We start from the raw sequence: 55,924 nt of genomic DNA, 5'->3' as shown, positions 1-55,924 counted from the left end.
CCGCGGTCGACAGCGAGCCGAGGACGTAGGCGCCGTCGAGGTGCTCGTAGGGGCAGCTCATGCCGTCACCCCTCGCTCCTCCAGCGCGAGGCGCAGCGCTCGCAGCGCGTAGTGGGTCCGCGACTTGACGGTCCCGGGCGGCACGCCGAGACGCTCGGCGGCGTCGGCGACCGACGCCCCCTTGAAGTAGCACTCCACGAGCACGGCACGGTGCTCCTCCGACAGCTGGGTCAGCGCGTCGGCGACCATCCACGACGTCAGGAGCTGGTCGGTCTTGTCGGACTCGCCGGCGTCCGGCACGTCGGCGACCGTGATCTCGCCCCTCACCTTCTTGGCCCTCCAGTCGTCGATCACGATGTTGCGGGCCACGGTGAACAGCCACGCCCGCAGCGACCCTTCCGACCGCTCGAGCGTCGGCCCCGCTCGCCACGCGCGGAGGAGCGTCTCCTGCACGACGTCCTCGGCCCGCGCCCGGTCGTACCCGGTCAGGCGCAGGCAGAACCTCCACAGCGCCTCCGCGTGAGCGTCGTGGAGCCGCTGCATCACGGCGTCGGGGCTCTCGGACATGCCACCTCCGCCCTCTTCCACGCACCAGCGGCTCCGATGGTTCACAGCAGACCACGGCAGCGTCGCGAGGTCGAGGGCCGCGCGGTCAGGCGTCGGCGAGCACCTGCGCGATCGTGTGCTCCCCGATCGCGTGCAGCACCGGCGCGTCGTCGGACGACGTGACGAAGAGAGCCGCGAACAGCGCCGCCCAGGCAAGGGCCCGGTCCCACGTCGCGGCGTCGGCGTACCCGGCCTCGGACACCCGCGCCCGGAACGCCGCACGGTCCTCCGGGCCGAAGGTGAGCCACGCCGTCGCGAGGTCGCTCGCCGGGTCGCCGGACGTGACGTCGCCGAAGTCGATGACGGCGCTCAGCGTGGCCAGCCCGTCGGCGGTCGTGGTGGCGAGGAGGTTGGCCGGGTGGAGGTCACCGTGCACCCATACCGCGGGGCCGTCCCAGACCGGTGTGGCCAGGAGGCGGTCCCAGAGCGCGAGGAGGACGTCGGCGTCGGGGACCCCGCCGCCGGCGATCCGTTCGCGGAACCCTTCGTCGCGCACGGCGAGCGGGACACCACGGAAGGCGTTCACCGGTGCCGCCGCAGGCGCCGGTCGGTGCAGCGCCGTCACGAACGCCGCGAGCGGCTCCACGAGCCCCCCGCGCTGCTCCGGCGGCAGCTCGCCCACGGAGCCGCCGGGGAACCACGGCACGACGCTCCACGCCCACGGGTACGCCGGCCCGCGGGTGCCGTCGCTGGGAGCCCCCGTGCGTACGGGGTCCGGGACGGGGACCGGGAGGTCCGGCGCGAGGACGGGCAGCCACTGCTGCTCGTGGCGGACGAGGTCTGCGGCGAGCGCACGGCGCGGCACGCGGAGCGCGAGGTCGTCGCCGAGACGCAGCACCACGTTGTCCCAGCCGTTCGCGACCACGCGGAGCGGGAGGTCGGCGAGGTCCGGGTGCTGCGCCTCGAGCAGGCCACGGACGAGCGTGACCGTGACGTCGACCTCGGCTGCGGGCATCGGGGGCACGCGTCGATGCTAGGCGGTGCAAATGCCAGGGGTGCCGCGGAGCCGCCCTGCCACGATGACGACGTGGACCGGACCTCGTCCCCCACGGCGTCCGCACTCGTCGGTCGTGACCGCGAGCGCGGTCTCATCGATGCCGTCCTCGACGAGGCCGCGGCCGGGCGGGCGAACACGCTGGTCGTCCATGGCGAGGCCGGTGTGGGCAAGACGGCTCTCGTGAGCGCCGCTGCGGCCGGCCGTACCGACGGACTGGCGCTGTACGGGGCAGGGCTGCCGCTCTCGAGCATGACCGTCCCGCTGCTCGCGATCAGGTCACTCGTCCGCGGGCTCCCCGAGAGTGTCCCGGCGCTCGAGCTCCCGACCGGGAACGACGTCTCCGAGGCCGTCCTGCGCGTCGACGCCTGGCTGGACACCCTGGCGGACGCCGGCCCGGTCGCGCTCGTGCTCGACGACCTCCACTGGGCGGACCAGACCTCGCTGGACATCCTCCAGTACGTCGTCGCCGGGCCCGAGCACCGCCGCCTGACGGTCCTCGCCACGGTGCGCTCGGGCGCGGTGAGCGACGCTCACCCGCTCGCGCGCTGGCTCGCCGACGTCCGCCGGCTTCCGCGCGTCGACGAGATCGTGCTGGCGCCCCTGGACAAGGAGGCGACGCTCGACCAGCTCACGAACCTCCTCGGGGAGACACCTCACGGGTCGCTCGTCGACGAGGTGTACGCCCGGACCGGAGGCAACCCCTACTTCACCCGTCTCCTCGCGGCCGGCCTGCCGAGCGATGCGCGGACCCTGCCCGCCGCGCTGCCGGAATCGCTGCGCGGTGCCCTCGTCCGGACCTCCTCGACGCTGTCGGAGGCCGCACGACGGGGAGCCCAGGTGCTCGCGGTCGGCGGCCACCCGATGGCGTACGACGAGCTCGACGAGGTGGCTCCGGATCTCGGGTGGGACGCGATCGCCCCCGAGGCCATCGCCGCGGGCGTCGTCGACGCCCTGCCCGGCGGGCGCCTGTGGATCCACCACCCGCTCCTCGCCGAGACCCTCGAGGCCGAGCTGCCCGCACGCGAACGCCGTGCGCGCCACCGGGCGTTCGCACGGTGGTGGGAGGCGCGACCACCCTCCGCGGAGGAATCCGCCGAGGCCGCCCGGACCGCCCACGTGGCCGACCACTACTTCCACGCGCAGGACGCTGACGAGGCGCGGACCTGGGCGCTGCGCGCAGCGCGGGCCGCCGAGTCCGCGGGGATGTGGTCGGAGGCGCAGCGACTGCTCGAGCGCGAGCTCGCACGGGGCACGGCGAGCGGGGCCGACGGTGTGAGACGGGATCTCCTGCACCGCACGCAGCACGCCACCGAGATGTCCGGCGACATCACGACCGAGCTCCGGCTGATCGAAGAGCTTCTCGCGCTCATCGACCCCGACGACGAACCGCTGGCGGTGGCCGAGCTCCTCATCCGGCGCACCTACCTCCGCTTCCACACCGGCCAGAGGTTCGACGACACCGACGCCCTGGAGGTCGCCGAAGCCCTCGCCCGGAGCCGGCCGCCCTCGGCGACCCTCGTGCGGGTCCTGTCGTGGCAGGTGATGAACGGACGGTGGAAGACCGACCGCAACGTCGAGATGAGCGAGGAAGCGCTCGCGATCGCGCGCGACATCGGGGAGGCCGTGGGCGTCGCGCTCGCCGGCCGGACGATGGCGGCGACGTTCGGCGACGACGCCGCGACCGCGATCGCCTGCGGCACCGAGGCGATGGAGACGGGCGTGCGCGAGGGCGACTGGCTGACCGCGCAGTTCGGGGCGAAGTGGAGCGCCGATGCCGACGACAACCCGTGGTCGCCGTGGTACGCCGAGCGGGTGGCGCGCGCCCGCGCGTACCTGATGGAGGCCGGAGCCCCGTCGCACGTGACCCTGACCTTCGCCGTCCTCGAAGCGGACGCGCGGCTCTACATGGGCGAGTGGGAGGAGGGCGTGGCGCTCACGCGGGCGTGTCTGGCCGGCAGCATGACGCCGATGTGGGACGCGGGTGCCCGGCTCGGGCTGGCCCGTCTCGCCGTCCTGCAGGGCCGTCCCTCGGAGGCGGTGGCCCACCTGGCGCGAGCCGAGGAGCTCATCGCCGACGCGCCGCGCTTCGCTGCTCTCGAGTTCGACGCCATCCGGGCGATGATCTCCCTGTCGGTCGGTGACGTCGAGGCGGCGTACTCCCACGCCCTGAACGGGCTCGGGTGGGAGACCCAGGCGCCGACCATGGTCGAGTACCTGGTCCCCCTCGCGGCGCGGGCGCTCGCTGACCACGTCGAGCGTCGGCGCGCGGGCGGGGACGACGTGGACGAGCTGCTCCAGAGGGTGGACGAGCTGGCGCGGTCACATCCGCACATCGAGCTGGAGGAGCGCGAGATGCGGCCCTGGTGCGCCGCCGAGGCGGAGACCTTCCAGGTGATGTACCGCGCCGAGCTGGCACGGGCCCGGCAGTCCGAGGACGCCGGGCTGCTCTGGCGCGTGGCGACCATCCGCGCCCGTCGCGCGTGCCTGGCCTGGGACGAGGCGTACGCGGGCTGGCGGTGGGCCGAGGCCCTCCTGCGCTCCGGACAGCACGGTCGTGAGACCGCGACGGTGCTGCGCGACGCCCACCGTCTCGCGCTGCGGCTCGCCGCCGGCCCGGTCGTCGAGGCTCTCGAGCGCCTCGCGGCGGGCGCGCACATCCCCCTCACCGAGGTGATGGGCCACCCAGACGGCGCGCCCGCCGAGGCCCCCTTCCCCGGGCTGACCGCCCGCGAACGGGAGATCGTGACGTACCTCGTCGCCGGACGGACCTACGCCGAGATCGCGGACGCGCTCGTCATCAGCGAGAAGACGGTGAGCTCGCACGTCTCCAACATCCTGCGCAAGACGGGGGCCAGGAACCGCATCGAGCTCGCGGTCCTCGCCGAGCAGCGGCGGACGCCAGGTGCGGCGTCCGTCCGCTGACGGTGACGGCCTCACTGCTCCGGCAGCCAGGGTGGAGCCTCGGCCGCGCTGGCCGGGTGGTCGCACTTGACCACGTGCCTGCCGACCCGCCGGGCATCGCAATGGGAGTCGTTGAGCGACGGCGACGCCGGGTAGGCGCTCTCGGGATCGGGTTCGGTGGTGGCGGTCGGGGCGGCGTACGGGCCGTCGTCGGGCAGAGGACGCGCCTGCGCGGTCGCCGCCGGGAGCGAGAACGCGAAGGCCAGGGCAGCAAGGGCTGCCAGGGTACGGCGGTGGTGACGGGTGGTGTTCATGATGGTGTCCTTCGTGGGTGGTGGGGGACTCCTCCACCGTCGTTCGCCGGGCTGTGCGCCCACATCCGGTCCACCCCCTCAGACGTGCGGTGCTGACCCCTCAATCTCCGGTCTCCACGCGCCGGGCGGTCCGCGCACACGACTGGACCGGCGACCCCGCGGCACGCCATCCTGGTCCGCATGAGCGACGACCCCGCGACCGCGACCACCGGCGGGGTCACGTACGGCAAGCGTGCGGCCCACCTTCCTCCGAGCACCCCGGGGCTCGACTGGCCGTACCCGACGTGCGTCCGGTTCTGCGCGATCCCGCACGAGGTCGGCGAGCCGTGCCGCTCGTTCGGCGAGGAGGTGTTCCTCAGCCTGCGCGGCGTCGACCCGGAGACGGGCGAGCCGATGTTCGCGCTGGTCTTCCCCGATGCGCCCGGGAGCCACGACGTGGCGTTGACGGCCTACCAGGCGTCGGTCCTGGCGGCGGAGCTGTCGCCCGAGAGCCTGCGCTGACGTCTGCCGCCCGCGTCAGTGCGAGTGGTGCTCGACCGGGACGGTCGGTGACACCGGGTCGCCGCCACCCACGCCGTACGAGAGGGCCAGGGCGAGGAGCCCGAGCCCGGCGACCACGAGCCCGCCCTCGAGCCGGCGTACGTCACCGCCGCGCCGTCGCTCGAGCACGCCGAACACGGTCGCTGCCGCCATCACGATCAGCCCGTGCCCGATCATGACCGCCGTCATGAGCACCCAGCACGTCGCGACGCACCGCCGCCCGGTCGCGACGCCGTACCGGACGCAGTCGCGGTCGGCCCGCCACCCGCGGGGCGCCAGCGGCATCGTCATCGCGCACTGGCGGACGAGACGACGACGGGCAGGTGAGACGTACGCAGCCACGGCGACCGCGAATCCCGCCACGATCGCCGGACGCCACCCGAGAGACGTGACGAGCAGTCCGCCCGCGACGAGCGAGGCGGTCGCGACCACCGTCCACACCGCGAGGAACCCGGCGAGGTAGCCGAGCGCCGCCCGGTAGCGGCGCGACCAGAGGCTGTGCTGCGCCACGTGCGCGACCTGCGGCAGGACGAAGGGCACCATCATCGCGGCGGCCATCACGGCGGAGTGGCTCGCGGCGTGCAGCGGAGGGTGGACCTCCGGTGAGCCGAGGAGACGCCCCGGCTCGGCGAGCGCGATGACGACGAGGGAGGCCCAGGCACCCGCGGCGAGGGCCACCGCGCACCACTCGGGGTGGTACCAGTGCGTCCGGACGACGAACGTGGTCACGGCGACCCCGTCACGCGTAGAAGAGGCTGACCCGCCCGACCGCGACGTCGCCCTCGGGGACCCGTCCCGAGGCGTCGGGCAGGGGCGTGAAGGCGACCTTGAGCTTCTTCGGGTCCCACTGGCCCGATGCTGCGAGCTTCCGAACCACCTTCGTGATGTCGAAGGTCACCGTCATCCCGCTGCCCCCGTGAGGACTGTCCTTCGCCGACGCCTCGATCACACCGAACATCGGGAGCAGCCCGGCCTTGCGGTCGGGGAAGTCGCGCGCGTTGGCGCCCTCCGGCACGTTGACATGGACCAGGACCGACCCCGATCCCAGTCGCGTCGCCGTGATGTTCTCCAGCCGCAGGAACACCCGGGACCCCGGGGGAACGGTCCCCGCCTCGTCCACCAGGCGGGCGATCGGCCCGCGCGGCGCACTCACGTCGACCTGGGTCGTCGCCGGTCGCGACCCCACCGGCACGGGCCCGCTCGACGCCCCCACCAGCTCCGGCGGCCGCTCGTCCTGCTCGGCGACCGGCTCGGGCACCTCGTCGGCCCTCTCCAGCGGCGCCTCGCGCGACGGAGTCACCGGCATGTCCGAGTAGCGGTAGCCCAGCGGCGGCCGTCGCGGATCGAGCACCTGCTCGGTGGTCAGAGTCGTCCTCGTCGACCCCGACCCGAACACCCAGCTCGCCTGTCGCCAGGCCCGCTCGGTCGGGTTGCGCCGCCTCGCCTGGCGGAGCCACACCTCCCAGAGCCGGTCGATGTTGGCGTGGTGCAACCAGAAGATGGGGTCACGCCCCGCCGTCTGGAACCGCGACATGAACCCGCGAGGGGCTGTTCCTCCGACGGCGACGTGGACCGACCCGTGAGGCACGAGCTCGAGCGCACCGGGTCCTGGACCCTGACGGTGCGTCCCGACCGGCGCCTCCCTGCCACCGAAGCCAGGCGAGCCACGCTCGCTGAAGCGCGCCTCGTCGGTGGCCGCTCTCAGGTCGACGTCGTCCTCACCGACGGGGAACCCGGCATTGATGTCCGGATGGCGTTCCGCGACCCGGAGCGGGTTCGCCACGTTGTCAGGGGTGGTCGCAGCGATGAAGGCGGGCGGCAGCTTCGTCACGTCCGGGCGGCTCTTGTCGCTGTAGTTCCAGAACGGCAGCGCCCAGTCGTTCGGCCCGCCGAGACGGGAGATCTCGTCGCGGACGATGCGCTCGAAGTGGTGCAGGTAGATCCGGTGCCACGGCAGGAAGTGCCAGCTCTCGTGCTCGCAGCTGTTCCAACGAGCGTCCGACGGCCAGGATCCTCGCGCGATGTCGGTGCCATGGGTCTCGGCGAGGTGGCGCCAGCAGCGCGGGTCGGCGAACCCGGCGGCGTCTCGGGCCTGCAGCGCCGCCACCGCGCGGGCGTACCAGAGGATCGTCGGGTGCCAGGGGTTGGTGGCGCTGAGCGTCCACACGTCCTGGCGGACACGGACTGCGGGCGGTGCCGGTGTCGGCGTCGGGGTCGGGGTCGGGGTCGGTGTCGGTGTCGGCGTCGGCGTCGGGGTCGGTGTCGGGGTTGGCGTCGGCGTGGTCGCCAGCTTCTCCAGCTCCGGCCACGTCTTCGGCCCGATCACCCCGTCGCGGACGAGCCCGCGACACGCCTGGAACATCTTCGTCGCCAGCTCCGTCCCCTGACCGAAGCGGCAGTCCACGACCAACGGGTCCTGACCGAGCGCCTTGAGCTGCGGCTGCAGCGACGCGATGTACTGCCGCGTCCCCTGGCTGGTGTCCGAGCACGATGGCGTGCCGGCGCGCCACGCGTCGAGGAAGCGGTTCAGGAGGTGCTGTGCGTAGCCGACAGCGGGGTTGCGGGCCTTCGACGCCGACGTGCTGCGGTGGATCAGCGGCCGCGGGCCGACGGGAGCCGCCGGAGGGCCCTCACCCGGGGCGCACCGGTGCGGTCCCCAGGTCTCGTCCTCCGCCTCGGTCCCGGGCACCGCCTCGGGCAGCGCCTCTGGCCACGCCTCGGGCGCCGCCAGCGGCTGCTCCGTCGCGACGGCGTGCTCGTCGAACCACTCCCCCGTGACCGTGTCCAGGTCCTCGGAGACGAACGGGCTCTCGTCGAACCACTCCCGCGTCCCGACGTCGGTCTCGGTCGTCTGCCACGGCGCCTCTCCCTCGAGCATGGTGCACCTCCGTCATCGCTTGGGCAGCGGCCGCGGAGCCGCGACGACCTGAACGGGCGTCGGACGCTCCTTGAGGTTGCGACCGGAGGCCGCAGCCCACTCCGTGATCACGCGACGCACCTCCGTGCCGAGGGGGACGGCCCCGGGCGGCAGCGGCGGCAGGGCGGGCGGGACGGTGCTCTGGTACAGCAGCCACGCGCGACCGCTGTCGGTGACCCAGCCGGCCTCGAGGGCACGCAGCACGAGCGAGAGCTCCTGGGCCATCGCGAAGAACGAGTTGGCCCGCGAGTGCGGCGGCAGCCCCACCCGCTCGCCGATCACGCGCAGCCGGTCCGCGGCGCTCGTGGCCTGCGCCCGCAGGTCGACGACGACCGGCGTGTTGGACCCCAGCGTCAGCTCCACCCATCCCATCGCGGTGGTCGCGGCGAGCTCCTCGCGGCTGAGCAGCGCGTTCTGGCGACGCGAGCGCAGCATGAACCCGAGCTGCTCGGCGAGGCGGTAGATCCGGTCGTCGTCGGTGGTGTTGCCTGCGACGAGGTTCCGGACGTTCTCGATCGCCCGCCACAGCTCGTACAGGAGCTCTTCGAGCAGCGCCACGAACGTGCGGTTGGAGGCCTCGGCCTTCTCGTACGGGTACGGCGCGTTCGTCTCCGTGCCGTGGGCGAGGTCCATCCCGAACATGCGGTAGTACGCGTTGCGGCGCACCGCCTCGGCGTCCGGACGCACCCCACTGGTGGAGAGCCACGCGGCGACCGGGTTCTGGGCGCCGAACAGCAGCGCCTCCGTCGCGTCGAGCCACCGCTGCGTGGCGACCGACGGGATCCCGAGACCCTCACCGCCGCGGAAGGCGCGGACGACCCGCGCGAGGATCTGCGCGCCCCGGGTGTTCTCGATGGCGTAGGCGTAGATGAGGTGGTCCCACGCGGGCTGGGACGGCATCGGCACGCCGCTGAACGCGCCGTCGTTGAACAGCGCGACCCGCGCCGGGCCGGCCGGGGGCGGGTTCGGCGCCCACGGGTTGGCGGCGTCGAGCACCTGCTCCATCCGCCAGACCAGGTCCAGCGGATCGGCCGTGATGACCTGTGCCTCCGCGGCGGGACCGCCGCCGAGCTGTTGGACGAGCTGCGTGATCATGCCACCGACTCCTCGTAGTACACGCCGTCGACGACGACCGGCCGCGCCTGGCCGATGAACGAGACCGGCAGCTCGTAGTCCGTCGACAGCTGCTGGAAGTTGGAGTCCCGGTCACCGCCGAGGGCGGTGCGGATGAGCACCACCGCCTCCGCGACCCCGGGCTCGAGCTCGAGCGCGGTCGACGGCGGGACGATGCTGCGCATCGGGCCCATCACCTCGGCGATCTCCGCGAGACCGACCGCGAGCCCGTCGAGGCCGGCGATGCCGCCGAGCGTGGTCCACACCTTGGCGAACTCCTCCGACGAGCTCTGCTGCATCGCCTCGATGGCCTCGAGGAGCTCCTCCGTACGCTCCTCGATCGTCTCCATCGACGACGCCAGGGACTTCGTCGTCGGGTTTCCGCTCGTCTTCTTGGCCACGACTGCCACCTCCGCTAGGCGCCGCTCAGGCGGCGACGCTCCGTTGACCGGTCATCCACGTCCGGGCCCGCGAGATCCACTCGCCGGCCCGCTCCGGGTTCTCCGCCTCGCGCAGCCCGGCGAGCGCGATGAGGCGGATCCCTTCCGTCCCCCGCCAGTGCGGGGAGGTCCACAGCGACGCTCCCGCCGTCCGTTCGAGCGCGGCCAGCGACGCCGGTGAGACCTGCTGGGGGTCGACCAGAGCCGTCACCGGGCGGTCGCGGAACCCCGGCACCTTGGTGTCCAGGCACGCGGCGGCGATCGCGTCCATGCGCCGGTGCGACCGCAGGAGCAGCGGGGCCGTGGTCGCCTCGGCGCGGCTCGGCGGGTACGTCGTGAGGACCGCGCGCTCGAGCCGGTCCCACGGGCCGGGCCCGTACGCGTGCCGGCACATCGCACAGCCCAGCAGGGTGCGCAGCCACCCGATCGGGTGGGGGTCGCCGAGCGGCCAGCGGAAGAGCGTGCGCTCGTCGCCGACGACGTCGTGGAGCGCGGCGACCGAGGCGAAGCCGGTGAGCACGAACGCGTACACGTCGGCAGCGATCTCGCTGCTCCACGGCTGCCACATCGCGCGCAGCGCCGGGTCGTCGGCGAGGGTCGCACCCAGCGCGTCGGCGAGGACGGGGTTCCAGCCTGCGAGGTGCGCGACCTGGTGGCCGGTCTCGTGGAAGAGCGACGTCGGCCGGTAGAGGTTGTGCCGGACGATCTTCACGGCGGCCACGGGGTTCACCGCCCCGGGCGCCCAGAGCCGGATCCCGACCCGGAGGATGCTCGCGCCGAGCCCCTCGCCGAGATACGTCAGGACCGGGGGGACGGGCAGCCCCAGCGGGCGGAGCACCTGCTCGATGCTCGAGTAGGCGACGGAGTCGAGGAACTGCAGCGCCGTACGGAGGTGGGCGCTGGTGCGGGTGTTGACCGCCTGGCCGAAGAAGTCGAGCGTGGTCTCGACCTGGACGTAGCGGCGGCGGAACTGCTGCACCGCGGACTGCGCGTCGGCGAGCGCGGCCGGGTCCATCCGGCTCGCGCGGACCGCGGCCGCCGTCGTCCGGCCGTTCTCGAGCAGCTGCTCGACGGTACGGGCCAGCTGGGTCCGCACCGAGACCCCGATCGACTGCTCCAGGGACTCCCACGCGTGCCGCGACGCGAACTCCTCGGCGTCGAGGAAGCACTGCGCAGCGCCGACCCAGTGCCCGAGCTGGCGCTGGAGCTCCTCGGCGATCAGACGGTGCTCGTTCACGGCTTGGACCTCCCCGGGGTGACCGTGATGGTCACCGGGGCCGGCGCGAGGGTCAGGGCGCCCGCGGGAGCGCCGGCCGGTGCGGGCGCGCCGCCGGTCGCCGGTACGGCGGTCGCTGCGGTCGCCGGGGTGGCCGGTACGTCGGTGGTGGGCGCGTCCTCGTCCTCCGCCTCGCCGGCCGGTCCGGCCACGCCGCGGACGTGCACGTGCACCGTCACGCCGTTCGCCGGGTCCTGCGCGGCGCGGACGAACTCGTGGCCGCGCGTGCGGACCCACTCCGCCAGCGCCTTCGCGACGCTGGCGCGCAGCCGGCGACGGCTCCGCGGCAGCGGGCGCCGCCGCCCCCGGCCGCGTCCCACCGGCGCGCGTCGACGGCGGCGCCGGGGTCCGTGGATCGCCGCGAACGCCGCACGCAGCAGCGCGCGGAGCAGCGTCGTACCCCCGCGGCCGGAGGCCACCGAGGCCGCGAGCCGCTGGGCGTCGGCCTCGGAGAAGTAGAGCGACAGCCGCACCTCGCGGCGCGCCTCGTCCGACCGGACCCGGCCGTCGCTCGGCTGGGCCGCCTCGCCTGCCGCCGCAGCCGACGTCGCCGACGCGGGGGTCTCGACCTGCCCGATCGGCTCGAGGGAGAAGAACCGCTGGCCGACCGAGATGCGGTGACGCGAGGCGAGGAACTGCGCGGGGACGTCCACGCCGAGCCGCGGCTCGCGCAGCAGCAGTCCCGCGTTCGCGACCGTGAGCGGGTGCAGCTGGCCGTGGGCGCCGCGCGGGAACGCCACGCCGCCGATCCTCTCGATGCGGGCCAGCCTGGGGAGCGTCGTCCCCGGGCCCGACTCGAACACGTGCACCCGGAACCGCCCCGGGAGCGCGATGCCGGCCGCCCTCAGCGCCGCGTCCAGCGTCGTACCGCCGAACGTCGTGACCGTGGCGGCGACCGCAGCCGTCACCTCGATCTCGGGCACACGGGAGAACTTCTTGTAGGCGAAGGCGGTGCGGGCCCGGCGGACGACGAACGAGCCGCCGAGCGACGGGGCGATCTGCAGGTCGGGACGGACGAGCTGCGTCGGGAAGTTGGTCGCCACGGCCTCCTCGAACGCCTCGGTGAGCGCGACCTGCAGCAGGTCCTCGTCCTCGAAGAACTCTCCCGGCTGCTCCGACAGCCGGCGCACGGTGTCCTCCACGGTGGCCGCGAGCGCCGCCGGAGCAGCCTCTTGCTCGAGCTGGCCGGGGCGGCCCTGCTCGAGACCGATCACCCGCAGGCCCACGTCGACGATGGCCGACGACAGCGGCCCGGACAGCTTGGGCCCGACCCACTGGCCGATGAGCTTGGCGAGGAACCCGGACAGGAACCCGACCACCTTCGGCCGCCCGACCAGACGGATCCCGAGGCGCAGCGCAGGCAGGATCGCCGGGACGAACTGGTCGATCGCGGGGGTCAGGTCCTCGCCCTCCTGCGCGGCGGCGATCCGGTCGATGAACGCGCTGCGCGCCTCGGCCAGCGCCTCGAGCTCGTCCGACGACGGCGGCGCGGCGCCACGCTCCTGGTCGTGGCCGAAGCTCTCTCCCTGCTCCAGCGCCTCGCCGCCGAGCACGGACTCGGCGAGCGCGGCGTCCAAGGACTCCGCGAGGCTCTCGGGGTCACCGGCCGCGACCGGTGTCGGCGCGAACGACGAGATCAGGAACTCCTCCTCGGCCTCACTCTCGACCAGGTCCTCGGTCTCCTGCTGGCCGAGGCCGAAGCGCCGGGCGAGCGCCCGGGCCGGCTCGTGCAGCGCGGCAGGCAGCTTGTTGATCGCGATCGCGAGCACGCGCTGGAGCAGCGGGCGCACGAGCGCCTTCAGCTTGTTGAGGATCGGGCCGAGGATCGGGAGGGCGGCCTTGGCGATCTTGCCGGCGGTGCTGACGACGGTCTTGACGACGCTCTTGGCCTTCTTGATGAGGCCGCCGATGAACTCCTCGCCCGCGGGCGTGACGCCGAGCGCGCCGATCTCGAAACGCTCCAGGACCTCGTCGAGCTGGTCGGGCGCCATGCCCTCCAGGTCCAGGTTCTGGACGTGGTCGGCGAACCGCTGCACGCACCGCTCGGCCTCGGAGCCGATCGGGGCGAGGTGCGCGTCGGCGAGCTGGCGGCGCTGCTCGGCGAGCTGCATCGGCTGCTCCCCCGCCAGGCCGGTCTCCGCGGCCTCGGCGGTCTCGGCGATCAGCTCGGCCAGCGCCTCGTCGAACTGCTCGTCCCGGATGCTCTCGAAGGCCTCGGCGATGAGCTCGCCGGCCTCGCCGCCGCCGTCGAGGTCCTCGGTCAGCAGCTCCGCGAACGGGGTCGTCACCTCGGTCCACGGGAGGAACCCGAGCGTCGCGGGCGGCGCCTCGGTGCCGGGGGTCTGCTCGGAGAACGGTGTCTCGACCTCGAGCCCGCCGCCTGCGGTTTCGTCGATCACGGTCATCGCGCCCTCCCGGAGCTCGTCGCTGTCCGACACGCACCAGCCTGCGGGTGACCCGTACCCCTTCCGGTCTCGTCGACGCCCCCGCGGCGACCCCGCCGCGTACCCCGCTCCGACACCCCCGCGTCCGGGTCGCGTCCCGCCTCCGTAGCCGTCCGCGTCCGCGCGGGTCAGACCGGGCGACAATGCCGGGAAGCGCGAGCTCGAAACGGTCCTATGCTCGTGTGGGTCGAAGACAAGTCGCGCAGACCCGCCCGCGCTCGTCTCCGACGTCGCGAGTCCCCCGGCCGCCTCGTCAGGACCTGCCGCGGACCCAGGAGCACACCGGTGGCCAGCTCGAACGGATCGCGTCGCGTCGGCGTCCTCGGAGGGCTCGGCACCCGCCCCTCCGAGCGGTTGTCCGGCGCCGGCCGACGCCTGCTCGCGTACCTCGCGGTCAAGGGACCGCGGGCCAACCGCCTGCTCGCCGGCACCGACCTGTGGCCGGAGGTCTCCGAGACGCGGGCACGGGCCAACCTCCGACGCGCGCTGTGGCAGCTGCCCCGTCGCTGGGTGCGGCCCGACGGGCCCGACCTCCAGCTGGACGCCGCCGTCGACCTGGCGGACGCCCGCCGGGTGGCCGACCTGGCCCTCGCCGACACGTTGGTGGGCGCGGACGCGGTGGAGCTGCTGAAGCACGACCTGCTCCCTGGCTGGTACGACCCGTGGGTGCTGGACGAGCAGGACCAGTTCCACCTGCACCGGATCCAGGCCCTCGAGGCGGTCTGCCGGACGGCGGCCGACGCCGGGGCGTACCCGCTGGCGACCGGGGCCGGGCTCGCGGCGGTGTGCGCGGAGCCGCTGCGCGAGTCCGCCGTGACGGCGCTCGTCGAGGCTCTGGTGCGTGAGGGCAACCGGGTGGAGGCGGCACGGCGCTACACCGCGTACGCCCAGCGGCTGCGGCACGAGATCGGCGCCGCCCCTGGGGACGACCTCGTGGCGCTGGTCCGCCCGTACCTGCGCCGGCGGCCGTGACACCGGCCGTCCACGGTCTCCTCGCGACGGCCGCTCGTCAGCACTCGGCGACGGGTGGGACTACTCGGCGACGGCGAGCGGCGTCGCCGAGTAGGGCGGAACGTCGCTGAGTAGGTGAGTACGGCGGGGAGGTGGGCCGTACGGCGCCGCCGGCCGTCGCACTCGACGGATGGCCCGACCGGAGTGAGACTGAGGCATGAGACAAACGGTCGTCGCCACCGCCGCCCTCGCCACCGCCGCGCTGTTGCTGCCCGAGGCCGGGGCGGGTGCCACGACCGTCGCGGGTCCGTCGACCAGCGAGGCGACGACCGTCGCGAGACCTGCGTCGACCGCGGCGTCGACGGCCCGCGTGGCGCCGATGCGGGTCTCCACGGTGCTCACCGGCCTGGACCACCCCTGGGACATCGCGTTCATCTCGCGCACCCAGTTCCTGTTCACCGAGCGCAACCGCCGTACGGTCTCGCTCGGCACCATCACCGGCGGCAAGCGGGTGGTCGGCCGGGCGCGTGGCCTGTGGGCCAGCGGGGAGACCGGCCTGATGGCGATCGAGCTGGCGCCCGACTTCGCACGGACCCGCAACTTCTACACCTGCCACGGCTACCGCTCCGGGGCGACGAAGGACGTGCGCGTGGCCCGCTGGCACCTCAACGCCGCGCGGACCAAGGCCAGCCTCGTCAAGACCATCGTCCGCGGGCTCCCGGCCACCAGCGGCCGGCACGGCGGCTGCGCGCTCGCCTTCGGCAGCGGCCAGGCGCTGTTCATCGGCACCGGCGACGCCGCGGTCGGACGCAACGCGCAACGGCTGCGCTCCGGTGGCGGCAAGGTCCTGCGCGTCGACGCACGGACCGGCCGCGGCCTCCGGACGAACCCGTACGCGGGCTCGCGCTACGCGATGAAGCGTCGCGTCTTCACCTACGGCCACCGCAACGTCCAGGGCCTCGCGAAGCGTGGGAAGCGCATGTGGTCGGTCGAGCAGGGCTCGTACCGCGACGACGAGGTGAACGCGCTGTTCCGCAAGGGCAACTACGGCTGGAACCCCGTACCCGGCTACAACGAGTCGGTCCCGATGACCAACCACGGGCTCCCGGGCAAGCAGCGCAGCGCCCGGTGGCGCTCGGGCAGTTCGACGCTCGCGACCACGGCCGCGGCGTGGTTGCGCGGATCCGTCTGGGGGAACCGCTCGGGTCGGGTGCTCGCGGTGACGGCGCTGAAGGCCGAGCAGATCCGCCTGCTGCGGTTCAACGCGAAGGGCCGGCTGAGGGGTCAGTCCGTCGCCCTGCGCGGACAGTACGGCCGGCTGCGCGCGGTCACGGTCGCTCCCGGTGGTGCCCTGTACGTGTCGACGTCCAACGGCAACGGCCGGGACCGCATCCTCCGGGTCCTGCCGGGCTAGGCGTCGGGGTCGACCGCGGCACCCGACGTACGCCGCAGGTCGGGCTCCAGGTAGATCACCCGCGCGGTCGGCACGGCGGCCCTGATCCGCGCCTCGGCACCGTCGATGGCCGCGGCGATCTCCGCCGCGCTCTCCCTCGTCGACACCTCGATCTTGGCGGCGACCAGCAGCTCCTCCGGACCGAGGTGGAGGGTGCGGAGGTGGATCACCGACGGCACGCCGTCGCCGACGATGGCCGCGCTGATCGCGTCGACGTCCTTGCGGGTCGCCGACTCCCCGAGCAGGAGCGACTTCGTCTCGATCGCGAGGACGACGGCGATCACGACGAGCAGGACGCCGATCCCGGCGGTCCCGAGGGCGTCCCAGCGCCCGTCGTCGGTCACCAGGGTCATGCTGACACCGAAGAGCGCGAGCACCAGTCCGATGAGGGCGCCGAAGTCCTCCAGGAGCACGACGGGGAGCTCCGGAGACTTCGCGTTGCGGACGAAGGCGACCCACGACTGCTGCCCGCGGACGGCGTTGGACTCGGTGATCGCGGTGCGGAAGGAGAAGCCCTCCATCCCCATCGCGACGAGCAGCACGACGATCGGCACCCATTGCCACGACTCGATCGGGTGCGGGTCCTCCCACTTGTGCCACGCCTCGTACAGCGCGAAGAGGCCGCCGACGCTGAACAGCACGATCGAGACGATGAACGCATAGATGTAGCGCTCGCGCCCGTAGCCGAACGGGTGCCGCTCGTCGGCCTGGCGCGCAGCGCGCTTGCCGCCGAGCAGGAGGAGCGCCTGGTTGCCGGAGTCGGCGACCGAGTGGACGGCCTCCGCGAGCATCGACGAGGCACCGGTGAGGAGGAAGGCGAGGAACTTGGTCACGGCGATGCCGAGGTTGGCCCCGAGCGCTGCGATGATCGCCTTGTTGCCGCCGCCGTGTGCCGCCACGTCACCCTCCTGGCCGGGCGGAGAGAGGTGCGTCCGCCGCGGATCGCAGCGTACTCCCAGGACGCTCCGGGGTCCGGCCACGCGCTCGTCGGAAGTCCCTCGGAGACGCTGCAACCCACTGATACGCTCCGGGTGACCCCGGACACAAGCACGACCCAGGAGCTCCCGTGCCGCTCTCTCCTCGCGTCCACGCGTTCCGTGACGACATCCTCGGCGACCTCGACGCGACGGGGGTCGCCGAGCTGGTCGCGACCAAGCAGATCAAGCCGCGCGAGGCGACGGAGGCGGCGCTGGCCCGGGTCGAGACGGTGGCGGCCCTCGACGCCGTGGAGCACCTCGACGCCGACCGGGCGCTCGACGCGGCGGACCGCGACGCGTCGGGCGTGTTCGGCGGCGTGCCGACGTTCGTCAAGGACAACGTGGACGTGGCCGGCTGGCCCACCGGCAACGGGTCCGAGGCCTACACGCCCCGGCTCGCGCGCACCGACAGCGACTTCGTCCGCATGTGGTCCGCCCAGGGGCTCACCTACCTCGGCAAGTCGCGGCTGCCGGAGTTCGGGTTCAGCGCGACCACCGAGTTCATGACCCGCCCCCCGGTCCGCAACCCGTGGAACCCCGCCTACTCCTCCGGCGCGTCGTCCGGCGGCTCGGCGGCGCTGGTCGCCGCGGGAGCGGTGCCGATCGCGCACGCCAACGACGGCGGCGGGTCGATCCGCATCCCCGCCGCGGCCTGCGGGCTCGTCGGCCTCAAGCCGACGCGCGGTCGGATCACCCCCGACCACCTCGACGAGACCATGCCGGTCAAGGTGGTGACCCAGGGCGTCGTCACGCGATCGGTCCGCGACACCGCGCGCTTCTTCGCGGCCGCCGAGCAGACCTACCGCAACCCGCTCCTGCCGCCGGTGCGTCTGGTGGAGGGGCCGGGGTCCGCCCGCCTCCGGGTCGGCGTCCTCTACGACTCCGTGACCGGCCCGAGCGACCGCGACACGCACGCGGCGACCGCCGACACGGCCGAGCTCCTGGCCGCCCTCGGGCACCGCGTCGAGGAGATCCCGCTGCCGATCACTCAGCAGTTCGCCGACGACTTCGCGCTCTACTGGGGGTTCCTCGCGTGGTACCTCTCGACCACCGGCCGACGTGCCCTCGGGGTCGACTTCGACCCGGCCCGCACCGACAACCTCACGCAGGGGCTCGCGGCCGCGTTCCGCAAGGGCTTCCGCCGGTTCCCGTCGGCGCTCTACCGCCTGCGCCGCACGCAGCGGTCCTACCGCGCCCTGTTCACCACGTACGACGTCGTGCTCTCGCCCGTGCTGGCGCACACGACCCCCAAGCTCGGCTACCTGTCGCCGACGCTGGACTTCGACCGCCTGTTCGCCCGGCTGTACGCGTACGTCGGCTTCACGCCGCTCAACAACGTCGCCGGTGGACCCGCGATCTCGCTCCCGCTCGGCCGGACGCGCTCCGGTCTCCCGCTGGCGTCGCACTTCTCCGCCGACCACGGCGACGAGCGCACGCTGCTCGAGCTGGCGTACGAGCTGGAGGCGGCGAGGCCGTTCGCCCGGATCCAGGACGCCTGACCCCGCGGCCGCGCCGCTGGGCGTTTCGAACAGCCGGAGATCCCGACTGGTCCTAGCGTGGGACCGTGACGGTTCCTCGGGCAGTGGTCTCTCTTCTCGTCGTGGTCCTGGCCGGCGCTCTCCTGGGCACGGCCCCGGCGAGCGCGGCGCCCCCGGTCCTGACCGTGTCGGCCCCCGCGAGCGCGTACGCCGGGACCACGGTCACCGTCCGCGGCACCTCCACGCACCCCGACGCGGAGGTCGTCCTCTCCCGGCGCCGCAGCGACGGCGGCTGGCAGCGGCTCGCCGCGACCACGCCTGCGGGCGACGGCTCGTACGCGCTGCGCGCCCGCGTCGTCCCCGGCCAGCAGCGGCTGCTCGTCAGCCAGGCCACGGCGGAGGGCACCGCCACCCGCGAGATCGCGCTGACCGGCACGGCAGCCCCTTCGCGCCTGGCCCTGTCGGGAGCCACCCGCGTCGCCGACGGCCGGACCGTCGAGCTCACCGCACGGTGGACGACCGGCGACGGACGCCGGGTGACGGGGTCGGCGTCCTTGTGGGGCCGCCGCAAGGGCCAGTCGACCTGGACGCGACGCGCCACCGTGACGGTCCGCGACGGCGCCGCGCGTCTGCGGGTCAAGCCGCGCGTCGACGTCGCCTACCAGCTGCGCTCCAGCCGCACGGCGTACGTGCTCGCCGGCACGTCGGCGTCCCACGTGGTCGACAACGTCCCGCCCGGCCGCGTGTTCGTGCGCCCGTCCGGCGCCCCCGCCCCCCGCATCAAGCTCCCTCGCCAGCCCCGCGCGACGACGGCCGGCGCCGACGTGACGGTCAGCCGCATCTCCACGAAGGTCTGGCGCTCGATGAAGGGCCGCAGCTGGCACCGGGGGTGCCCGGTCGGCCGCTCCTCGCTGCGGATCCTGCGGACCAACTACTACGCGTACGACGGCTACCGCCGGCGCGGCGAGATCGTCGTGAACGCCGGCGTCGCGAGGGCGACGAAGGCGGTGTTCAAGGACCTGTACGCCGCGAAGGTGCCGATCCGCTCGCTCTACCGGGTGGACCGCTTCGGGTGGTCCCGCCGCCTGCACGGCGCCGACGACATGAAGTCGATGGCCGCGGGCAACTCCTCGGCCTTCAACTGCCGCGGCGTGGTCGGGCGCCCGGGTCGCCGCAGCCCGCACAGCACCGGCCGCAGCATCGACCTCAACACGTGGGAGAACCCGTACCGGTCCGGCTGGGGCATCGTCCCGAACCGCGACTGGGACGCCCGGCGCAGCCCGGCGGCGTTCGTCTACCGCAGCCGCAGCCACACGGTCGTGCGGATCATGGCGCGGCACGGGTTCTGGTGGATGGGCAGCGCGGACTGGCAGCACTTCCAGTACTCCGGCAGCAGCGCACGCACGCTCCCGCCGCCGAAGACGTTCTGGGACTGACGCGGCGGGACCCCGCCGGTGCGGGTCAGTGCCCGCGCTCGCGGCGCAGGCGGCGCTGCGCCCGCGTCATGCTGCGGACCTGACGGTTCTGGTCGCGAGCGAGGCGCGCGTCGGTACGTCGCTGGAGCCACAGCGCCTCCCGCTGCAGCGCCCGCCAGCTCTCGTACCGCCGTAGCGTGAGCGTCCCGTCGTCGAGCGCCGCCCGCACCGCGCAGCCGGGCTCGACCTGGTGTCCGCAGTCGGCGAAGCGGCACGACGCGGCGAGCTCCTCGACGTCGGCGAACGCCCCCGCGAGGCCGTCCGGGTCGGTGACGCCGACTCCACGAAGACCGGGTGTGTCGATCACCCATCCGCCGTCGGGGAGGGCGACCAGCTCCCGGCGCACCGTGGTGTGGCGGCCCCGGCCGTCGGCACGGATCGCGGACGTCACCACCCGCTCCTCGCCGACGAGGGCGTTGACCAGCGACGACTTGCCGGCCCCTGAGGAGCCGAGGAGGGCGAGCGTGGTGCCAGCGGGCGCCAGCGCGGCGACCTCGTCCATGCCCTCCCCCGTCAGGGTGCTGCACACGATCACGTCGGCGCCGAGGTGCGTGGTGACGTCCTCCGCGACGTCGGCGGCGTCCGCTGCGACGTCGGCCTTCGTGAGCACGACGCGGACCGCGGCGCCGCTCGACCACGCGACCACGAGGAGGCGTTCGATCTTCTCCAGGGACGGCATCTGGTCGAGCCCCACGACCACGGCGACGGTGTCGACGTTGGCGGCGAGCGGCTGGTGGCGCGACGACCCGCCGGGCTCCGCGCGCTCGAGCAGCGTGCGCCGAGGGCCGACGGCCTCGACCGCGAGGTCGTCGCCCGCGCGCGCCACGGTAACCCAGTCCCCGACGCAGGGAGCGTCCAGCGGATCGGTCCCCGCGACGGCGACGCGTGCCGTCACGACGGCGCCGTCGTGGTCGAGGACCCTGACGAGCCCGCGGTCGCCGCGGACCACGCGCCCGCTCCAGACGGTCGTCCCGTCACTGTTGGTCTCCACGCGCCGACCGTACGAACCGACGGAGCCGCCGCGCGAACCATTTATCCGGTCCGGCGGTAGGCCGTCGTACCGGCCAGGAGGTGGTCCGGGTCACTGAGCGAGCGCTTAGGCTGGGCCCATGGACCCGATGCAGCGCACGTCGCAGAACCAGGCAGCACCCCTCGTCGGCTACAACACCGTGCGCTCGGACGCGGCGCTCGTCGGTGCGGTGCGGGCGTTCGCGGGCGACGACGCCGACGCGGTCCTCAAGTCGCTCGGGCCCGTCGGACGGCTCGCGGGCTCCGCCGAGGCGCGCGAGCACGGCATGCTCGCCAACCAGAACGAGCCGGTGCTCCGTCCGGTGGACCGCTACGGCAACCGCGTCGACGAGGTCGAGTTCCACCCCTCGTGGCACTGGATGATGAAGAAGGGCACCGGCTTCGGTCTGCACGCGACCCCGTGGGTCAGCGACGAGCCGAAGCCGCACCTGCGTCGCGCGGCGGCGTACATCGCCTGGACGCACAACGAGCCCGGCCACGGCTGTCCGCTCACGATGACGTACGCCGCGGTCCCGGCCCTGCGCGCCGACGACGCCCAGGCCAAGCAGTGGACGGGGCTGCTGGCCTCCACGTCGTACGACTTCGGGCTGCGCAACCCGGCCGAGAAGACCGGCATCCTCGCCGGCATGGGCATGACGGAGAAGCAGGGCGGTTCCGACGTCCGCACCAACGTCACCACAGCCACGCCGACCGACGTCGACGGCGAGTACGTGCTGCACGGGCACAAGTGGTTCACCAGCGCTCCGATGAACGACCTCTTCCTGGTGCTCGCGCAGGCGCCCGGGGGGCTGACCTGCTTCGTCGTGCCGCGGGTGCTGCCGGACGGGACGCGCAACCCGCTGCAGGTGGTCCGCCTGAAGGACAAGCTCGGCAACCGGTCCAACGCGTCGTCGGAGCTGGAGTTCGCCGGCACCTGGGCGGTCCGGCTCGGCGACGAGGGTCGCGGGGTCCGGACCATCATCGAGATGGTGGCCTCGACGCGGCTCGACTGCGTCCTCGGGTCGTCCGCGCTGATGCGCCGCTCGGTCGCCGAGGCCACGTGGCACGCGTCGCAGCGCTCGGCGTTCGGCGCGCTCCTCTCCCAGCAGCCCGCGATGCAGAACGTCCTCGCCGACCTCGCCGTCGAGTCGGAGGCCGCGACGCTCCTGGCCCTGCGGATGGCCGCCAGCGTCGAGAGCCCGGACGACGAGCACGAGAAGGCGCTGCGCCGCATCGCGCTCCCGATCGCGAAGTTCTGGGTCTGCAAGCGCACGCCGTTCCACGTCGCGGAGGCACTCGAGGTGCTCGGCGGCAACGGGTATGTCGAGGAGTCCGGCATGCCGCTGCTGTTCCGCGAGTCGCCGCTCAACTCCATCTGGGAGGGCAGCGGCAACGTGAACGCGCTCGACGTGCTCCGGGCGCTGCAGCGCGAGCCGGAGGCACTGGACGCGTGGCTCACCGAGGTCGGCACGGTCCGCGGCGACCGGCGGCTGGACGCCGCCGTCACGGACGTCCTCGAGGACCTCGCCGACCTGCAGGACGTGGAGTTCCGCGCCCGTCGGATCGCCGGCCGGATGGCGGCGATCCTGCAGGCGTCGCTGCTCATCCGCTACAGCGACGACGCCGTCGCGGACGCCTTCGTGGCGAGCCGGATCCGCGGTGACTGGGCGGGCACGTTCGGCACGCTGCCGCGCGGCGTCGACGCTGCGCGGATCGTCGAGCGGGCGACGCCGACGGTCTGACGCTCACCGTCGCGCACCACGACGGCCGTCCGGCTCAGATGCGGGCCAGCGTGTCCTGCATCTGCCGGACGGTCTTGTCGGCGAGGCGCTCGAGCGGCAGGCGCAGGATCGCGTCGGGGATCTTGTCCACCGCGCCGTGGAAGGCGAAGTCGGCGACGTAGCGGACCTGCGTGCCGGAGCCGGTCGACGCGAACACCAGGTGGTCCTTCGTCGTCACGCTGTCGTTGTGCCCGGTCACCTCGAAGACCGCGTCCGGCTCGAACCGCGTCGTCTCGTACGTCAGCTCGACGCTCTTGCCGAGGAACTTCGACACGTTGCGGTAGCGGGTGCCGACCCCGCCGTCCCCGGACACCCGCGTCGTCTCGACCGTCCCGGGGTCCCACTGCTCGGTGGTCGTGAAGTCGCTGAGGTAGGCGAAGACCTCGGCGAGGGGCTTGTCGACGGTGAGGGTGCGGGAGACGGCGACCATGCGGCCACGGTACGGCGCGCCGCCCGCGCCCACCGATCACCGACGCGCCGTACGGTTTCTCTCAGGGACGTCGTTAACGCGCCCGACTCTGTGGCCCGCCTCACAGGGACCCCGCCCGATGCCCGGAATCACGGGAGCGCCATTCCGGCCGTCTCACATCTTGAACGAATGTCTCACTTCGTGAGACCTGCCGTTGCCCTCCGAGGGGTCGGCAGCACAGACTTACGACCATGCTCACAGCGCAGACGACTCACCTGGCGGCACGTCGCCACGTGGATTTCGGTCGCATGCGCAGCATGATGTGTCGCTGCGCCTGATCTTGCTGGCCCCGGCCCTCTGACGCGCCGGCCCGACCATCAGCCCCTCCCTCGAGCATCTTCGACAGGACGTCTTCATGACTGCGACCACCGACGCCCCCGTGCGCGCTGCCCGCCCTCGCCGCAAGAAGGGTGAGGGCCAGTGGGCTCTCGGCTACCGCGAGCCCCTCAACGCCAACGAGCAGTCCAAGAAGGACGACAACCCGCTCAACGTGCGTGCCCGTATCGAGAACATCTACGCGCACCGCGGCTTCGCCTCGATCGACCCGGGCGACCTGCGCGGCCGGTTCCGCTGGTGGGGGCTCTACACCCAGCGCAAGGCGGGGATCGACGGCGGCAAGACCGCGACGCTGGAGCCGGAGGAGCTCGAGGACTCCCACTTCATGCTCCGGGTCCGGATCGACGGCGGCCAGCTCGACCTCGCGCAGCTGCGGACCATCGCGGGCATCTCGACCGAGTTCGGCCGTGACACCGCCGACATCACTGACCGCCAGAATGTCCAGTACCACTGGATCCGCGTCGAGGACGTCCCCGAGATCTGGAACCGCCTCGAGAGCGTCGGCCTGTCGACGCAGGAGGCGTGCGGCGACTGCCCGCGCGTCATCCTCGGCTCCCCCGTCGCCGGCATCGCCGCCGACGAGATCATCGACGGCACCTGGGCGGTCGAGGAGATCGAGCGCCGCTACATCGGCGACCCCGAGCTCTCCAACCTCCCGCGGAAGTTCAAGACGGCGATCAGCGGCCACCCGAGCCACGACGTCGTCCCCCAGATCAACGACGTCGCGTTCACCGGCGTGGTCCACCCCGACCACGGGCCGGGCTTCGACGTCCTCGTCGGCGGCGGCCTGTCGACCAACCCGATGCTCGCGCAGCGCCTCGGCGCCTGGGTCTCGCTCGAGGAGATCCCGGAGGTGTGGCACGGCATCGTGTCGATCTTCCGCGACTACGGCTACCGGCGGCTGCGCACGCGCGCCCGCATCAAGTTCCTCATCGCCGACTGGGGACCGGAGAAGTTCCGCGACGTCCTCGAGAACGAGTACCTCAAGCGCAAGCTCGTCGACGGCCCGGAGGCGCCCGCGCCCCGTACGCCCGGCGACCACGTCGGCGTCCACCAGCAGATCGACGGCAACTACTACGTCGGCGTCGCCCCGAAGGTCGGCCGGGTCAGCGGCGCGCTGCTGTCGCAGCTCGCCGACGTCGTCGAGGCGCACGGCAGCAACCGGGTCCGTACGACCGCGCAGCAGAAGCTGCTCGTGCTCGACGTCGCGCCGGACAAGGTCGACTCGCTGGTCGCGGCGCTGGCCGAGATCGGGCTCGACGCCAACCCGTCGCCGTGGCGCCGCAACACGATGGCCTGCACCGGCATCGAGTTCTGCAAGCTCGCGATCGTCGACACCAAGAACCGCGCCGACCTGCTCATCGAGGAGATGCAGCGCCGGATCCCCGAGCTCGACGAGCCGATCACGGTCAACGTGAACGGCTGCCCCAACTCGTGCGCCCGCATCCAGACCGCCGACATCGGGCTCAAGGGCCAGCTGGTGCTCGACGAGGGCCAGCAGGTGGAGGGCTTCCAGGTGCACCTCGGCGGTGCGCTCGGCCTGACGCCGGGCTTCGGCCGCAAGCTTCGCGCGCACAAGGTCACCGCAGCCGGGCTGCCCGACTACGTCGAGCGGCTCGTGCGCGGCTTCCTCGCGCAGCGTGAGGACGGCGAGTCGTTCGCCGAGTGGGTCTCCCGCGCCGAGGAGGACGACCTGCGATGAGCGGACGCGCGGTTCCCTTCCACTGCCCCTACTGCGGCGACGAGGACCTCCGTCCTCACGGCACGCAGCACGGGGCGTGGGAGTGCCGCGCCTGTCTCCGCGCCTTCTCGATCTCGTTCATCGGACTGATCAACCCTGGGGGTGACAACGCATGACCACGACAGCAGCAGAACGCGGCAACATTCCCGCGCGCTCCGCGGAGGAGCTCGAGGAGCTCGCCCGCATCGCCGGGCCGGAGCTCGAGCTCGCACCGGCCGAGCTCATCGTGCAGTGGGCGGTCGAGCAGTTCGGTGAGCGCTTCTGCGTGACCTCCTCGATGGGCGACGCCGTGCTCGCCGACATCGCGGGCAAGGTCGCGCCGGGGATCGACGTCGTCTTCCTCGACACCGGCTACCACTTCGCGGAGACGATCGGGACCCGCGACGCCGTCGAGGCGACGATGCCGGTGAACCTCATCACGATCACGCCGGTGCAGAGCGTCGCCGAGCAGGACGCGGAGCACGGCAAGGACCTCTTCCGTACCAACCCCGACCTCTGCTGCGCGCTCCGCAAGGTGAAGCCGCTCGAGGAGTCGCTCGCCGGCTACGACGCGTGGGCCACCGGGCTGCGCCGGGAGGAGACCCACAGCCGCGTCATCGCCCCCGTCGTCGGGTGGGACGCCCGCAAGGGCAAGGTCAAGGTCTCGCCGCTCGCGCGGTGGACCGCCGACGACGTCGACCGCTACATCGCCGAGAACGGCGTGCTCGTCAATCCTCTGCAGTACGACGGCTACCCGTCGATCGGCTGCTGGCCGTGCACCCAGCGCGTCGCCCCGGGCGAGGACGCCCGCAGCGGACGCTGGGCCGGCACGGGCAAGAACGAGTGCGGCATCCACCTCTGACGCCGCACCACCACCACAACACCCTCTCGGAAGGAGGAATGCACCATGACCGCCCCTGCACTCGTCACGCTCGCTCACGGGAGCCGTGACCCCCGCTCGGCCGCAACCATCGCATCACTGACGGAGTTGGTCCGGTGCATGCGTCCGGACCTGCGGGTGGAGGAGTCGTACCTCGAGCTCTCCGAGCCGCACCCCCTGACGGTGGTCGACCGGCTCGTCGCCGAGGGCTACGACGAGATCGTCGTCGTCCCGCTCCTCCTCACCCACGCCTACCACGCGAGCGTCGACGTCCCGGCGTTCGTCGAGGCGGCCCGGGAGCGGCACCCCGACGTGCGCGTGCTCGCCACCGACGTGCTCGGCATCCACAAGAGCTTCCTCGGCGTCCTCGACCTGCGGCTGCGCGCCGCGCTGCGCGAGGCGCGCGCCACCGAGCTCGACGGCCTCGTCCTCGCGGCCGCCGGCTCGTCCGATCCGCTCGCCAACGCGCACGTGGCCCGTGTCGCCCGCGCGTGGGGGGCACGGCACAAGCTGCCCGTGCTCGCCGCGTTCGCGTCGTCGGCTCCCCCGGCGGCGGGCGAGGCGGTCCGTCAGCTGCGCCGCGACGGCAAGCGTCACATCGCGGTCGGTTCGCTCTTCCTCGCCCCGGGCTTCCTGCCCGACCGTGCGGCAGAGCTCGCCCTGGAGGCCGGCGCCGTGGCGGTGTCCGACCCGCTCGGGGCCTCCCCCGAGCTGGCGCACGTCGTTCTCGCCCGCTACGCGGTGGGCGCCGTCGACCTGGTGCCGATCCCCGCCTGAGCCACGCTCACGCCACGGCCGACCCCACGTCGGCCGTGGCGTCGAGGCGTTCGCGCTCGGCGGCCACGTCGAAGTCCGCCTCCGGCCACTCCAGCCCGAGGGCCGCGAGGTGCTCGGCGAGGATCTGGGCCACGGCCCAGTTGCGGTACCACTTGCGTCCGCTCGGCACCACGAACCACGGAGCGGCATCGGTGGAACAGCGCTCCAGCGCGATCTCGTACGCCTCCTGGTAGCGCGGCCACAGCAGACGCTCGTCCACGTCGGCCGGGTTGTACTTCCAGTGCTTCGTCGGGTCGTCGAGCCGGGCGCGCAGGCGCTCGAGCTGGTCGTCGGGGCTGATGTGGAGGAAGCACTTCACGACCGTGCAGCCGCTCTCGACGAGCTTCTCCTCGAAGGCGTTGATCGCCTCGTACCGGCGCTCGATCTCCTCGGGCTCGGCGAGGGCACGCACCCGTCCGATGAGCACGTCCTCGTAGTGGGACCGGTCGAAGATGCCCACCTGCCCCTTCTCCGGCAGCGCACGCTCGACGCGCCAGAGGAAGTCGTGCGCGAGCTCCTCCTCGGTCGGCGCCTTGAACGACGTCACCCGCACCCCTTGAGGGTCGAGCAGGCCGACCGCGTGACGCACGGTGCCGCCCTTGCCCGAGGTGTCCATGCCCTGCAGCACCAGCAGCAGCCGCTGGTCGCCGGTTCCGGTCGCCCCTGCGGCGTACAGGCGCTCCTGGTGGTCCGACAGCGCGTCGGCGAGCGCCGCCATCGCGCGCGGCTGGTCCTTCTTGGTGCCGTCGAAGCCCGGGGTCTCCCGAGAGTCGTACGCCGTGAGGTCCACGTGACCGCTCGCGAGCCGCAGCGTCTCGGTCAGACTCGTCGTCGCCATGCGTGGCAGTATGCCGCGCCCCGGCCCTGACGGGCAGACTGTCCGCATGACCGCCGACCGTGTCCCCGACCCGCTGCCCCTCCGGACTGCCGTGGTCCACGGCGCGACCGGGTACGTCGGGCGTCACCTCGTCCGCGGCCTGCTCCGGGAGGGCGCGACGGTCCTCGCGGTCGCACGCTCCGCCTCCCGGCTGGACGCCCTGCGCGACGAGGCCGAGGACGCCGCTGCCCGCGTGGTCCCCGTGGTGGCCGACGTCTCCACCGACGACGGTGCCGCCACGGTGGCCGAGCAGGTGGGCGACCACGCCCGCGTGCAAGGACCGGTCGACGCCGCGTTCGCGGCGATCGGCGGCTGGTGGGAGGGGCCGAACCTCGTCGACCTCGACACCGCGACCTGGGACGACCTGCTGCGCAGCCACCTGACGGCCCACTTCCTCGCCGCCCGCTCGACGGTGCCGTCCCTGGCGCCGGACGGGTCGGCGTACGTGACCCTCAACGGCATCGCGACGCTCCAGCCGGAAGCCGGCTCAGGACCGGTCAGCGTCACGGGTGCCGCGCAGAGCATGCTCCTGGAGGTCCTGCGGGCCGAGCAGGCGGACCCCCGGACGCGGTTCCACGAGCTGTGCGTGGTGAACCCGGTGGTCGACGACGGGGAGGCGGAGCACGCCGACGAGGCCGTCGTGGAGATCTCCGACGTCGTCGCCGCCGCGCTCGCGCTCGCGCGCAGCGGTGATCCGGCCACCTTCCGCACCGAGCTGGGGGTGCTCTGACGGCCACGGGAGGTCCTCGCGGCGGTAGGCTGAGTCCCGTACCGACGTGAGTCGACGGACTCGTCACGAAAGGCAGCACCGATGACCGAGCCCACCCCGGACACCCGCACGCCGTACGACGTGGCGGTGCTGTTCGAGCAGGAGCTCTCCGCTCTCGACGCGCAGCAGCTCACCTCCCTGCACGAGGGCCTCGACGACCCGGTCGTCTACCACCTGCTGCTCCCCGTCGAGGACGCCGCCGCCACGATGGCGACGTCGCTCGGCGTGCTGGGAGGTGCCGACCTGGCGATGCCCGACGCCCGTTCGATCGGCGACATCGACCAGGCGGTCACCGAGGCCGGCCAGGACGCGCTCTCCCGCTCGATCGACCTCGTGGTGGCCGCCGGCAAGACCGACACGACGGCCCGCGGCGCACTGACCCGTGACGACCCGGTCAACGCGCTCGCGGACCTGGTGACCCAGGTCGGGGCCGAGGAGGCGATCATCCTCACGACGTCGCACGTCTTCTCGTCGTTCTTCCACGTCGACTGGGCCTCGCGGGCCGAGCGCAAGCTCGACGTCCCGACGCTGCACCTCATCGAGCACGAGTCCTTCGACGCGCAGTCGTCCGGGGCCGGCGAGGGCGCCTCGCTCATCTGACCCCGGGTCGCGCCCTTCGGACGCCTCGGCGCGTGCGTGCCTCCGTACGATGGAGGTATGGCGTACCAGGTCGAGAAGACGGATGACGAGTGGCGTGTCGAGCTCACGCCCCAGGAGTTCCACGTGCTGCGCGAGGCCGGCACCGAGCGGCCGTTCAGCAGCCCGTACGAGACCGACGAGACGCCCGGCGTCTACGAGTGCCGTGCCTGCGGGGCCGAGCTGTTCCGCAGCGACACGAAGTTCGACGCGCACTGCGGGTGGCCGGCGTTCTTCTCACCGCTGGCCGGTGACCGCGTCGAGCTGATCGAGGACAACTCCCTCGGCATGCGGCGCGTCGAGGTCCGGTGCGCGCGGTGCGGCTCGCACCTCGGGCACGTGTTCGAGGGCGAGGGCTTCCCGACCCCGACGGACCAGCGCTACTGCATCAACGGCGTGAGCCTGCGCCTCGTGCCCGACGCGTCCTGACGCGCCGGGCACGTCCCCGACGGGACGGGCGGTCAGGGCAGGGTGTCGACGATCTCGGCGACCGTGCGCAGGCGACCCGTGTAGAACGGGATCTCCTCGCGCACGTGCAGCCGCGCCTTGCTCGCCCGCAGGTCGCGCATGAGGTCGACGATGCGGTGCAGCTCGTCGGCCTCGAAGGCGAGGAGCCACTCGTAGTCGCCGAGCGCGAACGCCGCGACGGTGTTGGCGCGCACGTCCTCGTAGCCGGCGGCCATCATGCCGTGCTCGCGGAGCATCTCGCGACGCTCGGCCTCGGGGAGCACGTACCAGTCGTACGACCGCACGAACGGGTAGACGCAGAGGTACGCCTTGCCGCCGGGCTCGGTCATGAAGGCCGGGGCGTGCGAGCGGTTGAACTCGGCCGGACGGTGCAGGGCCATCTGCGACCAGACCGGGGCGAGACGCTCGCCCATCGCCGTACGGCGGAACCCGTGGTAGGCGTCCTGCAGCGCGTCCGGCGTCGCCGCGTGCCACCAGATCATGACGTCGGCGTCGGCGCGCAGCCCCGCCACGTCGTACACGCCGCGCACCACCACGTCGGCGTCGGCCAGCTCGGCGAGGAGCTCCTCGACCTCGGCGATCACCTTCGTGCGGTCCGCGACGTCACCGAACGGTGTCTCCAGCCGGAACACCGACCACATCGTGTAGCGGATCGTCGCGTTCAGGGCGTCGTAGTCAACCTCGGGCGTCGTCATGGCTTCATTGTCCTCCTCGGCCCACCGGACCCTCGAGGTGGTCGCGGACGCGCGCCGCGGCGGCCTGGGCGGACGCGACGACAGCCGGGATCCCCACGCCGTCGTACGCCGCGCCGCAGACCGCGAGGCCAGGCGTCTGGGCGACGGACTCGGCGATCTGCGCGACCCGCGAGAGGTGTCCGACGGTGTACTGCGGGAGCCCGCCGCCCCAGCGCTGCACGTGCGCGTCGACGAGCGGACCGCGCAGCCCGATCGCGTCGGAGAGGTCCGCCACCGCGGTCGCGACGAGGTCGGCGTCGTCGCGCTGGAGCACGTGCTCCTCCCCCGCCCGCCCGAGCGAGGCACGCAGCAGCATCAGGTCGCCGGCTCGCTTGCCCAGCCAGCCCCACTTCCACGAGGCGAACGTCGAGGCCTTGATGGCCCGACCCTCCACCGGCGGGACGAGGAAGCCCGACCCCGACGTCTCCGGCGCGACCTGGTCGCGCGGGACCGCCAGCGTCACGATCGCCATCGAGGCGTAGTCGATCTCCCGCAGGAGCCGCGCGGCGACGGGCACGGACGGGGCGAGCAGCCGCGCGGTCGGCGCGGCGGGGGTCGCGAGGACGACGGCGTCCGCCTCCACGGTCTCGGCGGCGTTCGCCGGGCCGACGACGAGGCGCCAGCGGCCGAAGCCGAGCGCGCTGATCTCACGGACCGTGGCGTGCATACGGACCACGATGCTCGGGTGGTCGGCCACCGCGCCGGGCAGCTGCCACATGCCTCCGTCGAGCCCGGCGAAGACCGGCGGCAGACCCGCCTTCGGCGCCGAGGCTGCCTGCGCCGCGGCAGCGTGCGCGAGCCGTCGTCCGCGCGCGTGCAGCGCCCAGATCGCCGGTGCCGCCGCCTGGACCGAGAGCTCGGAGGCGTGACCGGCGTAGACGCCGCCGAGGAGCGGCTCCACCAGGACGTCCACGACCTCGCGGCCGAGCCGGCGCCCCACGTACGACGCCACGGACACGTCGTCGGACGGACCGGGGACGGGCAGGTCCGCACGCGCACGCAGCAGGCCCGCGGGGCTCAGCACGTGGCTCGACGCGAGCGCCCCCATGTCGGTCGGCACGCCCATCACCGAGGGCGGGATCGGACGGAGCTCGCCACGGGCCCACAGGGCCGCGCTCACCGGCTCGGGATGGACGAGGCGGTCTCCGAGCCCGACCTCGCGGGCGAGCCCGACCGCCTCCGGACGCCGGTTGAGCATCGACTCCGCACCGACGTCGACCGTGATGCCGGCGACCTCGGTGCCCGCGAGCTTGCCGCCGACCCGGTCGGAGGCCTCGAAGACCGTCACGACCGCGTCCGGCACCTGCGTGACGAGGGCGCGGGCCGCCGCGACACCCGCCAGACCACCTCCGACGACTGCCACACGCACGGGGGACCTCATCGGCACGCCTCAGAGCACCTCGAAGGAGTGGACGTGGTCGACGAGGCGCTTGAGCGCGTCGGGGTCGGTGGCCGGCAGCACCCCGTGGCCCAGGTTGAAGACGTGACCACGGGCCTTGCGCCCCGCCTCCAGCACAGCGTCGGCCTTGGCCTTGACGATCTCCTCGGGGGCGAACAGGACGGTCGGGTCGAGATTGCCCTGGACCGCGCGGTCCTTGCCCACGCGGCTGATGCCGTCTGCCAGGTCCACGCGCCAGTCGACGCCCACGACGTCCGCTCCGGCGTCGCCCATCTCGGCGAGCAGCTCACCGGTGCCGACACCGAAGTGGATCCGCGGCACGTCGAGGTCGGCGACGGCGTCGAGCACGGCCGTGGAGTGCGGCTTGACGTAGCGGACGTAGTCCTCGCGCGACAGCGACCCGGCCCACGAGTCGAACAGCTGGACGGCCTTGGCGCCCGCGTCGACCTGGACCCGCAGGAACGCCGCCGCGATCCTGCCGAGCCGGCCGAGCAACGCGTCCCACGTCGCGGGGTCGCGGTACATCAGCTCCTTGGTCAGGCGGTGGTCGCGCGAAGGACCGCCCTCGATGAGGTACGACGCGAGGGTGAACGGTGCCCCCGCGAACCCGATCAGCGGGGTGTCGCCGAGCTCGCCGACCAGGCCGCGCACGGACTCGGTCACGTACGAGACGTCGCCCGGCTCGAGGTCGCGCAGCTGCTTCTCGACGTCCTTCACGGTGCGGATCGGCTTGGCGACCACAGGTCCGGTGCCGGGGACGATGTCGAGGTCGACGCCGATCGCCTTCAGCGGCACCACGATGTCGGAGTAGAAGATCGCCGCGTCGACGCCGTACCGGCGCACGGGCTGCATCGTGATCTCGACGACCATCTCGGGCCGGGTGCACGACTCGAGCATCGGGACGCCCTCGCGGAGCTTGCGGTACTCGGGGAGCGAGCGGCCGGCCTGGCGCATGAACCACACCGGGACGTGGTCCGGCTTCTCGCCCCGGCAGGCGGCGAGGAAGGCGCTGGTCAGCGACGTCTCGGACGTCGTGCCGGGCTTCCCCTCCGACTTCCCCTCCGACTTCCCCTCGGACTTCCCGTCAGGCTTCTCGTCAGACTTCCCGTCAGGCTTCCCGTCGGTCTTCCCGACGGGGTTCGTCGTCGACCCGTCCTTCTGCGCAGCACTCACGTCACGATCCTCGCAGGTCGCACGGCGCGTCGCTGCCCCAGGTCTGCGTGTTCGCGAACTAGGGTGGGGCCATGGCAGCACGGAGCGAGCTCGACGGTCAGCCGTCGGAGTTCATCGATGCTGTCGCTGCGCTGCGCGATGCCGAGCTGCGGCCCGAGGTGGTGTGCGAGGAGCTTCCCGCCCCGCGTCGGATCGCCCCGTACTCGTACGCGCAGAGCGGCGACGTGCACGCGGGTGGCGAGGAGATCGGCACCGGCCGCCTCGTCCTGCTCCACGACCCGGCGGGCAACGACGCGTGGCAGGGCACCTTCCGCCTGGTCACGTTCGCGCGCGCCGACGTCGACGCGGAGATGGCCAGCGACCCGGTTCTCGCCGAGGTCGGCTGGAGCTGGCTGGTCGAGGCGCTCTTCGCCAAGGGTGCCTCGTACGTCGCCCCGAGCGGGAGCGTGACCACGGTCCGCACCGAGGGGTTCGGCGGCATGGAGGAGGACGGATCGAGCGCCCAGCTCGAGATCCGCGCCTCGTGGACCCCGTTGTTCGGCACCGGTGACGGTCTCGCCGCGCACGCCTCCGCGTGGAGCGAGCTGCTCTGCACGGTGGCCGGACTCCCCCCGCTGGCTCCCGGCGTGCTGACCCTCCCCCGACGCGGGCGCGAGGGACGGCCGCGCCGGTGACGAGCGACGCCGGCGACGCCCCCGCGGAGGAGGTCGTCCTCCCTCCGCTCGAGCTGCACGAGCCTCTGCCCGGTGTCGTGGACGACGCCGACGGCCTCACCGCGGTCCTCGAGGCCTTCTCGCACGGGACGGGCCCTGTCGCGATCGACGCCGAGCGCGCCTCCGGATACCGCTACTCCCAGCGCGCCTACCTGATCCAGCTGCGCCGCGAGGGTGCCGGGACGGCGCTGGTCGACCCGACCGCCTTCGAGGACCTCCACAGCCTGGACGACGTCCTCGCCCCGACCGAGTGGATCCTGCACGCCGCGACGCAGGACCTGCCGTCGCTGGCGGAGGTGGGGCTGCGTCCCCGCGCGCTCTTCGACACCGAGCTGGCCGGGCGCCTGCTCAACCTGCCGCGGGTCGGCCTGGCCGCCCTGGTCCAGGAGATCTACGGGATGAGTCTCGCCAAGGAGCACTCGGCCGCCGACTGGTCGCGGCGCCCGCTCCCCGAGCCGTGGCTCCTGTACGCCGCCCTCGACGTGGAGCCGCTCGTCGGCCTGCGCGACGCCCTGGAGGAGCGCCTGGAGCGCGCCGGCAAGCTGGAGTGGGCTCACGAGGAGTTCACGGCGCTGCTCGACTTCGCCGGGCCCGCCGTCCGCAGCGAGCCCTGGCGCCGAACGTCGGGGATCCACAAGGTCAGGGGCGCCCGTCGCCTCGCCGTGGTGCGGGCGCTGTGGCAGGCGCGCGACGCCATCGCCCGCGAGCGGGACGTGACCCCCGGACGGATCCTCAACGACGCCGCGATCGTCGTCATCGCCCGGGCGACACCGGCGAACCGGCAGGAGCTGCGCGACCTGGAGGTCATGCGGGGCCGCGGGGCGCGCCGCTACCTCGACACGTGGGACCTCGCCGTGACGGAGGCGCGCGACCTGGCGGACAAGGACCTGCCGTCGACGTCGTCGGGCGACTCCGACGGTCCGCCGCCTGCCCGGGCGTGGGCCGAGCGCAACCCTGAGGCAGCCGCCCGGCTGGCGGCGTACCGGACGACCCTCACCGAGATCGCCGAGCGCCACGACCTGCCGCTGGAGAACCTCCTCACGCCCGACATCGTGCGGCGGCTGGCGTGGGACGACGCGGTGAAGGCCGACGACGACGCGATCGCGGAGTTCCTCGCCGGCCGGGGGGCCCGTCCGTGGCAGGTCGCGCTCACCGCTCCGGCGCTCGCGGCGGCACGCCGCGCGCTCTGAGCACGCACTACGCTGGCCGCGTGGCCGACTTCAAGAAGCCGCTCGTCGCGGGTCCGGACCTGTTCACCGCGCGCCAGGGGGACGAGGACCCGGTGGCGCGCGCCGAGGCCGGCGCCCGGGTGGCGCACCTGATGGTCCGCGGGGCGCGCGACGCCGCGGACCAGGCGACCACGGAGCGGGTCCTGGCGCTGGCCGACGAGCACGGCCTGGACCTCCTCGCCGAGCTGTGGGCCGACGCGCCCGCGGACTCGCTCGCCGGGGCCCTCTGGCGTCTGTACGTCCTGCGGACGTGGGTCCGGCGCGACCCCGTCCAGGCGGCGCGGGAGTTCGACGCAGGCAAGCTGCACGCCCCGGTGGACGAGGTCGTCGCGGGGGTCGTCGATCCCCCGGGACCGCAGGAGGTCGTGGCGCTCGTCGACGCCGTCGTCCGTGGCGTCGTCACGAACGACCTCGCGGACACCCTGGACCGTGCCGCCGCCTTCGCCCGGATCGTCGGCATCGGACGCGCCGCCCTGGGCGAGGCCGACAGCATCGGTGCGGTCAGCGCATCCCGGCTCGTGGACACCGCGGCGGCCCTGCAGAGCGCGGCCCGGAATGAACGACGGGGCGAGTTGGTTTAGGCTTGGCGTGCGCCGGGCTGTGGTAGCCCCGGGTCCCAAAATTAGCCGCTACGAGCGGCCACGCGCCGTGAGGCGCTCCCAGCCCGGCGCACTACTTCTCAGCGGTGTCCGCGGAGTCGATCACGACCTCCGGCGCTGCGCGATCCCGCTTCGTGGGTGATGCTCTCGTCATGGACTCCGAATCCCTCGGTACGACCGACGTGGACGTCGTCGTCATCGGCACCGGCCCCGGCGGCGAGGCCGCGACCAGCGCCCTCGCACGGGCCGGGCTCGACGTGGTGGCGGTCGAGGCCGCCCTCGTCGGCGGCGAGTGCCCCTACTACGGCTGCATCCCGTCGAAGACGCTGATCCGCTCGGCGGAGCTCCTCGCGTCCGCGCGGCGGGCCGACGGCGTCGCGGGCGAGGTCTCGGTGACGCCGGACTACGGCGACGCCTTCGCCCGGGTGCGCGAGATCACCGCCGACTGGGACGACACGGCAGCGGTCGCCCGGCTGGAGAAGGCCGGTGCGCGCCTGGTCCGCGGCACGGCGACGATCACGGGGCCGCGTACGGTCTCCGTCGGCGGCGCGAGCGTGACCGCGCGCCGGGGCATCCTCCTCGACGTCGGGACCCGGCCGTCCGCTCCCCCGATCGAGGGGCTCGCCGGGACGCCGTACTGGACCAACCGCGACATCCTCCGCAGCCCCGACCTCCCGACCTCGCTGCTCGTCCTCGGCGGCGGAGCCGTCGGGCTGGAGCTCGCCCAGGCCTACGCGCGCTACGGGACGGCGGTCACGGTGATCGACTCCGGTGCGCGGGTCCTGGCGAACGAAGAGCCGGAGGCCGGCGAGCTCGTCACCCAGGCGCTCGAGGACGACGGAGCGACCGTCCGCACCGGCAGCTCGGTCACCGCGGTCGCGCACGACGGCGAGCGCTTCTCGCTCACCCTCGAGGACGGGAGCGTCCTGGACGCCCAGCGGCTGCTCGTGGCCGCCGGGCGTACGCCCAACACCGACGCGCTGGGGCTGGACACGGTCGGCGTGCCGACCGACCACGGCTACGTCACGACCGACCCCCACCAGCGGGTGCTCGCCGACGGCGACCCCGTCGAAGGCCTGTGGGCCATCGGGGACATCACCGGCCGCGGCGGGTTCACCCACGTCTCGATGTACCAGTCGGCGATCGCGGTGGCCACGATCACCGGGCAGTCCGGGCCCGGCGCCTCGTACCGCGCGCTTCCCCGGGTGACCTTCACCGACCCCGAGGTGGGGGCGGTCGGGCTCACCGAGGAGCAGGCGCGGCGTCGCGGCCTGCACGTGCGCACCGGGATCACGGACCTCGCCGCGTCGTCGCGCGGCTCGACGTACGGCCCGGGCGCGCGGGGGCTGGTCAAGGTGGTCGCCGACGCCGAGCGCCGGGTCCTGGTGGGTGCGACGTCGGCAGGCCCCGCCGGCGGCGAGATCCTGGGCGCCCTCACGGTCGCGATCCAGGCCCAGGTCCCCTTGGAGGAGCTGTTGCGGACGATCTGGGCGTACCCCACCTTCCACCGCGCGATCGGGTCGGCGCTCGCGGACCTGTCCTGAACGCCCGGTGGCCGCGACATGACGGGCTCGTGACCGGGATCACCTCGGCGGCGGGTTCCCGGACCCCGTCCGGCTAGACTGCTCGAATGCTCAGGAACGTCCCCCGTCTGCCTGCCGTGATGCTCGCGGCAGCGCTGTCGGGACTCCTCCTGATGCTCGGAGGCACGGCGACCGCCGCCACCGCCCGCAGCCACTCGGCAGCCCCGGCCGATGCCCGTCCCTCGTCCGACCGCGGCGCGACCGTCACGAAGGCGACGCTCCACAAGGTCGACGCGGGCGCACGCTCGCAGCACGACCAGAACGGGCTCGGTCCCGACCTCGCCGCGCTCCCGGTGACCGGCACCGACGGCGGCCGTGTCGTCGGTGCCGCCCGGGCGAGCGCCGCGCGCGAGGCACTCCACGGCCGCGCCGCCTCCCCCACGCACAGCCGCGCCCCGCCCCGCTGACGGCCCGACCTTCGCCCGTCCTGCCGCGCTCCCGCGCGGCTTCCCGTCAGCAGAATCCCGGAGCCTTCCGTGTCACGTCCCGAATCCCGCGCGCCGCTGTGGCGCGCACTGGCGGCGCTCGCCGTCCTCGTCATCTCGGCGGTCGTCGCCCTCAACTTCACCCCACGTCTCGGGCTCGACCTCAAGGGCGGGACCCAGATCGTCCTCGAGACCAAGGACACCGAGCGCGTCAAGGCCGACGGTGAGGCCACCGACCGTGCCCTCGAGGTGCTCCGCGGCCGCGTCGACGCCCTGGGCGTCTCGGAGCCGACGCTCGCGCGCTCCGGCGAGAACCGCATCATCGTCGAGCTCCCGGGCGTCCAGGACCCCCGTGAGGCCGCCGAGGTCATCGGCCAGACCGCTCAGCTCACCTTCCACAACGTGATCGGCCCGGCCCAGGAGGGCGCGCAGCCTGCCGAGGGGCAGACGCAGGTCAACGACGAGGACGGCAACCCCATCCTCGTCGGCCCGCAGCTGCTCGACGGCAACGGCGTGACCAGCGCGAAGGCCGAGCAGGAGCAGCAGTCGCTGCAGTGGGTCGTCAACGTCCGGTTCAACGACGAGGGCACGCCCGGCTGGAAGCAGCTCGTCAACGAGGCCTGCGCCAACACCGCCGGCGGCCAGCGCATCGCGATCATGCTCGACCAGAAGGTCATCTCCTCCCCGGCCGTCCAGCCGAGCCTCTGCGCCGGCCCCGGGTCCACCACGAGCATCACCGGCAACTTCAACGCCGACTCGGCGAAGGAGCTGTCGGTCCTGATCGAGGGCGGCGCGCTGCCGGTCCCGGTCGAGGTCATCGAGCAGCGCACCGTCGGTGCGACCCTGGGCGACTCCGCGATCAAGGCGTCGTTCGAGGCCGGCGTCATCGGCGTCGCGCTGACCGCGATCTTCATCATCGTCGTGTACCGCCTGATGGGCTTCCTCGCCAGCATCGCGCTCGGCACTTACGCCCTCCTGTCGTACGCCATGCTCGTGTGGCTCGGTGCCACCCTGACGCTGCCCGGCCTGGCAGGCTTCGTGCTCGCCATCGGTCTCGCGATCGACGCCAACGTCCTGGTCTTCGAACGCGCGCGGGAGGAGTACGCCCGAAGGCGGGGCGACGGGATGCCACGCGCCCTCGACACCGGCTACAAGAAGGCCTGGACGGCGATCCTCGACTCCAACGTCACGACGATCATCGCGGCCGGGCTGCTGTTCGTCTTCGCCAGCGGCCCCGTCAAGGGCTTCGGCGTCACGCTGACGATCGGCACCATCGCGTCGATGGTCTCGGCGCTGGTCATCGCCCGCGTGCTCACCGACTGGGCGGTCCGCCGGTCGTTCGTGCAGAAGCGCCCCGCCATCACGGGCCTCAGCGGAACCGGTAAGTTCCGCGCCTGGTTGGTGACGAAGGGCCCCTTCATCCTCAAGCGGTCCGGCATGCTCGTCGGGCTCACGCTCGCCGCGGTCGCCATCGCCATCACCGGTGTCATCACCCAGGGCCTGAACCTGGGCGTCGAGTTCACCGGCGGACGGGTCCTGGACTACCAGGTCAGCAAGCCGATCTCCGCCGACGACGCTCGCGAGGCGGTCGCGGACGCAGGCTTCCCGAGCGCGGTCGTGCAGGAGTCCGGTGGTGAGTCCGGGGACCAGAACAACATCACGGTCCGGACCGACAAGATCACCGACGACGAAGCGGTCAAGATCCAGGACGCCCTGGACGAGATCGCCGGGCCGGTCACGAAGGATCGCGACGAGCTGATCGGCCCGAGCCTCGGCAAGGAGCTGCGCAACCAGGCGATCATCGCGTTCATCATCGCCCTCGCCGCGCAGATGCTCTACCTGTCGATCCGGTTCCGATGGACGTTCGCCAGTGCGGCGGTCCTCGCGCTCGCGGTGACGGTCACGCTCGTCGTCGGCATCTTCGCGTGGGCGGGAGAACCGGTGGACGGGGTGTTCCTCGCGGCGATCCTGTCGATCATCGGCCTGGACGTGAACGACACCGTCGTCGTGTTCGACCGGATCCGCGAGAACCTCCGAGAACGCAAGAAGGGCGAGAGCCTGCGGAAGGTCTTCAACGACTCGATCATGCAGACCGTCCCCCGCACGGTGAACACCGGCCTCGGCGCCATCTTCATCCTCGCCGCGCTCGCGGTCCTGGGTGGTGCGTCGCTGCAGCCCTTCGCGATCGCGCTGCTGCTGGGCCTGACCCTCGGCACGCTCGGCACGGTGTTCGTGGCGTCGCCGATCGCGGTCCTGCTCGAGGAGCGGTTCCAGCCGAAGGACAAGGGCGACAAGGTCGCGGCCGCGGACCCGTACGCCGCCGTCCCCGCCGGAGGCCGGGAGGCCGGCGCGCTCTGACGGGCGCTCCCCCGGGACACGGACGACCCGCCATCGGGCCGCTGCGGCGGTCGCGGTGGCGGGTCGTCCCGTCGTACGGCGCCCGTACGCCGCGGGTGGCCGGCGGGCGGCTCAGAAGGTGCCGGTGCGCTCGCGCGAGACCGTGAAGCCGTGCTTGCTCTCGGTGTGCAGGCAGGTCACGCCGGTGCGCTGGCTGGTGCAGCCGTAGTCGCCGACCACGGTGGAGTGCCCGTACGCGAGCTCTGGCGACTTCCCGGCGAGCGAGGGCGCGCCGCAGCTGAAGTAGCCGCCGGACGCGTCGACGACCAGCGTGCCGCCCCAGTCCTCGCCACAGCCGTCGGGCTTCGGCGGGGGCTCGAAGGCGAAGTCCAGGATGTCGCAACGCGCGCCGTCCTCGCCGAGGCGGCACACGATGTTGCCGGTCGGGCTCTGGAACGCGCGCATCGGGTCGCCCACGTCGGGGAGGTCGGTGTCGACGTCGTCGAGCGGCAGCTGCGCCGTCCGTGGCGAGGACGTCGGCGGCGGCGGTGTGGGCGATGCCTCGGCGGTCGTCAGGTCCGACGCCGAGCCGCAGCCGGCGAGCGCGAGCCCGGCGATCACGGCGACGTGGGCGAGCACGAGCGACCGAGGTCGGTGCACGGTGGTCCTTCCGTCCGGGGGGGCTGGTCTCGTCGGCCACTCTAGGTGACCGCCCCACGGCTACGACGCCAGGTAGCGGGCGAGGCCGTCCCCACCACGCCGCATCATCGCGGTGTGGTTGAGCCGGAAGACCGGCGCCAACAGGTGACCTGCGGCGTTCATCCACGGCTCGGTGGTGACGACCTCCTGCGAGTAGCGGAGGACCGTCCCGTCCTCCCGGGCGCCCAGCCGCCAGCTCGCCCATCCCTCGAGATCGCCTGCGATCTCGGCCAGGAGGTGGCGGGAGGTCTCGTCGACACGCGTGCGGTGGAGGGTGAGGTGCAGCGTGTACGGGAGGGTCGAGCGGATCGCGAGGCGGGCGGTGTCGTCGTCGATGCCGACGACGTGGCGCACGTCCGGCCACCACAGCGCGTAGTGCTCGAGGTCGGCGACGGCGTCGAAGGCCTGGGCCACGGGCGCGCCGACCCGCCAGGTGGTCGCGAACGAGTAGTGGCGCGGCGTCACGACGCGACGAGGCGCTCTGTGCGGGCGCCGCCGACGGACTCGAACCGGCGCGGCTGACAGGTGAGGAGGACGACCTGGGCGGTGCGGCCGACGTCGTTGAGCACGACCGCGAGGCGCTCCAGCCGCTCGGGGTCGGAGAACCCGAGCGTGTCGTCGAGGATCACCGGCGCTCCCTCCTCGGTGTCGACGAGCTGCGCGCAGGCCAGGCGGCCGAGGACGGCGAGCTGCTCCCGCGCTCCCCCGGACAGCGAGGAGAACGGGACCGTGCGGCCGCCGAGGGTGCGGGTCTCGATGGCGAGGTCGGTGCTGATCGCCACCTCGAAGTCGGGTCCGAAGACGACCTTGCCCAGCCGGTCGATCCGCTCCTTGAAGGGCGCGACGTAGTGTCGTTGCGCCTCGTCACGGTGACGCAGGAGCGTGCTGCTGAGGAGGTCCGCGGCCTGCGCGGCGCGGTGCAGTCGCCCGTAGGTCGCCCGCGCGACGTCGAGGGCGGCCTCGGCCTCGACGAGGCGGTCGTGGATCCCCTCGGCGGCGCGGTCGTCGAGCAGGGTCTGCAGCTCGACGCGGCGCTGGTCCGAGCGAGTCAGCTCACGGTCGACGCTCTCGACGAGCTCGCGGGCGTTGGCGAGCTCCATGGCGAGGGTCTCCGGCGACGCGGCCTCGAACGCGGCACGGGACCGCTCGGCCGCGCTCACGGCGGCGTCATGCGTCTCGGCGGCGGCGACGACCGCAGCGTCCAGGTCCTCGTCGCTGTCCTGGGCCCGCGCCTCGGCCAGCCGCGCGGTCTCGCGCTCGTGCTCGTGCAGGGCGCTCTCGAGCTCCTGGCGCACCCGCACGGCCCTCTCCCCCGCGGCAGCGAGGGCCTCACGCGCCCCGTCGTGGTCGTCCCGCGCCGTGGTCGCCTCGGCATCGGCCGCGTCGGCCGCGAGGCGTGGGCTCTCGGCAGCGTCCTCGAGCGCACCGAGGTCCGCGGCGGGCGCGTCCCCGTCCCGCGCGTCGGTGTCGACGGCGACCACGTCCGCGCGTCGCCGCTCCAGCGTCACGAGCCGGACCTCGAGGTCCTCCAGCGTCGTCCCGTCGAGCACGTCACCCAGCGTGCCCTCGGCCGCGAGGAGCCGCGACTCCGCCTGACGGCGGCGTTCGTGCGCCGTGCGAGCCTCGGTCAGCGACCCGACCCCAGCCTCGCGCAGGGCGACGTCGAAGGCGTCCCGGGCCTGTCCGACGCGCCGGTCGAGGTCGGCGGGGGGCGTGCCGGGACGCACCACGACCTCGACCACCCCCTCGACCGCGACGGTCACGTCGTCGAGCACCGCGGACTCGTACGGCGCCGACCCGACGTCGTCGCCCGCCGCGGTGACCCGATGGTCACCGAGCCTGCGCACCTCCAGGCGCGCCGCCGCGGCGTCTCGGGCGCCCTCGGCGACCTGAACCTCGGTCGCCCGGTCGTTGAGCCGGGCCAGGACGTCGTCGTCGACCCGCAGCAGATCGCGCCCGGCCCGGGCGCTCGCCCGCTCCTCGCCGGCCTCGCGGGCACGACGCACACGTTGGGCGAGGGCGAGCCGCTCGGCAGCGTCACGGTGCCGGGTGACGTCCAGCGCCGCGGCCACGGCGGCGCGTCGTGCCTCGCGTGCGCGCTCACCCGCGTCCGCAGCCCGGCGCCGCGCCTCCTCCTCGGCCGCGCGCGCCGCGGAGTGCGCCGCGGAGACCTCGTCCACCCGTGCCGTCAGCCCGTCGACGGTCGTGGCCCGGCGCGCCAGGTCGGCGACGAGGCTCCGGCGGTCGTCGCGGGCGCGCTGCGCGTGCGCGAGGGAGCGCGCCGCGAGGGTCGACGCCTCCTGCGAGCGCCGGAGGTCGTCCCGGAGCGTGTCGACGGCGCGAACCGCGTCCTCGGCGCGGCACAGCTTGCCGTCGGCGTCGATCGACAGGTCCGAGAGCCGCGCGTGCTCCTGCTCGTTGCGGGCGTAGTCCTCGACGTAGCGGTCCATCTCGGCGCTCCGCGCCCGCAGCCGCTCGACCTGCGCCTCGAGGTCGGTGATCTCCGCGTCGGCCTGCGCGTAGTCGCCTCGGGGCCTGCCGTTCGCAGTGAGGTAGCGCTCGCGCTCCTCAGCCACCCCGGCCATCAGCGCATCGTGGTCGCCGGTCGCGCCGGCCGAGTCGTCGAGGGCCCGGTGGAGCGCGGAGATGCGGGCCAGGTCGGGCTGGTCGAGCGACTCCCCCTGGACGACCTCCAGCGCCTCCCACAGGTCGACGTCGACGGTCTCGGCGAGGATCCTGGCGAAGCGCTGGTGCGCCTCGTCCCCGCTGACCTGCTCCCGCGAGGGCGCCCTCACGTCCAGCTCGGTGACGGGTGACTTCAGCCAGCGCTTGCGGTAGACGAGCGTGTAGGGCCCCGTCCGCAGCTCGAGCTCGGCCTCGGGCCCGACGTCGTGCCCGACCGGCTTCACGTCGCGCACGGCCTGGCTGCGCGAGCTGGACTTGGTCGTCCGGAGCAGGCGGACAGCCTCGGCGACCGAGGACTTGCCCGCCTCGTTGGGGCCGACGACGACCGTCACACCGTCACCGAAGCGGACGGTCGACTCCTCGACGCCCCGGAAGTGCCGGAGCGTGACCCGGACGAGCCTCATCGACCAGCCCCCGCGAGGCGGTAGAGCAGGCCCAGGGCGTCCTGCGCCACCGGGGCGTCGGGCCCGTCGGACGCCGCCAGCCCGGTCAGCTCCTCGAGCGCCGCCTGCGCGAACCCGCTCAGGCCCAGGTCGGCGAAGTCGTGGCCGTCGGGCAGCACGGCCAGGTCGGTGTGGCGCTCCCACGCGTCGAGGCGCGCGAAGAGGTCGCCGGCCTCCTCCAGGATGCCGTCCAGCCGCGCCTTCTCCGCGGTCGACAGCGTGCCGCGGAGAGCCAGCCAGACGGCGGTGCGGTCCTTGTCGGGCAGGCCCGCGAGCCGCGCGGCCAGGCGGTCCACGTCCTCGGGCGAGGCGAGCTCCTCGTCGACGACCTCGAACCGCCAGCGCCCGACGTGCTCACGCGCGACGGACACCGCACCCGAGGCGGGGTCGACGTCCACGACGAGCACGTTGCCGGGGTCCTCCTCGCGACGCGACGTGACCTCGGGCGCTCCCGCGTACCAGATGCGGTCCTCGACCTGCGTGGTCGAGTGCCGGTCGCCGAGGACCGCGACATGGGCCCGGCCCGTGTCGAGCGCCTTCGTGAGCGTCGGGACGTCGATCGCCGCGAGTGCGTCCCGGTCCGGGTTGAACGTGCTGGCGACCCCGTGTCCCGCGACGACGCGGACGAGCCCGTCCGAGGTCGGCTGCAGGCCGGCGCACGCGTCCGCGACGAGGTCACGGGTCGGGTGCTTGCCGAACCACGGAGCGCCGACGACCTCGGCGCCCTCGACCACGGCGTAGGGCGCGCTGTCGCGCAGCACGTGGACGTGGTCCGGCACGCGGTCGCGGAACGGCTTTGCGTCGTAGATCGACGCGGCGTCGAGCGGGTCGTGGTTGCCCGGGAGTAGCACGACGGGGACCGTGAAGCTCCGGAGAACCTCGAAGGTGCGGGCGATGATCGCGCGGTCGAGCTGGTTGGACTCGAACACGTCGCCGCAGACGACCACGAAGGCAGCGCCCCGCTCCGTCGCGACCTCGCCGATCCTGCGCACCGCGTCGAGACGGGCCTGCTGGAACCGGGCACGGGCCTCGTCGCCGAGGAACCAGGCAGTCATGCCGAGCTGCCAGTCCGCTGTCGCGATGAAGCGCACGCCACACCTCCGGGGTCCGAGCGAGCCTCCGAGCAGGCTCGATCCGAGCCTAGTGAGAACGCCGGACAGGATCCGGGACGCGCGCCGAGGCTGGGGACGATCCGTTCCTGGGGAGAACGTTCCCTCGGGAGGACGTTCGTCGGGAGCGCCCGCGTGCAGCCACGCGTCAGAGCGGCTGCGCCCCCACCCAGCGCGTCGCCTCTGCTCCTGCGGCGACGGCGGCCCGCAGCGCCCCGGCCCGGTCCTCTCCCGAGGCCAGTGCCGCCGCCAGGGCGCCGGCGAAGGCGTCTCCCGCACCCGTCGTGTCCACCGGATCGACCGGCGGCGGGCTCGCGGTCTCCTCGCCCCAGCGGGCGCCCCGGGCGCCGAGCGTGACGCACGTCGACGCCGCGTCGTACGCGCGCGCCTCGTGCTCGTTGACGACCACCGGGTCGGCGAGCGCGAGCAGCGACGGCGGCAACGGTCGTACGGGCGAGGCGTTGAGGACCAGCCGCGTCCGCGCCTCGGAGGCGATCTCCGCGACCGTCTCGACGGTGTCCTGGCCGATCTCGAGCTGCACCAGCACCGCGTCCGCCGCACGGATCGTCGCCGCGGCCCCGTGCACGTCGGCCGGCGTGAGCCGCGCGTTCGCCCCGGGCGCGACGACGATCGTGTTCTCGCCCTCCGCGTCGACGACGATGAGTGCCGTCCCGGTGGGCGCGTCCGGCGTGGTCGTCAGGTGGGTCACGTCGACCCCGGCGGCGACGAGCGCGTCGCGGTACGCGCGTCCGTCGGCGTCGTCGCCGACCCGGCCGACGATCGCGACCTCGGCACCGGCACGCGCGGCGGCGAGCGCCTGGTTGGCACCCTTGCCCCCGCGCAGGCGTACGAGGTCCCCGCCGAGGACGGTCTCGCCCGGCGACGGATGCCGGTCGACCTCCGTCACGAGGTCGACGTTGAGCGATCCGACGACGACGACCCGGCCGACCGCTCTCCCGCGGCCTCCGGTGGGAGAGGCCGCCGTCACCGCTGGACCGCCCGCGCCGTGTCGTCGGCGTGCGACGCCTGCGGACCGGCGCCGATCGTGGTCAGGAACAGGTCACGCGTCGCCTCGGCGTCGATCCCGACCGCGACGTCGACGAGGTGGCCGAGGGAGTCGACGCCGTGCACCGCGTCCTCACCGAGGACGTACCGCCGGTCGACCACGGTCTGCCCCCGCGTCAGGCCGGGCGCCAGCGCGACGTGGACCGGCCAGCGGTGGGTGGTGATGAGCCCGGGCTCGGCGACCGCGCAGACGGCGCCCGCATCCCCGATCAGCCCGCCGTGCCCCACGCGCGGGTCGCTGCGGATGACCTCGTGGGAGTGCGCGAGGAGGCGCCCTGCCAGGGCGACGGCCGGGTCGGGGTCCTGGCGCAGGGCCTCGTACGTCTCCGCCTCGACGACGACCTGGGAGAAGACGTCCAGCCCGTACAGCGTCACCGGCACACCGGAGCCGAGCACGATCGCCGCGGCCTCGGGGTCGTGCCAGACGTTGAACTCGGCGACGGCGGTCGCGTTGCCGCCCTCCGCGGCGCCGCCCATGGCGATGATCCCGGCGAGGTTGTCCTTGACCTCCGGGTACGCCCGCAGCAGCAGCGCGAGGTTGGTCATCGGCGCCAGCGGGACGAGGGTCACCGGCTCCGGCGAGTCGAGGATCGTCATCCGCAGCAGCTCGAGCGCTCCCCCGGCGAACGGCGTACGCGACGACGCGGGAAGCCCCTGTGCCCCCAACCCGTCGGCCCCGTGCACGTGACGGGCGTCGCGGGCGACCTCCAGCAGCGGCTGAGCGGCGCCCCGGGCCACGGGGACGTCCGGCGCGTCGAGCACGTCGAGGACCGCGAGCGAGTTCGTCACGACCTGGTCGACGTCGGCGTTGCCCGCGACGCAGGTGATCGCCCGCACGTCCAGCGCCGGGTGCCGGACGGCCATCATCAGCGCCAGCGCGTCGTCCACACCGGTGTCGACGTCCAGCACGACCGGGACCGGCTTCGTGGTGCTCGGCTCGAGCGGGGGGTTGCTCATGGGCACACCGTAGTCGCGTCCGGCTGTGCGTGACCTCACTTGGCCACTCCGCCCGACTTCGCTACCGTCGAAGGTTGGCGTGGGGCCGTCCTCCGGGGCTCCTGCGCGCCTCTCCTCCGACCGAACGACGCCCGCCGAGAAGGGCACAGACCGACGCGGATCTCCGCGGGAAGGGACGCATGGCGGCCAAGAAGACCGAGTCCGACGACGACGCAGGCGTCCTGTCAGGCGTGTCCACCAGCCAGGTGGTCGGCAGCGCTCTGGCTGCGGTGACGGCAGCCGTCGCAGGCTCGTGGCTCGGGGTCGCCGGCACCCTCATCGGTGCGGCGGTCGGCTCGATCGTGGCGACGATCGCCGGCACGATCTACACCAACTCGATCCGCAAGAGCCGCCAGCTCGCCCAGGCGGCCCGGCTGACCAGCCTCGCGACCCTCGCCAAGCGTGATCCCCGAGGAGCGGGCGGTACGGCGGTGCTGCCGGTCCCCGAGGCCCTGGACGCGGCGGGCCAGCCCGGCGACGGCGGGGTCGAGGACATCGTCGACCCCGAGGTCGAGGCGGAACGCACCGTGGAGGAGGCCGAGGAAGCGGCCGACGAGGCCGCCCGCAAGAAGCTCATCACCTGGCGCGGTGTCGTGGCCGCCGCGGTCGTCAGCCTGGTGCTCGCCCTCGGCGGCATCTGGGCCTTCGAGGCCGTCGTCGGCCACCCGATCGGCAACAGCGACAAGACCGGCACGACGTTCAGCAACGTCGGCACGACCCGCGACGACGGCGACAAGAAGAACGACGAGAACGAGTCGCCGCAGCCCAGCACCCCCACGGAGTCCACCGACCCCAGCGAGCCCACGCCGAGCGCCGAGACGACGAGCCCGTCGGAGGGCGAGGAGCCCGCGCCCTCGGAACCCACCACGCCCGCGCCCACGACCGAGTCGACCCCGTCGCCGACACCGGAGCCGACGCCGAACTCGGAGGAGGACCCGTCGCTCGGGCAGTCGACGCCCGCACCGACCGACGCGGCGCCGACGCCGTCGTCGGTCGACGGCTGACACGCTGGTTTGATGGACCGGTGACGTTCTCCTTCTCCGTCGGCGACCGCCTCGCCGACTCCGTCGACGGCGCCCAGGGGCGTACCGGCGTGATCTCGACCCCGCACGGCGACATCCAGACCCCGGCGTTCGTGCCCGTCGGCACCAAGGCCACCGTGAAGGCCGTGCTGCCGGAGACGATGGGCGACCTCGGCGCGCAGGCGCTGCTCGCCAACGCCTACCACCTCTACCTCCAGCCTGGGCCGGAGATCGTCGACGAGGCCGGCGGCGTCGGCGCGTTCATGAACTGGCGCGGCCCGACCTTCACCGACTCCGGCGGGTTCCAGGTGCTCTCGCTCGGCGCCGGCTTCCGCAAGGTGCTCGCGATGGACACCACCGGTCGTACGGCCGACGACGTCATCGCCGAGGGCAAGGAGCGGCTCGCCCACATCGACGACGAGGGCGTCACCTTCAAGAGCCACCTCGACGGGTCCAAGCACCGGTTCACCCCCGAGGTGTCGATGCGGATCCAGCACCAGCTCGGCGCGGACATCATCTTCGCCTTCGACGAGTGCACGACGCTGATGAACACCCGCGACTACCAGGAGCGGTCGGTCGAGCGCACCCAGGCGTGGGCGGTCCGGTGCGTCTCCGAGCACGAGAAGCTGACCGACGCGCGCGCCGACAAGCCGTACCAAGCGCTGTTCGGCGTGGTCCAGGGCGCGCAGTACGAGGACCTGCGGCGGCAGTCCGCGCGCGGGCTCGTGGAGCTCGGCTTCGACGGGTACGGGATCGGTGGCGCGCTGGAGAAGGAGCACCTCGGCACGATCGTCGGCTGGGTGAGCGAGGAGCTGCCCGAGGACAAGCCGCGCCACCTGCTCGGCATCGGGGAGCCGGACGACCTGTTCACCGGGATCGAGAACGGCGCGGACACGTTCGACTGCGTGAGCCCGTCGCGCGTGGCGCGCTCGAGCCGCGTCTACACGCACGACGGCCAGCGCAACCTCCTGGTGGCGGCGAGCCGGCGGAAGTTCGCGCCGATCGACGAGGAGTGCGACTGCTACACGTGCGCGCACTACACCGAGGCCTACCTGCACCACCTGTTCAAGGCCAAGGAGTACAACGCCGCGACGCTGGTGACGATCCACAACGAACGGTTCATCGTGCGGCTGGTCGACCGGATCCGCGCCTCGATCTCGGACGGGATGTACGCCGCGCTGAAGGCGGACTTCCTCGGGCGCTACTACGCCTGAGGCTCGGCGGCCTCCGGCGGGGCGGAGCGCCAGTAGGTGGGCTCGCGGGACTTCAGCCACCGGATCACGAGCATCGTGACCGGCATGACGACCAGCTCGACGCCGACCTTGTAGACGAACCCGACGACCGCGTAGTTCCAGAACTGGCCCCAGGTCGTGATGCCGATGACCGAGGCGGCGATCGCGCAGAAGATCAGGGTGTCCGCGAGCTCCCCGACGCCCGTGGAGGTGATCAGGCGGGCGAACAGCCCGCGCTCGGCCGTACGGGACTTCATCCGCACCAGGACGACGCTGTTGAGGAGCTGTCCGACCATGTAGCCGGCGAGGCTGGCCAGCACGATCCGGGGGACGAATCCGAGCACCGCCTCGTACGCGCCCTGGTTCTCGTAGAACGACGCCGCAGGCGCGTGCTGGACGACCCAGAAGGTCACCGACGCGAGAAGGGCCATCGCGAAGCCGGTGATGATCGCGCGCCGGGCCGCCTTGAACCCGTACACCTCGGAGATGACGTCGCCGAGGATGTAGGCGAGCGGGAACAGGAACGCACCCCCGTCGGTGATGATCGGCCACAGCTGGAGACTGCCGATCGTCCACGAGCCCGACCCGAGTTCGATGCCCTTGGTCGCCACGATGTTGGAGACGACGAGGACGACGCAGAACGTCGCGAGGATGACGTCGAAGTGCGTCGACCCGCGCGAGGCGTAGTGGACGACGCGGTCGTCGGTGCGGTCGGGTGCGGGGGTGGTCATGCGCTCAGCCTCACGCGAAGGGGATCCGTCGGTCCAGCCGCAGCGACATCCGGCCCGCCCAGCGCCACAGGCGCGCGACGGCGTCACGGTCCTCGTCGGTCACGAGGTTGCCCATCAGGCGCAGCGCGATCGTCATCAGCGCGTACGACCGCATGCCGACCGGCCCGCCGTACGTCACCACACCGGGCACGGTGAGGAGTCCGGCCAGGCGACGGGCGATCGAGAACGCCTCGCCGTAGTGCCTGCGCAGGACGGCGGGCCACGCGGTGGCGAGGTCGGCCCTTGCGGCGAGCTGCTCCGCGACCAGCCGACCCGTCTCCAGGCCGTAGTCGATGCCCTCCCCGTTGAGCGGGTTCACGCAGCCGGCCGCATCGCCGATCAGCGCCCAGTTGGCGCCGGCAACACCGGAGACCGCACCGCCCATCGGCAGCAGCGCGGAGGTGGGGGCGCGCAGCTCGTCGGCCAGCTCCCACTCCGTACGACGCAGCCGGGCGTAGTGCTCCATCAGCGGGCGCAGCTGCACGTTGGCGGGGCGCTTGGAGGTCGCGAGGGTGCCGACACCGAGGTTCACCTCGCCGTCGGCCAGCGGGAAGATCCAGCCGTAGCCGCTCAGCAGGTCGCCCTGCTCGTCGCGCAGCTCGAGGTGGCTGGAGATCCACGGGTCGTCGCTGCGGGCGGACTTCACGTACGACCGCGCAGCCACGCCGTACGCCGTCTCGCGGTGCCACTCCCGCCCGAGCACGCGCCCGAGCGGGGACCGCACGCCGTCGGCGACGACCACGCGCTCGGCCGCGACGTGGTGGGGCCCGTGCGCGGTCTTGAAGACGACCTCGGAGATCCGTGCGCCGTCGCGGACGACGTCCACCGCACGGGCGCCGTCGAGAGGCGTCGCGCCCGCGTCCAGGGCCGTCGTACGGATGTGGGCGTCGAGCTCGGTGCGCGGCACCGCGGAGCCATGGTCCGGCAGCGAGCCGCCCGGCCACGGGAGCATCAGGGTCTGGCCGAAGCCGGAAGCGCGGAGACCCCGGTTGGTCCCGTGCCGGCGGACCCAGGGGCCGAGGTCGAGGCGGTCGAGCTCGGCGATCGCGCGCGGGGTCAGGCCGTCGCCGCAGGTCTTGTCCCGGGGGAACCGCGCCGCGTCGGCAAGGACCACGTCGAGCCCCTGGCGCGCCGCCCACGCGGCGGCCGCGGAGCCCGCAGGTCCGGCGCCGACGACGAGGACGTCGGTACGCGTGGGCGGGCTCGCGGCGGGTTCGGGGCTCACGCGCACGATTCTGTCATCCCGTCCCAGCCCCCGGCCCACGGTGGGCGGCGGTGAGTGTGGTCCCACGCCACGACCCGCAGGTGGGACCGTACTCACCGCGCACCGTCCCGTCCCGTGCCGCGGGCCGTCCCGTCAGGTCCCGTTCCGCCCGCCGCAGCCGTCCGCAGCCCTGCCCGTGTCGGTGCCGCGCAGCAGAATGGCCCGTATGCTCCTCGCCGACGTCGTCGCCACCTCCCAGGCCGTCGCCGGGACGCGGTCGCGCCTGGCCAAGCGGGCCGCGCTCGCCGACCTGCTGCGGCGGACCGAGCCCGAGGACCTCGAGGTCGTCGTCACCTACCTCGCGGGTGAGCTGCGCCAGCGTCGTACGGGCCTGGGCTGGGCGTCGCTGCGCGCCATGCCCGCGCCGGCCGACGAGCCGTCGCTCACCGTCGGTGAGGTCGACGCGACGTTCGCCGCGATGGCCGACATGTCCGGGGCGGGTTCGCAGGGCGCCCGTGCCGAGGCGGCGCAGCGGCTGTTCGGGGCGGCGACGGCCGACGAGCAGCGGTTCCTCGCCGGCCTGATCTCGGGCGACGTCCGCCAGGGAGCGCTGGACTCGATCGTCCTCGACGCGCTCGCGGAGGCGTCGGACGTGCCGGCGGCCGACATCCGGCGGGCGGCGATGCTGCAGGGCTCCACTCCCCCGGTCGCCGTGGCGGCGATGAGCGGGGGCCGGGAGGCCGTCGCTGCCGCGGCCGTGCTCTCCCCGGGACGCGCGGTCCGGCCGATGCTCGCCTCCAGCGCCCCCGACGTGGCCGGCGCGCTCGACAAGGTCGGCCCCGCGCTGCCGGCCTCGGTCGACACCAAGCTCGACGGCATCCGCATCCAGGTCCACCGCGTGGGCGACGACGTGCGCGTCTTCACCCGCAGCCTGGATGACATCACCGACCGGGTCCCGCAGATCGCCGACACCGTGCGCGGACTCGACGCCGATCCCCTCGTCCTCGACGGCGAGGCGGTCGTCATCGAGCGCGACGGGCGCCCGGCCCCGTTCCAGGACATCGCCTCGCTCGGCGCGACGCACCCTCGCGGGTCGGCCCCGGATCTGCGGTCCGGCGAGGACGTACGCGTCCTGTCGCCGGTGTTCTTCGACGTCCTGCACGCCGACGGCGAGGACCTGCTCGACCGGCCGCTGCACGCGCGGCTCGACGCCCTCGAGCGCATCGCGCCCGGGCTCGGGGTCCCGCGGTTGCAGACCGCCGACGCCGAAGCGGCCCAGCGGTTCTTCGAGGAGGCCGTCGCGGGCGGTTACGAGGGCGTCGTCGTGAAGTCGCTGGACGCCCCGTACGACGCCGGCCGGCGCGGTGCCGCCTGGGTCAAGGTCAAGCCCCGCCACACCCTCGACCTCGTCGTCCTGGCGGTCGAGTGGGGATCGGGCCGACGCAAGGGCTGGCTGAGCAACATCCACCTCGGCGCACGCGATCCGGAGGGCGGGTTCGTGATGCTCGGCAAGACCTTCAAGGGCATGACCGACGAGATGCTGCAGTGGCAGACCGAGCGGTTCACCGAGCTGGCGGTCGAGGGCACCGACGCCCACGTGGTGCCGCTGCGGCCCGAGCAGGTCGTCGAGGTCGCGTTCGACGGCGTCCAGCGCTCGCCGCGCTACCCCGGCGGCGTCGCCCTGCGGTTCGCGCGGGTGCTGCGCTACCGCGACGACAAGACGCCGGCCGAGGCCGACACCATAGACGCCGTGCGCGCCCTGGGCTGAGCGCCGCCGGACCGGACCCACGCTCCACCGAGCGCCGGATAAGTGCGCCGAGCGCCGCGTATACCCGTCGCTCCGTGCACGTAACCGGCGTTCCGTACGACGCCACGCGCCACCCGGCGCCACAGGGCGACGCGGCCACGCCACGATTCGGCAACGGCCGCCCCTATATCGTGTACGCGCTCCCGCCCCGTGTGCGACAGTGCACGCACCCGTCCCCTCCGCTCGGGAGAGAGTCATGGTCATGCAGCCCCACAACTGGGCCCTGCTCGCGTACACGCTGGCCTCCGTCGCGCTCGTCGCAGTCCTCGTCGTCGTCCTCTGGCGTAGCCGCAAGGTCGGGGTGTACGACGCCGTCCTCCCGCTTCTCGTCACGCTCGGACTCGCGTACGACAATGCGCTGCTGACCTTCGGTGCCTCGTGGGGCGAGAGCACGGCGCTCGAGATCGCGTCGTACCCGCGCTACCTCATGCACGCCGTCTTCACTCCCCTGCTGGTGATCTTCGCCGCGCTCACCGCGCACCGGTGGGACGTCCGAGGATTCCGGCAGCGGCCGAGCATCGTGGCGTGGTCGGCCGTGACGCTGGTGATCATCGGACTCGGCCTGTCGGGCGAGATCGGCATGCACCTCACGCCGGTGACGCAGGACGGGGTCCTCAGCTACAAGCACCTCGACGGCGCGCCACCGTTCGCCGAGATCGCGACGATCGGCGCCCTCATCGTCATCGGGGTCATGGTCGCCCGCAGCGCCCGTTGGCCGTGGATCCTCGCCGGCGCCGCGCAGATGTTCGTCGTCGCCGCGGTCGCCGCGTCGAACGCGATCGTCACGAACCTCGCTGAGATCCTGCTTCTGGCGGCGATGACGTCCACCGCCCGCGAGACCGTGCGGCGCGCGACGATGACCCCAGACGCTCTCAGCGCCGACCACGCCGCACCGAGCGGCGAGGTACGCGCTGCGGGCTGAGGCGGCACGGAGGAGGCGGACACCGATGGCTCGGTCACGCAAGGCACGCGAGTCGGACATCGAGGACGTCGCGATGGCCCTCCCCCGCGTCGAGAAGGTCCCCGGGTGGGGCGGCCTGCCGTCGTACCGGGTGAGCAAGAAGTTCTTCGTCGGCTACCGCACCCCGCGCCCGGACGCGCTCGACGCCGAGACGGGCGAGCGACTGACCGACGTCCTCGTGTTCCGCGTGCCCGACGAGGGCGACAAGCTGGCGCTCGTCCAGGGCGACGGCCCGTGGTTCACGACCGACCACTTCAACGGATACAACGCCGTGCTGCTCCGCCTCGCGCACCTCGGCCAGCTCACCCGCGACGAGCTGGCCGAGATCATCGAGGACGCCTGGCGGTCGCAGGCCCCGAAGACCGTGGTGAAGAAGTGGGAAGCCGAGCGTGGCGACTGACAAGGATCCCGTCAGACGCGCGCTGTGGGAGCGCCTGGGAGGCCTCGCCCTGGCCGTCGCCCTGCTCGCCCTGACGTCGGCGTTCTGGTGGCAGATCTCCGGCACGTCGTACGGCGACCGCGGCGCCCTCGACCGTGCCCGCGACCAACCGCACCAGCAGGTCGTCGTGGTCGACGACAGGAGCCTGTCCCCAGCGGAGCGGGACGCACTCGGCACCGAGAGCGCGATCGTCGCGCTTCCGGACGGCTCGAACGCTGACCTGTGGGCCCTGGACTACGGGATCTTCGACGTGTTCTCCGGCGGGCCCGAGCCGGGAGATGTCGTCGAGGTCGTCGTCGACCCCGACGACCGCACGTGGGCTGCTGACGTCGCCGGCGCGGGCGCACCGCTCCTGGACCGCGTCCGGTACCTCCTGATCAGTGCCCTTCCCCTGCTGCTGCCGACGCTCGTCGCCGCCAGGTACGCACTCCGCGGCGGAGTCCCCCTCCGAGCCTTGCGCACCCTCCGCCGCCCCCGCGACCGCGTCGACGCCGAGGTCGTCTCGGTCATGCACACGCGCGAGCGAGACACGCGCTCGGTCACCCTCCGCCTCCGCGTGGGCGACGACGAGTACAGCTGGGACGCCACCCTCCCGAAGGGCTGCGTCCCCTACGTCGGCGGCACCCTGGACCTGCACGGCGACGTCCGCGACAAGGGCTGGGTGACGGCCGTCGACGAGCAGTACGGGACTGCGTTCCCCCGCTCCCGGCTCCGCCAGTGGGGCGCCGAGCCACCGACGAGGACCTGGCACCCGACGGACGGCGTCGTCGGCGCACTGTGACGCCGACGGAATGCCGAACCCGCTGGCTCGGTTCCGACGGGCATGGACGATCTCCATCCGCTGCTGCGCACGCGCTCCAGCCCGGCCAGGTTCGACGCCGGGCACGAGATCACGGAGCCTGAGGTCGCCCTGCTGGTCGAGGCGGCGCGCTGGGCTCCGTCGGCCGGCAACGCGCAGCCGTGGAGCTTCGTCGTCGCCCCGCGGGCCACGGCGGTGCACGACCGCCTCGTACGACGGCTCGCGCCGAGCGCAGCGCGGTGGGCGCCGGATGCCAGCGTCCTCGTCGTCAACGTGGCGCACGCGTTCTGGGAGGACTCGGAGCTCGCGTACTCCGAGTTCGCCGACTACGACCTCGGGCAGGCCGTCGCGCACATGACGGTGCAGGCGCAGGCGATGGGGCTCGCGTCTCGCCAGTTCCGGGCGTTCGACCTGGACGCCCTCAGCAAGGATCTCGCGATCCCCGCGGGGTGGCAGGTCCGGACCATGACCGCGATCGGCCGGCCCCTCGACGTGGGCCTGCACCCGCGGGACCGACGCGAGCACGGCGACCTGATCCTGCCCACGGACCGCTGAGCCCGCGTCGCCTCCGCCCCTACTCCCCGAGCGTGCCCGACCGCGCCTTCACGGCCGCCTCGGTCCGGCTCGACACCCCGAGCTTGCGGAGGATCGCCGACACGTGGACCGACGCCGTCTTCGGACTGATGAACAACCGCTCGGCGACCTGTCCGTTGGTGAGCCCTTCCGCGACCAGCTCCAGCACCTGACGCTCGCGCTCGGTCAGCTCCTCGCCGTCGCCACGCCGGTGCGCGCGGAGCCCTCCCGTCTCGAGAAGCTCCTCCGCCTGGCCCGCCACGAGCCCGCAGCCGATCGCGCGCGC

General features: G+C 73.3%; 53 protein-coding genes (2 of these 53 only partly in view). 27 read left to right on the top strand and 26 right to left on the bottom strand.

Annotated features, from left to right (window positions below; translation table 11 throughout):
• The 3 genes from ACQSSQ_RS08710 to ACQSSQ_RS08700 all read right to left on the bottom strand — a co-directional run.
• Positions 1–61, bottom strand: the beginning of a protein-coding gene (locus tag ACQSSQ_RS08710) for an anti-sigma factor family protein (protein ID WP_431326639.1). It extends 653 nt beyond the left edge of the window; the window shows 61 of its 714 coding nt (coding positions 1–61); the start codon lies at positions 59–61; the stop codon falls past the left edge of the window.
• Complete coding sequence (locus ACQSSQ_RS08705; RefSeq protein ID WP_431326638.1) at positions 58–567, bottom strand: sigma-70 family RNA polymerase sigma factor; 510 nt, start codon at positions 565–567, stop codon at positions 58–60. Before ACQSSQ_RS08705 ends, ACQSSQ_RS08710 begins: the two co-directional genes overlap by 4 nt.
• An 85-nt stretch (positions 568–652) precedes the next feature.
• Positions 653–1,561: an aminoglycoside phosphotransferase family protein gene (locus ACQSSQ_RS08700; RefSeq protein WP_431326792.1), complete on the bottom strand. Its 909-nt coding sequence runs from the start codon at positions 1,559–1,561 to the stop codon at positions 653–655.
• Positions 1,562–1,633: 72 nt separating this feature from the next.
• Here ACQSSQ_RS08700 and ACQSSQ_RS08695 point away from each other — a divergent pair, with 72 nt between their 5' ends.
• Positions 1,634–4,525, top strand: coding sequence for a helix-turn-helix transcriptional regulator (locus ACQSSQ_RS08695; protein WP_431326637.1), 2,892 nt, complete (start codon positions 1,634–1,636; stop codon positions 4,523–4,525).
• Between the two features lie 11 nt (positions 4,526–4,536).
• On the opposite strand, the gene ACQSSQ_RS08690 is transcribed toward ACQSSQ_RS08695, so the two are convergent.
• Positions 4,537–4,818 (bottom strand): hypothetical protein, encoded by a 282-nt coding sequence (locus ACQSSQ_RS08690; RefSeq protein WP_431326636.1) that lies wholly within the window; start codon positions 4,816–4,818, stop codon positions 4,537–4,539.
• 180 nt (positions 4,819–4,998) lie between these two features.
• Here ACQSSQ_RS08690 and ACQSSQ_RS08685 point away from each other — a divergent pair, with 180 nt between their 5' ends.
• Positions 4,999–5,319 carry a hypothetical protein gene (locus tag ACQSSQ_RS08685; protein WP_431326635.1) on the top strand — a complete coding sequence of 107 codons (321 nt, stop codon included), beginning with the start codon at positions 4,999–5,001 and terminating at the stop codon, positions 5,317–5,319.
• 15 nt (positions 5,320–5,334) lie between these two features.
• On the opposite strand, the gene ACQSSQ_RS08680 is transcribed toward ACQSSQ_RS08685, so the two are convergent.
• From ACQSSQ_RS08680 to ACQSSQ_RS08655, 6 genes are read right to left on the bottom strand one after another with little or no spacing between them, the layout of a single operon-like run.
• On the bottom strand, positions 5,335–6,087 hold the full coding sequence (locus ACQSSQ_RS08680) for a copper chaperone (protein WP_431326634.1): 753 nt from the start codon (positions 6,085–6,087) through the stop codon (positions 5,335–5,337).
• 10 nt (positions 6,088–6,097) lie between these two features.
• A complete protein-coding gene (locus tag ACQSSQ_RS08675; protein ID WP_431326633.1) occupies positions 6,098–8,236 on the bottom strand; it encodes a DUF7868 domain-containing protein in 2,139 nt (712 codons plus the stop codon).
• Between the two features lie 12 nt (positions 8,237–8,248).
• Positions 8,249–9,370 (bottom strand): hypothetical protein, encoded by a 1,122-nt coding sequence (locus tag ACQSSQ_RS08670; RefSeq protein WP_431326632.1) that lies wholly within the window; start codon positions 9,368–9,370, stop codon positions 8,249–8,251.
• Positions 9,367–9,789 (bottom strand): hypothetical protein, encoded by a 423-nt coding sequence (locus ACQSSQ_RS08665; RefSeq protein ID WP_431326631.1) that lies wholly within the window; start codon positions 9,787–9,789, stop codon positions 9,367–9,369. The genes ACQSSQ_RS08670 and ACQSSQ_RS08665 overlap by 4 nt, the downstream gene beginning before the upstream one ends.
• Before the next feature lie 25 nt (positions 9,790–9,814).
• Entirely contained in the window at positions 9,815–11,065 is a 1,251-nt protein-coding gene (locus ACQSSQ_RS08660) for a hypothetical protein (RefSeq protein WP_431326630.1), read from the bottom strand.
• Positions 11,062–13,542 carry a hypothetical protein gene (locus tag ACQSSQ_RS08655; protein ID WP_431326629.1) on the bottom strand — a complete coding sequence of 827 codons (2,481 nt, stop codon included), beginning with the start codon at positions 13,540–13,542 and terminating at the stop codon, positions 11,062–11,064. Before ACQSSQ_RS08655 ends, ACQSSQ_RS08660 begins: the two co-directional genes overlap by 4 nt.
• A gap of 291 nt (positions 13,543–13,833) precedes the next feature.
• On the opposite strand from ACQSSQ_RS08655, the gene ACQSSQ_RS08650 reads away from it, so the two are divergent.
• Together ACQSSQ_RS08650 and ACQSSQ_RS08645 are read left to right on the top strand one after the other, a co-directional pair.
• Positions 13,834–14,520: an AfsR/SARP family transcriptional regulator gene (locus ACQSSQ_RS08650; RefSeq protein ID WP_431326628.1), complete on the top strand. Its 687-nt coding sequence runs from the start codon at positions 13,834–13,836 to the stop codon at positions 14,518–14,520.
• A gap of 196 nt (positions 14,521–14,716) precedes the next feature.
• The gene (locus ACQSSQ_RS08645; RefSeq protein WP_431326627.1) at positions 14,717–15,913 is read left to right on the top strand and encodes a PQQ-dependent sugar dehydrogenase; all 1,197 of its coding nucleotides are present in this window, start codon (positions 14,717–14,719) and stop codon (positions 15,911–15,913) included.
• On the opposite strand, the gene ACQSSQ_RS08640 is transcribed toward ACQSSQ_RS08645, so the two are convergent.
• Positions 15,910–16,851, bottom strand: a complete 942-nt coding sequence (locus ACQSSQ_RS08640; RefSeq protein ID WP_431326626.1) for a cation diffusion facilitator family transporter — start codon at positions 16,849–16,851, stop codon at positions 15,910–15,912. The two genes, ACQSSQ_RS08645 and ACQSSQ_RS08640, sit on opposite strands and share 4 nt — an antisense overlap.
• A gap of 167 nt (positions 16,852–17,018) precedes the next feature.
• Between ACQSSQ_RS08640 and ACQSSQ_RS08635 the strand changes: the two genes are divergently transcribed.
• Both ACQSSQ_RS08635 and ACQSSQ_RS08630 read left to right on the top strand, forming a co-directional pair.
• A complete protein-coding gene (locus ACQSSQ_RS08635) occupies positions 17,019–18,428 on the top strand; it encodes an amidase (RefSeq protein ID WP_431326625.1) in 1,410 nt (469 codons plus the stop codon).
• A 65-nt stretch (positions 18,429–18,493) separates the two neighbouring features.
• Complete coding sequence (locus tag ACQSSQ_RS08630; RefSeq protein WP_431326624.1) at positions 18,494–19,843, top strand: M15 family metallopeptidase; 1,350 nt, start codon at positions 18,494–18,496, stop codon at positions 19,841–19,843.
• A gap of 25 nt (positions 19,844–19,868) precedes the next feature.
• Here the strand turns inward: ACQSSQ_RS08630 and rsgA are convergent, their stop codons facing one another.
• Entirely contained in the window at positions 19,869–20,873 is a 1,005-nt protein-coding gene (gene rsgA / locus ACQSSQ_RS08625) for a ribosome small subunit-dependent GTPase A (RefSeq protein WP_431326623.1), read from the bottom strand.
• Between the two features lie 127 nt (positions 20,874–21,000).
• On the opposite strand from rsgA, the gene ACQSSQ_RS08620 reads away from it, so the two are divergent.
• Positions 21,001–22,632 (top strand): acyl-CoA dehydrogenase family protein, encoded by a 1,632-nt coding sequence (locus tag ACQSSQ_RS08620; protein WP_431326791.1) that lies wholly within the window; start codon positions 21,001–21,003, stop codon positions 22,630–22,632.
• A gap of 34 nt (positions 22,633–22,666) precedes the next feature.
• On the opposite strand, the gene ACQSSQ_RS08615 is transcribed toward ACQSSQ_RS08620, so the two are convergent.
• Complete coding sequence (locus ACQSSQ_RS08615) at positions 22,667–23,101, bottom strand: SRPBCC family protein (protein ID WP_431326622.1); 435 nt, start codon at positions 23,099–23,101, stop codon at positions 22,667–22,669.
• Positions 23,102–23,495: 394 nt separating this feature from the next.
• Here ACQSSQ_RS08615 and ACQSSQ_RS08610 point away from each other — a divergent pair, with 394 nt between their 5' ends.
• The 4 genes from ACQSSQ_RS08610 to ACQSSQ_RS08595 are packed head-to-tail and all read left to right on the top strand — an operon-like array spanning position 23,496 to position 26,853.
• Positions 23,496–25,178, top strand: a complete 1,683-nt coding sequence (locus ACQSSQ_RS08610; protein ID WP_431326621.1) for a nitrite/sulfite reductase — start codon at positions 23,496–23,498, stop codon at positions 25,176–25,178.
• Complete coding sequence (locus ACQSSQ_RS08605; protein WP_431326620.1) at positions 25,175–25,333, top strand: hypothetical protein; 159 nt, start codon at positions 25,175–25,177, stop codon at positions 25,331–25,333. Before ACQSSQ_RS08610 ends, ACQSSQ_RS08605 begins: the two co-directional genes overlap by 4 nt.
• Positions 25,330–26,058: a phosphoadenylyl-sulfate reductase gene (locus ACQSSQ_RS08600; protein WP_431326619.1), complete on the top strand. Its 729-nt coding sequence runs from the start codon at positions 25,330–25,332 to the stop codon at positions 26,056–26,058. The genes ACQSSQ_RS08605 and ACQSSQ_RS08600 overlap by 4 nt, the downstream gene beginning before the upstream one ends.
• Positions 26,059–26,103: 45 nt before the next feature.
• The gene (locus ACQSSQ_RS08595) at positions 26,104–26,853 is read left to right on the top strand and encodes a sirohydrochlorin chelatase (RefSeq protein ID WP_431326618.1); all 750 of its coding nucleotides are present in this window, start codon (positions 26,104–26,106) and stop codon (positions 26,851–26,853) included.
• A gap of 7 nt (positions 26,854–26,860) precedes the next feature.
• On the opposite strand, the gene ACQSSQ_RS08590 is transcribed toward ACQSSQ_RS08595, so the two are convergent.
• Positions 26,861–27,730 carry a PPK2 family polyphosphate kinase gene (locus ACQSSQ_RS08590; protein WP_431326617.1) on the bottom strand — a complete coding sequence of 290 codons (870 nt, stop codon included), beginning with the start codon at positions 27,728–27,730 and terminating at the stop codon, positions 26,861–26,863.
• A gap of 46 nt (positions 27,731–27,776) precedes the next feature.
• Between ACQSSQ_RS08590 and ACQSSQ_RS08585 the strand changes: the two genes are divergently transcribed.
• The 3 genes from ACQSSQ_RS08585 to msrB all read left to right on the top strand — a co-directional run bounded on the left by ACQSSQ_RS08585 (position 27,777) and on the right by msrB (position 29,603).
• A complete protein-coding gene (locus tag ACQSSQ_RS08585; protein WP_431326616.1) occupies positions 27,777–28,499 on the top strand; it encodes an SDR family NAD(P)-dependent oxidoreductase in 723 nt (240 codons plus the stop codon).
• 81 nt (positions 28,500–28,580) lie between these two features.
• A complete protein-coding gene (locus tag ACQSSQ_RS08580; protein WP_431326615.1) occupies positions 28,581–29,138 on the top strand; it encodes a hypothetical protein in 558 nt (185 codons plus the stop codon).
• A 57-nt stretch (positions 29,139–29,195) separates the two neighbouring features.
• Positions 29,196–29,603, top strand: a complete 408-nt coding sequence (gene msrB / locus ACQSSQ_RS08575) for a peptide-methionine (R)-S-oxide reductase MsrB (RefSeq protein ID WP_431326614.1) — start codon at positions 29,196–29,198, stop codon at positions 29,601–29,603.
• A 32-nt stretch (positions 29,604–29,635) separates the two neighbouring features.
• On the opposite strand, the gene hemQ is transcribed toward msrB, so the two are convergent.
• Genes hemQ through hemE form a run of 3 tightly spaced genes read right to left on the bottom strand, consistent with a single transcriptional unit; the run spans position 29,636 to position 32,792 of the window.
• The gene (gene hemQ / locus ACQSSQ_RS08570; RefSeq protein WP_431326613.1) at positions 29,636–30,337 is read right to left on the bottom strand and encodes a hydrogen peroxide-dependent heme synthase; all 702 of its coding nucleotides are present in this window, start codon (positions 30,335–30,337) and stop codon (positions 29,636–29,638) included.
• 4 nt (positions 30,338–30,341) lie between these two features.
• Positions 30,342–31,757 carry a protoporphyrinogen oxidase gene (gene hemG, locus ACQSSQ_RS08565; RefSeq protein WP_431326612.1) on the bottom strand — a complete coding sequence of 472 codons (1,416 nt, stop codon included), beginning with the start codon at positions 31,755–31,757 and terminating at the stop codon, positions 30,342–30,344.
• A 9-nt stretch (positions 31,758–31,766) separates the two neighbouring features.
• Positions 31,767–32,792 (bottom strand): uroporphyrinogen decarboxylase, encoded by a 1,026-nt coding sequence (hemE, locus tag ACQSSQ_RS08560; RefSeq protein ID WP_431326790.1) that lies wholly within the window; start codon positions 32,790–32,792, stop codon positions 31,767–31,769.
• Positions 32,793–33,019: 227 nt separating this feature from the next.
• Between hemE and ACQSSQ_RS08555 the strand changes: the two genes are divergently transcribed.
• From ACQSSQ_RS08555 to secD, 6 genes are all read left to right on the top strand, one after another.
• On the top strand, positions 33,020–33,622 hold the full coding sequence (locus tag ACQSSQ_RS08555; protein ID WP_431326611.1) for a DUF3000 domain-containing protein: 603 nt from the start codon (positions 33,020–33,022) through the stop codon (positions 33,620–33,622).
• On the top strand, positions 33,619–34,851 hold the full coding sequence (locus ACQSSQ_RS08550) for an HRDC domain-containing protein (RefSeq protein ID WP_431326610.1): 1,233 nt from the start codon (positions 33,619–33,621) through the stop codon (positions 34,849–34,851). Before ACQSSQ_RS08555 ends, ACQSSQ_RS08550 begins: the two co-directional genes overlap by 4 nt.
• 20 nt (positions 34,852–34,871) lie before the next feature.
• Positions 34,872–35,471, top strand: coding sequence for a hypothetical protein (locus ACQSSQ_RS08545; protein ID WP_431326609.1), 600 nt, complete (start codon positions 34,872–34,874; stop codon positions 35,469–35,471).
• Between the two features lie 170 nt (positions 35,472–35,641).
• Entirely contained in the window at positions 35,642–37,033 is a 1,392-nt protein-coding gene (locus tag ACQSSQ_RS08540) for a dihydrolipoyl dehydrogenase family protein (RefSeq protein ID WP_431326608.1), read from the top strand.
• 86 nt (positions 37,034–37,119) lie between these two features.
• Positions 37,120–37,479 carry a hypothetical protein gene (locus tag ACQSSQ_RS08535; RefSeq protein WP_431326607.1) on the top strand — a complete coding sequence of 120 codons (360 nt, stop codon included), beginning with the start codon at positions 37,120–37,122 and terminating at the stop codon, positions 37,477–37,479.
• A 69-nt stretch (positions 37,480–37,548) separates the two neighbouring features.
• Positions 37,549–39,855, top strand: coding sequence for a protein translocase subunit SecD (gene secD, locus ACQSSQ_RS08530; RefSeq protein WP_431326606.1), 2,307 nt, complete (start codon positions 37,549–37,551; stop codon positions 39,853–39,855).
• Positions 39,856–39,966: 111 nt separating this feature from the next.
• Here the strand turns inward: secD and ACQSSQ_RS08525 are convergent, their stop codons facing one another.
• The 6 genes from ACQSSQ_RS08525 to ACQSSQ_RS08500 all read right to left on the bottom strand — a co-directional run bounded on the left by ACQSSQ_RS08525 (position 39,967) and on the right by ACQSSQ_RS08500 (position 46,792).
• Entirely contained in the window at positions 39,967–40,494 is a 528-nt protein-coding gene (locus ACQSSQ_RS08525) for a DUF6636 domain-containing protein (RefSeq protein ID WP_431326605.1), read from the bottom strand.
• A 60-nt stretch (positions 40,495–40,554) separates the two neighbouring features.
• A complete protein-coding gene (locus ACQSSQ_RS08520; RefSeq protein ID WP_431326604.1) occupies positions 40,555–40,998 on the bottom strand; it encodes an SRPBCC family protein in 444 nt (147 codons plus the stop codon).
• Positions 40,995–43,622, bottom strand: coding sequence for an AAA family ATPase (locus ACQSSQ_RS08515; protein WP_431326603.1), 2,628 nt, complete (start codon positions 43,620–43,622; stop codon positions 40,995–40,997). The genes ACQSSQ_RS08520 and ACQSSQ_RS08515 overlap by 4 nt, the downstream gene beginning before the upstream one ends.
• Positions 43,619–44,752: a metallophosphoesterase family protein gene (locus ACQSSQ_RS08510; RefSeq protein WP_431326602.1), complete on the bottom strand. Its 1,134-nt coding sequence runs from the start codon at positions 44,750–44,752 to the stop codon at positions 43,619–43,621. Before ACQSSQ_RS08510 ends, ACQSSQ_RS08515 begins: the two co-directional genes overlap by 4 nt.
• Positions 44,753–44,918: 166 nt before the next feature.
• The gene (locus ACQSSQ_RS08505) at positions 44,919–45,758 is read right to left on the bottom strand and encodes a PfkB family carbohydrate kinase (protein WP_431326601.1); all 840 of its coding nucleotides are present in this window, start codon (positions 45,756–45,758) and stop codon (positions 44,919–44,921) included.
• A complete protein-coding gene (locus tag ACQSSQ_RS08500) occupies positions 45,755–46,792 on the bottom strand; it encodes a nucleoside hydrolase (RefSeq protein ID WP_431326600.1) in 1,038 nt (345 codons plus the stop codon). Before ACQSSQ_RS08500 ends, ACQSSQ_RS08505 begins: the two co-directional genes overlap by 4 nt.
• A gap of 179 nt (positions 46,793–46,971) precedes the next feature.
• Between ACQSSQ_RS08500 and ACQSSQ_RS08495 the strand changes: the two genes are divergently transcribed.
• Both ACQSSQ_RS08495 and tgt read left to right on the top strand, forming a co-directional pair.
• A complete protein-coding gene (locus ACQSSQ_RS08495; protein WP_431326599.1) occupies positions 46,972–47,835 on the top strand; it encodes a hypothetical protein in 864 nt (287 codons plus the stop codon).
• Between the two features lie 20 nt (positions 47,836–47,855).
• Entirely contained in the window at positions 47,856–49,067 is a 1,212-nt protein-coding gene (gene tgt, locus ACQSSQ_RS08490; RefSeq protein WP_431326598.1) for a tRNA guanosine(34) transglycosylase Tgt, read from the top strand.
• Here the strand turns inward: tgt and ACQSSQ_RS08485 are convergent.
• Both ACQSSQ_RS08485 and ACQSSQ_RS08480 read right to left on the bottom strand, forming a co-directional pair.
• Positions 49,058–49,816, bottom strand: a complete 759-nt coding sequence (locus ACQSSQ_RS08485; RefSeq protein WP_431326597.1) for a queuosine precursor transporter — start codon at positions 49,814–49,816, stop codon at positions 49,058–49,060. The genes tgt and ACQSSQ_RS08485 overlap by 10 nt on opposite strands.
• Before the next feature lie 10 nt (positions 49,817–49,826).
• Positions 49,827–51,080: a geranylgeranyl reductase family protein gene (locus ACQSSQ_RS08480; RefSeq protein ID WP_431326596.1), complete on the bottom strand. Its 1,254-nt coding sequence runs from the start codon at positions 51,078–51,080 to the stop codon at positions 49,827–49,829.
• A 205-nt stretch (positions 51,081–51,285) separates the two neighbouring features.
• Here ACQSSQ_RS08480 and ACQSSQ_RS08475 point away from each other — a divergent pair, with 205 nt between their 5' ends.
• The 5 genes from ACQSSQ_RS08475 (at position 51,286) to ACQSSQ_RS08455 (ending at position 55,620) form a co-directional block, all read left to right on the top strand.
• Complete coding sequence (locus tag ACQSSQ_RS08475; protein WP_431326595.1) at positions 51,286–52,827, top strand: ATP-dependent DNA ligase; 1,542 nt, start codon at positions 51,286–51,288, stop codon at positions 52,825–52,827.
• Positions 52,828–53,062: 235 nt separating this feature from the next.
• Positions 53,063–53,788 carry a hypothetical protein gene (locus tag ACQSSQ_RS08470; protein WP_431326594.1) on the top strand — a complete coding sequence of 242 codons (726 nt, stop codon included), beginning with the start codon at positions 53,063–53,065 and terminating at the stop codon, positions 53,786–53,788.
• A 25-nt stretch (positions 53,789–53,813) separates the two neighbouring features.
• Positions 53,814–54,227 (top strand): MmcQ/YjbR family DNA-binding protein, encoded by a 414-nt coding sequence (locus ACQSSQ_RS08465; RefSeq protein WP_431326593.1) that lies wholly within the window; start codon positions 53,814–53,816, stop codon positions 54,225–54,227.
• On the top strand, positions 54,217–55,047 hold the full coding sequence (locus ACQSSQ_RS08460; RefSeq protein WP_431326592.1) for a hypothetical protein: 831 nt from the start codon (positions 54,217–54,219) through the stop codon (positions 55,045–55,047). The genes ACQSSQ_RS08465 and ACQSSQ_RS08460 overlap by 11 nt, the downstream gene beginning before the upstream one ends.
• A 42-nt stretch (positions 55,048–55,089) precedes the next feature.
• Positions 55,090–55,620 (top strand): nitroreductase family protein, encoded by a 531-nt coding sequence (locus ACQSSQ_RS08455; RefSeq protein WP_431326591.1) that lies wholly within the window; start codon positions 55,090–55,092, stop codon positions 55,618–55,620.
• Between the two features lie 19 nt (positions 55,621–55,639).
• Here the strand turns inward: ACQSSQ_RS08455 and ACQSSQ_RS08450 are convergent, their stop codons facing one another.
• On the bottom strand, positions 55,640–55,924 hold the end of the coding sequence (locus tag ACQSSQ_RS08450; RefSeq protein ID WP_431326590.1) for a helix-turn-helix transcriptional regulator. 2,580 nt of this gene lie beyond the right edge of the window; 285 of the gene's 2,865 nt are visible here — the last part of the coding sequence; its start codon lies beyond the right edge, outside the window; the stop codon is at positions 55,640–55,642.

Origin of the sequence: Mumia spirodelae (assembly GCF_050632745.1) — a bacterium.
GTDB lineage: Bacteria > Actinomycetota > Actinomycetes > Propionibacteriales > Nocardioidaceae > Mumia.
The sequence above is the reverse complement of the archived record's forward strand: the minus strand, read 5'-3'. Positions and strand labels throughout refer to the sequence as shown.

Excerpts from the sequence above, each read along its gene's own strand:
- ACQSSQ_RS08705 (WP_431326638.1), bottom strand. The coding sequence starts at position 567 with ATGTCCGAGAGCCCCGACGCCGTGATGCAGCGGCTCCACGACGCTCAC.
- ACQSSQ_RS08700 (WP_431326792.1), bottom strand. The coding sequence starts at position 1,561 with ATGCCCGCAGCCGAGGTCGACGTCACGGTCACGCTCGTCCGTGGCCTG.
- ACQSSQ_RS08690 (WP_431326636.1), bottom strand. The coding sequence starts at position 4,818 with ATGAACACCACCCGTCACCACCGCCGTACCCTGGCAGCCCTTGCTGCC.
- ACQSSQ_RS08685 (WP_431326635.1), top strand. The coding sequence starts at position 4,999 with ATGAGCGACGACCCCGCGACCGCGACCACCGGCGGGGTCACGTACGGC.
- ACQSSQ_RS08675 (WP_431326633.1), bottom strand. The coding sequence starts at position 8,236 with ATGCTCGAGGGAGAGGCGCCGTGGCAGACGACCGAGACCGACGTCGGG.
- ACQSSQ_RS08670 (WP_431326632.1), bottom strand. The coding sequence starts at position 9,370 with ATGATCACGCAGCTCGTCCAACAGCTCGGCGGCGGTCCCGCCGCGGAG.
- ACQSSQ_RS08645 (WP_431326627.1), top strand. The coding sequence starts at position 14,717 with ATGAGACAAACGGTCGTCGCCACCGCCGCCCTCGCCACCGCCGCGCTG.
- ACQSSQ_RS08620 (WP_431326791.1), top strand. The coding sequence starts at position 21,001 with ATGCAGCGCACGTCGCAGAACCAGGCAGCACCCCTCGTCGGCTACAAC.
- ACQSSQ_RS08615 (WP_431326622.1), bottom strand. The coding sequence starts at position 23,101 with ATGGTCGCCGTCTCCCGCACCCTCACCGTCGACAAGCCCCTCGCCGAG.
- ACQSSQ_RS08610 (WP_431326621.1), top strand. The coding sequence starts at position 23,496 with ATGACTGCGACCACCGACGCCCCCGTGCGCGCTGCCCGCCCTCGCCGC.
- ACQSSQ_RS08605 (WP_431326620.1), top strand. The coding sequence starts at position 25,175 with ATGAGCGGACGCGCGGTTCCCTTCCACTGCCCCTACTGCGGCGACGAG.
- ACQSSQ_RS08600 (WP_431326619.1), top strand. The coding sequence starts at position 25,330 with ATGACCACGACAGCAGCAGAACGCGGCAACATTCCCGCGCGCTCCGCG.
- ACQSSQ_RS08595 (WP_431326618.1), top strand. The coding sequence starts at position 26,104 with ATGACCGCCCCTGCACTCGTCACGCTCGCTCACGGGAGCCGTGACCCC.
- ACQSSQ_RS08590 (WP_431326617.1), bottom strand. The coding sequence starts at position 27,730 with ATGGCGACGACGAGTCTGACCGAGACGCTGCGGCTCGCGAGCGGTCAC.
- ACQSSQ_RS08585 (WP_431326616.1), top strand. The coding sequence starts at position 27,777 with ATGACCGCCGACCGTGTCCCCGACCCGCTGCCCCTCCGGACTGCCGTG.
- ACQSSQ_RS08580 (WP_431326615.1), top strand. The coding sequence starts at position 28,581 with ATGACCGAGCCCACCCCGGACACCCGCACGCCGTACGACGTGGCGGTG.
- msrB (WP_431326614.1), top strand. The coding sequence starts at position 29,196 with ATGGCGTACCAGGTCGAGAAGACGGATGACGAGTGGCGTGTCGAGCTC.
- hemQ (WP_431326613.1), bottom strand. The coding sequence starts at position 30,337 with ATGACGACGCCCGAGGTTGACTACGACGCCCTGAACGCGACGATCCGC.
- hemG (WP_431326612.1), bottom strand. The coding sequence starts at position 31,757 with ATGAGGTCCCCCGTGCGTGTGGCAGTCGTCGGAGGTGGTCTGGCGGGT.
- ACQSSQ_RS08555 (WP_431326611.1), top strand. The coding sequence starts at position 33,020 with ATGGCAGCACGGAGCGAGCTCGACGGTCAGCCGTCGGAGTTCATCGAT.
- ACQSSQ_RS08540 (WP_431326608.1), top strand. The coding sequence starts at position 35,642 with ATGGACTCCGAATCCCTCGGTACGACCGACGTGGACGTCGTCGTCATC.
- ACQSSQ_RS08535 (WP_431326607.1), top strand. The coding sequence starts at position 37,120 with ATGCTCAGGAACGTCCCCCGTCTGCCTGCCGTGATGCTCGCGGCAGCG.
- ACQSSQ_RS08515 (WP_431326603.1), bottom strand. The coding sequence starts at position 43,622 with ATGAGGCTCGTCCGGGTCACGCTCCGGCACTTCCGGGGCGTCGAGGAG.
- ACQSSQ_RS08500 (WP_431326600.1), bottom strand. The coding sequence starts at position 46,792 with ATGAGCAACCCCCCGCTCGAGCCGAGCACCACGAAGCCGGTCCCGGTC.
- ACQSSQ_RS08495 (WP_431326599.1), top strand. The coding sequence starts at position 46,972 with ATGGCGGCCAAGAAGACCGAGTCCGACGACGACGCAGGCGTCCTGTCA.
- ACQSSQ_RS08485 (WP_431326597.1), bottom strand. The coding sequence starts at position 49,816 with ATGACCACCCCCGCACCCGACCGCACCGACGACCGCGTCGTCCACTAC.
- ACQSSQ_RS08475 (WP_431326595.1), top strand. The coding sequence starts at position 51,286 with ATGCTCCTCGCCGACGTCGTCGCCACCTCCCAGGCCGTCGCCGGGACG.
- ACQSSQ_RS08470 (WP_431326594.1), top strand. The coding sequence starts at position 53,063 with ATGGTCATGCAGCCCCACAACTGGGCCCTGCTCGCGTACACGCTGGCC.
- ACQSSQ_RS08465 (WP_431326593.1), top strand. The coding sequence starts at position 53,814 with ATGGCTCGGTCACGCAAGGCACGCGAGTCGGACATCGAGGACGTCGCG.
- ACQSSQ_RS08455 (WP_431326591.1), top strand. The coding sequence starts at position 55,090 with ATGGACGATCTCCATCCGCTGCTGCGCACGCGCTCCAGCCCGGCCAGG.